We start from the raw sequence: 57671 nt of genomic DNA, 5'->3' as shown, positions 1-57671 counted from the left end.
TTTCGCTACGTTTGTATTCTTTAAATTTAGCATGAGTATATCCATAGCTTATTTGCCATTGAAACCCACTGAACGGACGGCCATGCAAGCTGAGTTCAACACCTTTACTCTCTGATTTACCCGCATTCTTCAACATAAAACCTTGTCCGCTTGCAATCGGTTGGTAGATTTGCTGTTTACGCCAATCGATATAAAAAAGAGCCAGTTCCGCACTAAGGTACTGATCCCAAATATCAAGTTTTGTACCAAGTTCATAATTCCAACTATACTCAGGTTTGAATGTATGATCTTCTTCGGTATTGAAAGAAGTATTGAATCCTCCGGTCTTATACCCTTTCGTGATCGTTCCGTACAACATAGCGCCTGAAGGCAACGTATATTGAAGTGCGATCTTGGGGGTAAGCTGACTAAAACTCAGTTTGGAGTCGAAACGATCTGTTTCATTCCTTTCTCCATCTATTTCCTTAAATGCAGCGTAATCGTTTTTCGCATGTTCATAATCATAACGAAGTCCCAACGTAAGCGACAATCCGTCTGTCAGCAAATTATCAAAGGTTGATTGGTGATACAAAGCCATCCCATAGGTAGGCATATCGTATTCTTTATGCGTATGATAACCTAAAAGTTTATAGTTCATTCGTACCGTATTATCAAAACCTTGATAGAACGCAAACCCTCCGAATAACCATTTATACTCCTCGTTTCCGGTTGATTTGATATTTAACTCCTCAGAAATCATACTTTGTTTTTGTTCTTGGGTAACGAAATACTTATCTATGGGTGAAAAGTCCTGATCAATCCCCTGATCATCTGAAAGATACTGATAGGAAGTCTGACTATTAACGCTAAAAAGATCCGTGCGGTACTCCAGATTAACACCAGAAGTGGACATTAAGCGTTTATAGGAACTATAATCGTTATAATTCACTGCCCCTGCAGCCTGTTTAACCGTATCGTACGGAGCATAAGGATAGCCACCCTGATCGGTATAGTCGAGACTACTCGTCAAACGTAAAGATAGTCGATCAGTCATATCCCATTCGAGGCGTACACGTCCTGAAACGGCAAACAAATCATCGGCCTTCTTTCCTGTATATTCGTTTGTAAAATAACCGCCGTTACTTGTCACATCACCGGAGACGGCAAAAGCAACACGATCCGATAATTTCCCATAATGAGATACCGTCCCATTATAATTATTATAATTTCCTCCTGTAAAACGTAAGCTTGTTCCCTGATATTTTTTGGGAGATTTCGTGTAAACATTGATAATCCCCCCCATAGTATTCCGTCCGTAAAGCGTTCCCTGCGGCCCGCGTAACACTTCGATCTGGTCTATTTCCGAAAAATCAAAATCAAACGCCGATTTCTCAAAAAACGGCATCCCATCGATATATAAACCGACTGAAGGTGCATTAATCCTCGATCCGATTCCACGAATATAAACGGGAGAAGTCAATTTTGAGCCATAATCCGGAATAAACAAATTAGGAATAAGCGAACTGACATCTTTTATACTTAACACCTCACGGTTTCTAAGCATCGTTCCGTTCACAGCCGTCGCCGCTATGGGAGCGGTACTGAGACTCCTGTCTTCTTTAAAAGACTGAATGACCACCTCATCCAGATCTATCTGATTGTTGATTCTTGTCGTATCTGCTTCTTCTGCCTTTAGCATTGGAGTACATAGACACCCCATTATTACAAATAGTAGTATTTTAATATTCATCTTTTAGCATTTGTTTTCTGACCTATATTTTCTCTGGTATCCCGTACGTTTCGCTTTTTCCATATATGTAGTAAAGTTGTTCGACAGTTATCGAAAAACTTTACTATAACTGTGGAAAAGTTTTTCCATATATGTGGAAAAAGGGAAATGTATAATTTTAGTTTGCTTCGCAAAATTACCGTGAAGTTATCGCTATGACAATCACTACATGTAGTGATTTTTCACAAAAAAACAGATTTAACAATCTAAGAGCCTGTTTAAATTTTTATTCGTGGCTTATTTCGTTTTATTTTTTGTTTAGTTGTATATCCGCATGAATGAACATAGCGGGCTATGTGATTGAATGCGGAGATGCAGATAAGCAAAAAAGAAGACGAAATAAGACCGAAACAAGCCCTCAAGAAATATCCTATAAAAATTTAGACAAGCTCTAAATACTTGCTTCAGGAAACGAAGATTGAAAATTCTTTCTGTACTGAGCCGGGGTAGTCTCCATAAAATTAAGGAACTGGCGGCGTAAATTCTCCCCGGTTTTCAATCCGCACTGAGAGGCTATTTCATCAATCGACAATTGCGTTTCAATAAGATGTCGTCCTGCATTTTCCACACGCAGTTTATTAATGAACCTGGCTGGAGTAATTCGTAACTCTTTCACAAAGACACGAGCAAAATTACGCGGACTCATAGCCGCCTGCTCCGCTAAATCCTCGACAACAATATCTTCCTGCAAATGATCTATTATCCATTCACAAATAGTTCGTATTGTCGGATGTCCTATTTTTTTACAGTCTAAATACGTACTGAATTGAGATTGGTTTCCCGGACGTTTCAAATAGAAAACCAACCATCGGGCAACATGTAATGCAAAAGTTCTCCCAAGATCTTCTTCAAGCAAGGCCAATGCTAAATCTATACCAGAAGTGATCCCTGCCGCAGTATATACATTACCATCTTTAATAAATATGCGGGCTGTCTGCACATCAACACAAGGGAAAGCTTGTGCAAATTCTTCGTTTTTTGACCAGTGTGCAGTAGCTCTTTTTCCATCAAGAAGACCAGCCTCTGCAAGCATAAAAGCACCGGAGCAAACGGAACATACCTTTCGGATATTCCTTGATTCATTTTTTATCCATTCCAACAAAAGAGCCTTTCGTTTAGGCTCAAGATAACGTGCGAAGCCTGTTATAATAAGCGTATCAATTGGAAAATCAATTCCCGTATATGAACCTTCACTTACTATCGGCAAGCCCGATGATGTGCTGATTTGTTTCCCCTTACCCATAGAGACAACATGTGTCTGATAGTTGAAATCGACATCAGGCTGAATCGAATCAAATAAATCCACGGCTTTTGAAAACACTTCCAACGGGCTGACTGTAGTCAATAACGTTGTATTCGGAGCAACTAAGAAAACGACATGTCTTATTTTAAACTGTTTTTCCATATGAAAATAATTTCAAGATTTAAAAGTAGTTATTTATTTTTTACGCATATATAATTTGGCAGAAATTGCATATTTTTTGTCATTTAAGACAATGATATAATGTCGTACATTTGTAATAGAAAAAAGAACAAGATGTTTCAATCAATAAAAACAATTTATTATGAACACAATTAAAGTAGGTATTAATGGTTTTGGACGCATCGGGCGTTTGGTATTTCGTGCTGCTCAGAGCAGAGAGGACATACAGGTAGTTGGAATCAACGACCTGATTGACATTGACTATATTGCTTATATGCTTAAATATGACAGTATTCACGGACAGTTTAAGGGGGATATTGATATAAAAGACGGGAAATTAGTCGTAAACGGAAACACGATACGGGTAACGGCAGAAAAAGATCCGGCAAATCTGAAATGGGATGAAATAGAAGCTGAGTATGTAGTAGAGTCTACCGGGTTATTTCTTACAAAAGAGAAAGCGCAAGCTCATATTACGGCCGGTGCGAAATACGTCGTCATGTCGGGTCCGTCAAAAGATGATACACCGATGTTTGTTGCCGGTGTAAATGACAATCGTTACGTAAAAGGAACACAATTTGTTTCGAATGCTTCCTGTACGACAAATTGTTTAGCTTTGGTAGCAAAGGTTTTAAATGACAAGTTTGGAGTAGAAGAAGCATTGATGAGTACTATCCATTCTACAACAGCTACGCAGAAAACAGTAGATGGCCCATCAAGAAAAGACTGGCGGGGAGGTCGTGCTGCTTCGGGCAATATCATTCCATCAACTACCGGTGCAGCAAAGGCCGTCGGAAAAGTGATACCGGCACTGAACGGAAAGCTGACCGGCATGTCGTTTCGTGTTCCTACTCTGGATGTTTCAGTTGTCGATCTGACAGTACGTTTATCTCAAGCAACGACCTATGAAGAAATCTGTAAGGCAATGAAAGAGGCATCAGAAGGTTCCTTAAAAGGCTATCTGGCTTATACATCCGATGAAGTTGTATCCTCTGACATGATCGGTAACCCGAATACAGCTATTTTTGATGAAAAAGCAGGAATTATGTTAAGTCCTACTTTTGCCAAAGTCGTTGCTTGGTACGATAATGAATGGGGATTCTCTTGTAAAGTGCTTGATTTTATCGCAATTATGAAGAACGTAAACGGATAAAAAGCAATTATGTTTTAAAACACCCAAGTTATTTCGGCTCCAAACTGAACCGGCTTACCTTGTTGCAAGAATGAGTTATTCCGCGAACTAAAATAAAATACGGAATAATCTTTATCAGTCAGGTTACGTCCCCATAGATCAACTCGTATATTCCCTTTACGGAAACCGAATTTCATATTCAATGTGCCGTAAAGGGATTGAGATATATCATTCTGTTCCGTCCAGTAAATTTTACCTGCTCCGCCATATTGTGCTGAGGCAAAGAGTTGATCGATCCAGCCGGAGGTAAACAATTTATTATAATTCAACCCAAGGCTAAATGTATGGCGCGGGGTGTAAGGGACATAATGTCCTTTAAAATCGTTCTGCCCATCATTATAGTTGCGGAAAGTGGCATGAGTATAACCATAATTTACATCCGCATTCAGTCCCGGTAGTAAATTGGCTTGCACGGATAATTCCGCGCCATAGCTTTTGGCTTTTCCGGCATTAGTAAGGATTCGTCCGTGACCACTTGCTACGAACTGCGTCAACTGTATATCTTTAATATCCATATAAAAAAGCGTTAGTTCAGCCTTCAGCACATTCTCAATCAGTTCACTTCTGATCCCGGCCTCATAATTCCAACTCTGTTCCGGTTTATAAGAAGCAATGCTATCGATTGGCATAGGCTCAACAGCCATAGAAGGCATATACTTATTCATCATATCGTATTGCATCTGTCCTTGCATATAGTCTGCCGACATTTGAAAATTATATCCTCCTGTTTTATATCCCTTAGCAACGGAAAGGTATGTAAAAGTTCGATCCGTACAGGCATATTTCAGACTGATACGAGGTAATAATTGCCAGAAATCCTGCGAAAGATGCTCATTTACGACTGAAGGGTCTAATGGAATTTCCACAGGAGGCATATTGGGAGCACGTAACATTCCCAATCGCATCAAAGCCTCAGAGTTATAGCGCATTTCCTGTTTTTCATAATCCAATCGCAATCCCGCAGTAAGCGAAAGTCCTTCGGTAAACAAGTTATTATATGTTGACTGATGGAACAACGCAGCTCCATAATAGGGGGTCTTAAATGTACCGGGTATTTCCAACTGTTCGTCCAACACGACAAAATCAGGCATTGTAGGGTATATTTCAGATAAACGATCAAAAGTAGATTGGAGAATGTATTTAATACCATCTTCTTTGAACGCAACTGGAGCTTCGGTACGCAGATTTTGATAGAAGCCATAAGCACCGAAAGACCATTGATAATTATTTGCCGTTGTACTTCTAACGGCTAATTCTTCACTGATCGCGTGTTGTTTTTGTTTCTGATTGAGAGTAAACATGGTAGAATCGGTAAAATCCTGATCTAACCACATATTATCTTTGAAATATTGATATCCGGTTGTGCTTGTCAACGTATAGTCTTGTCCCTTATAAGCCAACTGGAGATTATTCGCCAGCATCGTCCGGGTGTAGGTATTCCGGTCGTTATAGTTTACAGGCTGCAATGACCCGTCCTGCGGATTGTATAGTCGGTATGGAAAAGCTCCCTGATCTGTGTAATCTATATTTACCCCGTAATTAAGCGTAAGATTAGGGGTTATTAGCCATTCAAACTTTACCCTTCCTCCGGCAGATTCTTCCTTATCCGCTTTCTTTCCATTATATTCATTTGTAAAGAAACCATCATTGCGGTCGTAATACCCTCCGACGGAAAGTCCCATATTCTCGGCTAATTTTGCATAATGAGATGCACGGACTTTAAACAAGCCATAATTACCACTACTTAGACTTAGCTTGGTTCCTTGATACGATAATGGAGACAGGGTATAGACATTAATAATACCACTCATGGCATTTCGTCCGTATAAAGTTCCTTGCGGACCGCGCAGGACTTCAATCCGCTGGATATCCATCAATTCAAAATCAAACGTACTTTTGTCCTGATAAGGTATATCATCTACATAAAGCCCAACCGACTGTCCACTACTACGCGCGCCTATGCCACGTATATAGATGGCGGATGTATATTTGGAACCGTAATCCGGCATATACAAATTGGGTACATAGAAGCTAATATCTTTCAGTGATTCAATCTGTCGCGCAGCAATTCCTTGTGGAGTCAGGACAGAAGCTGCGGCCGGTATATATCGGAATTGATTTGTCTCTTTTGTAGAAGAGGTAACAACTACTTCACCAATCGTGTATGTTTTGACTGTATCATTCAACACCGGTTCGTTCGCGTAAAGAAAATCAACAGAAAGAAAAGTTGATACAAAAAGTAAATAGGGTAAACACCGTTTCATCTTATGGGTATGATTTTAGTTCATACCGCAAAATTATCCTGAAACAATCGGTGCTACAATCACTATATGTAGTGATTTTTACAAGTTAAAGGAAGAATCCGATTATCAAGCGACAACTAAATAAATAGCCAAGATATGGCACACACTTCCACCCAAAACGAAGAAATGAAAAACGGTGTGCATATAACGTAATTTCGCAAAGGAATAGAATAATGCTCCTACGATATAAGATACTCCGCCGGCAATCAGCCAATAGAAGGCCTCTATTTTACCCGTAGCTGTAAATGCAGCTAACAGCGGATTCAATGCGACAAGTATGGAGCAACCCATCACGATATAACAAATAGTCTCGAAATAATTGTGCTTTTCATATTTCCGAAAACTGAGAACTACTCCGATAATCGCTGCCAGCCAGACAAAGGCAAAGATACCCCATCCCCAATAACCTTCGTTTCGTAAAGTAACCAATGTAAAGGGAGTATAGGAGGCTGCTATATGAAGATAAATGGAGGCATGGTCGAATTTCTGCAACAATTGTTTTCTTTTTTCATTTACTGTTGCATGATAAGAGGTAGAAAGTACATAACAGGTTAACATACCAAACAGGTAAACCAAGACGCTACCTACCGCCCAACTATTTCCGGAAGCAGCTTTGAGCAAATAATATCCGGCAACCACTCCAAGTAGAATCCCGAATGCATGCGAAGACGCATTCCATAGTTCTTCATTTTTTGTATATTTCCGTTCTCTGGCCATGTAGTACTCTTTGGTATGACTGACATATAACAACGTGAAGAAAGAAAAAGTTACAGTTCTATTTCGTCAGCCGAGATAAGTCCGTTCATTATAGCATAATAAGTTAATCCTGAAACTGTTTTAATGCCTAATTTGGATGTTATGTTTTTACGATGACTCAACACCGTATTCAAACTAATATTTAGTTTGTCTGCAATTTCCTTGTTCGTAATACCTTTTACGATCAGCTGCAGCACATCTGTCTCGCGTATAGATAAGCCTTTATTTGTTTCAGCACCGTTACTTTCGTAACTGAATAATTGTTGCAAACGATCTATAATCAGTTCGAGAGAGTTTGTTGTGTTAAGGTAAAAGTTCGATGTAAGCACATTGGCAGCTTCCTTCATTTCACCGTCTGAAGTTAAAACAATCGTTTTATTTCTTCGAGGCAGAAAAAATTCGGAATAAAGCACAAAGGTTTCAGATGGAATAAAGAAATAATCAAATTGATCTGTCCCGTTTTCCTCCATTCTGTTAAATGAAGAAAAAACAGAGATTGAAACAGGAGGGAAATAATCCACAAGGATAGATTGAAGGCCGGCGCTTTGTAAAGTGTCAGTAAGTATAATCGCTATTTGCTTACTTTTGTGCATAAGATTGAGAAGATTATAAACTTAGCTTTTCCATTGCAGATACCATCGGAGCTAATATACGGAAGCGAATACGATCTTGTTGGCGTATATCTTTTTCCAGACTGCTGATTGCGAAGATCACCGCATAACATAGATTTTCATTGTATTCTCCCGAGATATGTTTGATCATCAAACTTTTCAGGTCGGTAAGCAAGGCTTCTAACGAATTGTCTATTTTATGTTCTGGTAAATTCAGGATAAAAGCTTCTTGTTTATCTGTCTGCAACTTTCCCAGCTTCTCACTCAGGCTCAGGCAATACGGAAACCATTCATTCGTATCTTTTTCTATCCTGTCGGTTAACTTGGCTTTAAATGAAGCAAAGAATTTACCAATTACCGCAAGTGAATTGTTTCCGGAAGCTGCACTAAGTGATATGAATGATCCCAGATGACGTTCGATATTAGGTAATTGGTGTCTCTGATAGTCCGAATTTGTTTTGGTTAGGTAATCAATAATCTGCGAAGTGTGGAATGTCTGCAGCCTCTTTTCCGGAAAATATTCTTCATTAAGGAAAGTATTGATCACCACAAGTAGAAAATCCAGATCTATTTGATGTTCACTACAGATATCTTTTACCGACTTATCCCCTAATCCAAGACGGATACCAAACCTGTTAATAACAGGAATGAGTGAGGTGTGTTCTTCCACAACCTCACTCAATTGCATATTTGAATATATCAACGGCATATTATGCTTCTTCCCATTGTTTGCGTAAAAGTTCTACTGCTGCAGGAACAACCACATTACGGTCACCCTGACAGCCGCATTCAAAACTTACGTATTTATCATATCCTAACATCTTCAGGCCTTTGAAACCGGTGATGTAGTTATCCGCTTCTCCATCTTCACTTGGCATACTTCTACGTTTCCGACTTGCAATATGAACATGCTGCAAGTATTCTCCGGCAGAAAGGAATGCTCCCATATCACAGGTTTCTTCCCAAGTCATATGCCAGAAGTCGCCCATACAACGAACTCCCGGATTGTTGATATCACGGCAAATTGATGCTGCATCAGCTACCTGACGCAAATAAAACGCTTCTTTACGGTTTAGCGGCTCAAAGATTACAGTCGTACCATGTTGTGCAGCAAAAGTACCCAGTTCGTCAAACCATTTACAAAGGAAATCACGCGTTTCCTGAGTATGCGGCATCGCCGGCGTTTGATGATTAAATGCAGGTACAATAATTACTCCCGTTGACTCGAGTTCTCCGGCAGCAGTAATGATTTCCTGCATAGTATCACGACATTGGTTACGCACTGCTTCATCTTCGGCAAGCATAAAGCCCTGGAAACCGGCACAAATAGCACTAACCTTTATATTACGTCCTTTTAAGGCATCTTTTATTTCACCTACACGATCAGCTAAACCTCTACCGCCCGGTTCAAAACCGACAATTCCTAATTTTTCGAAAAGATCGAACTTTTCATTTAAGTCTTTACCTGGTGCTATACCTTCCTGAAAAGAAAGCTTTAATTCAGCCTTACTTTTGGTCGTTTCAGCACTGCTTTGACTTGCCGGAGCAGAAGTACAGCCCGCCCATGAGGTGCCGACAGCTGTTGCTGCAGCACCTACAAGACCGGTTCTTAAAAAGTTTCTTCTATTGAGTGACATAATTATAATTATTTCTTGTCAATAGGTTTTCCCGGAACAGGAACAACGAAACCGCTCATATCCATCTTTCCAAGATTCAAATCTTTAGGTATATAATCAAGATTAGAAGCACTCATTGCATCCCATGTTACTTCAGCGCCAGAATAAGCTGATTCACGTCCCATGATTGCAGCCATATTAGAAATGGCAGTTTCAGAAGCTTGTTCTATTTCTTTCTTACCACGAATGCTGTTAATCCAGTTTACGTGTTCAAGTACATACGGATTTGTTTGTTTAAAGCTTGCTTTTTCTGCTTCCTTGTCAAACTTCCAGATTTCATTTCCAGCCAGGTCTTTGATCACTGTTTCACCATTAGCTGTTGACCAAGAACCTTTTGTTCCTTGAATAAATTCACTTACATTATTTACACAACCGTCAATCTGACGACACATACTGTGCAGGTGAATTCCATTTTCCATCGTAAAGTCAATGCTGAAATTATCATATTGGTCTCCGGTCAGACGACGTTGACGAGAACCAAAGCCAACAGCTTTTACAGGTTTAAGACCGCTAAACCATGTAAACACATCAATATTATGAACATGTTGTTCTACGATATGATCTCCTGACAGCCATTTCCAGTTTACCCAGTCCTTAATCATCCATTCACAATCGTTCCAGCCTTGTTGACGTTCGCGATACCAAAGCATATTCTGGTTCCAGTAAACCACACCGCCTGTAATCTCACCAATTGCACCTTCCATGATCTTTTTGTAAGACTCAACATAGTTACGTTGATGATGACGTTGTGTTCCTGTAACTACACGAAGACCTTTAGCCTGAGCTTGTTTAGCTGTTGCTACAATTGTTTTATATCCAACAGGATCTACACAGATAGGTTTTTCCAGGAATGAATGTTTGCCTTTTTCCGTTGCATACTGGAAATGAGTCGGGCGGAAACAAGGAGGAGTTGCAACGATAACTACATCTACACCACTTTCGATTACTTGTTTATAAGCATCCAGACCAACAAAACGCTTGTCAGCAGGAACATCAATATTCTTTTCTTTTTTCAATTTATCAGCTAATCCATCGACTCTTTCCTGGAAAGTATCTCCAAGCGCAACGATAGTTACTCCGTTTGCGGCATTTAAGAAGTCAAATGCAGCACCAGAACCACGACCGCCGCAACCAATAACACCAGCTTTCAATTCTTGTCCGTCTGTTGCTAAATCAGGCAATTCAGGAATATAATATGTTCCAGGTTCTTTAAGCGGTTTTGTAGCAGAAGCACTTTCCGCAGCTCCACCACCACAAGAAGTTAATACTGTTGCTGCTCCGCCTGTGCCAATTGCACCAAGAGCACCTGCCATTGCAGAACTTTTCAGGAATGATCTCCTACTGATACTGTTTTCTTTTTTCATGATAAAAAAATATTTAAAGTGTTTATATTATTAATTTGCATTGATTGATGCATCCGGTTCACAAACTACACGGAAGCCGATTCCGCGAATGTCTGAATACCACCAGATACTTTTAGGTTGTTGCGGGTCGGTCTTCAGCCAGATGTCATGTTTTGAATAATCACGGGCAGCACTTCTCACATCCGCAGCATCGGAAGTATAGTTACCTCCTCTTACAACCCATTCGTCACCACTCGTCACCAATGGATTTGTCACATTCTCATCTGTTTTCGAATAGGCTTCAGGATCATATTTGTCCGCACAATATTCCATCACGTTTCCTAACATATTCTTTAAGCCGAACGGATTAGCCTGCACGGCAGATGGTTCTTGTGTCTTATTCTTACTATTCTTATTATAAATGATATAATTACTGATCGGTTCGGTTTTAGCACTGAAAAGTTTGCGCCAGAAACCTTCATCCGAAAAGTCTTTTGGATTTCCTTCAAAAAAATACGGAGTTTCAACACCGCCACGAGCAGCATATTCCCATTCAGCTTCTGTAGGCAAACGGTATTTCTTTCCTGTTTTTTGTGAAAGCCACTGGCAAAATGTTTCCGCAGCATAATGCGTCATCGTAATTGCAGGGCGATCACCTCCACCCCATCCTTGGTCTGGGAATCCAAACGGAGGAGTTGGACCCGAAATCGCATCTACTTCAGGATTACTATTATTGGCATAAACTGTTTCGGGAGGAGTACGCCCCTCACTCATTGTTTGTCCGTAGAATGCCCAATACTGATCCCACGTAGCTTCAACTTCAGCCATAAAGAAAGGAGTAAGAGTTACATTACGAACGGGAGCTTCATCTGCTTTATGGAATGCTTCTTTTGAAGAACTACCCATTTTAAAAGATCCACCCGGAACAGCAACCATTTTGAAAGAAATCATCGTGCCCGGAATCTGTTCAACATAATCACTAAAGGAAGTTACCGCAGTTGATTCTTTAAAGAAGAGACTGGTATCTACAGTAGCTGATGACATTGTCGGAATTCCTTCTAATTGTCCGTGTGTATAATCCGGATTATAATGTCCTGCGTCAAGGTGGCAACTAATACATTGCAGGTCTAATTTTTTTTCATTTTCTTCATAATAAAGATGGGCTGTAATACCGTCATTGTTAATTCCTTCGGGAAATAAATTCTGATGGCATTCCTTACAGGATTCATTAGGGATAAACTTAATGGCATGTTCCAATTGAGATTTAGTTTCCCAATCGAAGTCAGCACTGTCTTTCGTTAAATATCCCCAAAGATCCTTAGCTCCTAATTTAGCCTTGGCTGTATAGTGCGCCCAAGTATCATGTTTTGGAGGAAGGTGGCAATCTACACAATGAACCTTAACGCCACTGCTGTTATTGACATGTTTCCCTATTTTCCATGTTTCCTCTGCATGGGGATGCACATGACACATCATACAGGATTCGTCTGTCGAAAAATAAACTGAAGTTTGATAAATACCGATCATCGCAGCAACACCAAGCCCGACGCCTAATAGTAGAATGAAAGTTTTTCCGCGAAAAAAGCTTTTTTTCTTTTGAGAGTTTGAATAAGAATTTTTATTTGTCATTTGTTTTTATGGTAATCTGTTAACAGTAACACAACTAAACACATCAAAAAGCTGAATAAGGCCTAAAAATAATGTTTTTTTTATTGTTAGAAAAGTAGAACCGCCTCTATTAAACAATTTTCAATAATAAATAAAGAAGAGAGAGGCAACATAACATCACCAATCTCTTCTTCCTATATTTATCTATAATTCATATTTCTTATTACAATACAGCTTTTACCGGCCGTATGATCAATGTAAATTCATAATCCTTATACGGGATTCTGTATTGCTCCAGAGGTAATGCCCCCCATGAATTAACACATCCTAATCCCATCTGAATTTTATCAATGCATACATTCGTATAATCAGCTTGTTCTACTAAAGCGGAATGTCTCTGATCCTTTTTCACGCCATCGTCTAATGATTCGATCGAATAATTGAGTGCTGAAGCAGAAAAAGGAGCTTCTGAAACGAACAAAAGACCATTACCACTCTTATTCGTTTGTGCCCACCATCTTACATCAGACTTAGTTCCTGTCTCTTGCGGGCGGATATACGAATAAAATTGTTCGCTTACAGTTTGTTTATACAGACCTATGTCTGTGCACAATTTTCTGTCGGAGTAATTTTCGATTGGGCCACGACCGTAATACTTAATCTGACTCATATCCTTCGGCATTTGCATTTGCAAACCAAAACGGAACAAATCCGAGACATCAGCTCCCTTCGTCGTAGTCATAGATTGAGTTACTTTAATTTCTCCCAGATTATTAATCTCATATTTCAGATTAAGTTTTGCAGACACTGCTTCCATATCATAGGATGCATTAATTATGGTCAGACCGCCTTCCGTTTTATTCGTCAACTCTTTTAGTTTCAAATCCGGATTTAACCAGGCTCTGTATTTCAACTGTAAGTTTGCCCCCATATCATTATCTGTCGGTGCTCTCCAGAAGTTCGGTGTTAAAGTGCCACCATCATTCAACATTTGCAAACCGTCCACATCGTAGCGACTGATATAGCCATCTGCTTTATTGAAGTCAATCTGGAAGTTCTCGCCTTTGACGATCAGATAATTCACATCATTACCCAACACTTCAGGCAGAACAACAGCCGTGTTACTGGCCGTTTTGTTAGCAAACTTCATATCACAAGGTTTATATTCACGTACCACAAGCTGTCCTTTAGCTACTACATGTCCTGCTTCTAAGATACTGCATCCTTTCTTTGTTTTATAGGCTACATTCAAAAGGATTTCGTTTTCAGGACAGATACCGTCAAGCGAATAATCCAATTTAACAGATGCTGTAGCTTGAGGTGCCACATTCAGATTCTGAACAATACCGCTTTGCACCACGATTCCGTCAGCAAGCAAATTCCATTCGGCATAATAACCGGAAAGATCCGTAAAGAAGTTTTCGTTATAGATGTTTATTGTTCCCTTAGACAAATCACCGGGAGTAGTCCAGATAGATTGATAAACATGACCTACTTCATACATATGCGGATTAGGAACTCTGTCCGGACTGATCAGCCCGTTATCTAAGAAATTATTATCCGAAGCATCATAGCGATTGAAGTCTCCGCCATACGCATAGAAATCAACTCCGTTTCTTTTCATACGTAAAGACTGATCTACAAAGTCCCAGATAAAACCACCTTGATAATGCGGATATTTACGAGTTAAGTCCCAATATTCCTTAAACCCTCCTTGAGAATTACCCATTGCATGCGCATATTCGCATTGAATCAAAGGCTTTGTTGGATTGTTCTGACAGTATTTTTCACTTCTTTCATAACCTAAATACATCGGACAATACACATCTGTAAACTCATTACCATGTGCTTGTTCATATTGTACAGCTCTGGAAGGATCTTCCGCCTTTATCCACGTATAACAAGCTTCAAAATTAGGACCAAATCCGGCTTCGTTACCAAGAGACCAGAATATGATTGAAGGATGATTAAATCCACGCTGCACATTGCGTTGGTTTCTTTCCATATGTGCTTTGGCATAATTCGGATTCTTTGCCAATGTTTCTTCACCATATCCCATTCCATGAGATTCGACATTAGCCTCAGCTACAACATAAAGTCCGTACTCGTCGCATAGATCATACCAAAGATTGTTATCCGGATAGTGGCAGGTACGAACCGCATTGACATTAAATTCTTTCATAACGCGAATGTCCTGAATCATACGTTCACGAGTTAGCACATAGCCTGTTTCCGGATCCATTTCATGGCGATTTACTCCTTTAAATAAAACGGCCTGTCCGTTTACAAGAATCTGCCCGCCCTTCAATTCGATCTTTCTGAATCCGACTTTTACCGGAATTGATTCTATAAGTTTATCTCCATTTTTCACATTTGCAACAAGCGTGTACAGATTAGGAGTTTCCGCTGTCCACTTCAAAGGATTGGAAACACTCATCTGAGCATTTTTCTTTCCGCTTCCTTTTAAAGAAGCAGAGGCAACAACCTCTCCCTTCCTGTCGAGCAGATTCAGTTCAGTCGTCACATTGCCTACAATATCTAATGCAATATTTAATGTACCGTCTTTATATTGCGAATCAAGATCAGGGGTAATCCGAATATCCTGCAAACGCTGAGCATTACGGGTATAGAGATAGCAATCACGCCCTACTCCCGAATAGCGGAAAAAGTCCTGATCTTCCAGGTATGTACCATCGCACCAGCGGAAAGATTGGAAAGCAATGAGATTCTTTCCGGCTTTAAGATATTTGGTAATATCAAATTCGGCCTCCAATTTACTATCTTCACTGTAGCCGACAAATTGTCCGTTAACCCATAAATACATATTGGATGTAACCGAACCAAAATGAGCGATCACTGTTTTGCCTTTCCAATTAGTTGGCAAAATTATTTCTTTACGATATGAGCCCACATGATTATTCTCAACAGGAAACTCCGGCGGGTTGTTCTTAAATTGATTTCGCCAGGGATAGCCAACATTGACATAAATTGGATCACCATATCCGTTTAGTTCCCAAAGACCGGGAACCTGCATGCAGTCCCATCCTTTATCATTCAAATCAACACGGTAAAAATCTGTAGGCCGGCTATCTGCGTTCCGAACCCAGTTAAACTTCCATGTGCCGTTTAACGTCATAAAATTAGACGATTCTTCTTTTACTCCATTCAGCGCAGCTGTTTCCGTTTCATAGGCGAAATAATTCGTGTGCATTGGAGCACGATTTATTTCGTTCACTTTCGGATCCTGCCACTCGTTCTTTTGCGCAAACAAAGAAGTTGCAGCAAAAAATAAGGCACATGCAATCAGGTTACGTTTCATATATACTGTTTTTGAAAATTAGTTCATTTAATCAATCCATTTCTGCCATTTCTGAGAGTCATTATGCCCTGCTTCAACCATTGTTTCAATGAATTGCATTCCTCTAACACCATCATAAACAGTCGGGAAGTCCAATTCTTCTTCGGTTGCCTTACGTCCTTCGGCAATAGCTCTTACCGTTGCCGAAAAATTACGGTAAATATTTGCAAACGACTCAATAAATCCTTCCGGATGTCCACCCGGAGTCCGGGCATTGTATTTGGCGATCGGAGCCATATATCCTCCGTTACCTACGCGATAAATCTCTTTTGGTTTGTCAATCCATTTCGCATAAACAGAATTCGGTTCCTCCTGTCTCCATTCCAAGCCTCCTTTTTCTCCATATACACGAATACGAATATTATTTTCTTCACCCGCGCAAATTTGCGAAGAAACAAGTACTCCCTTAGCTCCTCCATCATATTTAAGGAACGCTGTTCCATCATCGTCAATCGGACGATTAGGGACAAACGAAGTCAAGTCACCGCAAAGTTCGGTTACTTTTTGTCCTAACACATATTCGCTTAGATGCCATGCATGCGTTCCGATATCTCCAATACAACCGGCTTTACCAGAGCGTTTAGGATCAGTACGCCACCCGGCATTATTACCACTTAACAGTTCTATTCTTTCAGAAAGCCAACCCTGACAATATTCTACGTACACGCGACGTATTTTACCCAATTCACCTGCAGCAATACGCGCTTTCATATCCTTTACAGCTGGATACCCCGTATATACATGCGTCAAAGCAAGCACCAGACCGGTCTCTTCTACTTTTTTCTGTAATTCCTTTGCTTCCTCAAGCGAGAATGTAATCGGCTTATCAATTACCACATGAAAACCTCTTTCAAGAGCCATCATAGCCGGCTCAAAATGCCATTTATTAGGTGTAACGATCGTTACAAAATCCATTCTTTCACCTTCAGGAAGGGTCAACTCATGTTCAAACATTTCCTGATAAGTACTATAAATACGATCCTCCGGAAGATAATATGATAGGCCGGAACTACGTGAAATTTCAGGATTCACACTAAAGCATCCGCACACCAGTTCAATCTGGTTGTCCATAAAAGCGCCACAACGGTGTATAGCACCGATAAACGCATCGGAACCACCTCCGACCATACCCATTCTTAATTTTCTGTTTTTCATGATATATCAATAAGTTTAAATGTAACAAAGCTGCTTATAAAGTAAAATAAACAGAGGATTGCACAAATATAAAAAATTCCAAGAACTATTCATATTCTCGGCAAGCGGAAAACACCTGTTTTACGTAAAACTACCCATTTTATGTAGCATGAGTTTTCATATTTATCCTTTATTAAGTTTTAATCAAAAAGAAACTTAAAACATTCATTCAATATCTAATTAATAAAATCCTCTCATCGGTATTTTACCTGTCTATTATAAAAAATCAAACAGACTCTAACTCAATGAGAGGATTTTTTTAACTATTCGTTATGTTTATATAATGAGGCTACCTATATTATTTATCTATACTCATGCCCGGATTTTGAACTAAATTCGGATTACGCCTGATTTCATCCTGACTTATAGGGGCAAAATACATTTTATCCATCCACTTTCTCTTTTCAAGACTGGAAAGATCATTTACATAATAGTAATAATCATATTTTTCTTCATCATGAATATAAGGTTTGTAAGACGTTTTCCCCGGCTTTAATATACCTTCAACAACAATGCCTGTCAAAGGCTTATTTCCACATTCATCAGCTATCATCCAACGGCGAACATCAAAATAACGATGCTGTTCATACGCAAACTCCACACGACGTTGTTGACGAATAAAATCACGCAAGTCTGCCTGATTAAATTGTTTTCCGCGAGCAGCCAATGCAGTTTTAGTATCTGTCAAATCAATACGATCACGCAAAACATCCATCCATTTAGCAGCTTCATCCAATTCGTTTAATTCAACACATGCTTCTGCCGCAATCAAATACATTTCAGCTAAACGCATGTAAACATGAGGTACTGTCTGTCTGAAGTATTGCGCATCTATGGAGGTATCGATTAGTTTCTTTTCATAATAACCCGTCCACGAGCCATTCCAATCCTCAATAGGCCCCTGTCGGGTATCAACTCCCCACATTGAAGTTCTTGTTACACCATCACGATATTCTATTTCAGTATCACCATTAGTGACCTCATATTTGCCAGCTTGTAAACGACCAAGTGGAGTCGGATCTAATGTTGCAGCATCAGAAGGGCGAGGACGCCCCCAGGTATTACCATCTGTCGCAACTGTTGCATAAAAGCGCGGCTCACGACCATTATAAGGATTACCTTTTTGGAATTCTCCGGGTTTCGTCATACCTTCAGGCATTGTTCCATCTTCAAATTCAAAGGCCATAACCAAATCTTGAGTCGGAGTAGTACCAGCCCAGTTGTGATAACCATTAGGACCATGCCATAACCCCATGTTATTGGCGTTACCAATAGAGGTATGATAGTTACGCACAAACATTTGTTCACTGTTCTGAACATCGGTCATAATCGCTTTAAACTTTTCCGCTCTTTCAGTATTAATTCCACCCCTACAATCAATCAAGCTGAAAGGACCTTCGTTAATAACCTTTATTGCCGCGTCTTTAGCTGCACGATAAGTTGCCGCACGATCTCCGTCAAATTGATTCACGTTTAAAGTGTTAACTGTACGATCTGCATATAATGGGCTAGCCACATGCAATAAAATACGTGCTTTTAATCCGATAGCTACATATTTCGTTACACGTCCCCATTCTGAAGAGCCAACTGTTTCCGGCAGATATTTTTCCGCTTCTTCCAAGTCTTTTACTATGAAATCAAGACATTCACGCATCGTATTACGCGGTTTTTTCATTTCTTCAACCTGATCTAAAGAGAAATTTTCAGTCACAATAGGTACACCTCCGAAACCACGAACCAATTCATGATACATATGAGCACGCATATAAAATGCTTCGCCTTTCATTCGATCCAGATCATATCCTATTTTAGGAGGAACTTTGTCAATATTATTGAGAATTATATTTGCGAAACGGATTCCATTATATCGTTTCTTCCATTTAAACGGATTATTATCATCATCGTACCAACGAAGATTTCCCTCTGAAATAGAGGTTGCTTCAACGATATCTTTCTGACCATAATTATGTGTAAAATATGCGTCATCAGTCAAGCCATCCAATGAGTGTTCTTTAGCTCCGGGATGTATATTATTATACAAGTCATTTACAAAAGCCTGTGTCAAAGCAGCATCTGTGAACACCATTTCCTCCGTATAGGATGTAGATGGTACAACATCCATAAAATCCGAACAAGAATTGAACGCTACAGCTGAACTCAATACGATTGCTGCTATTATTTGTTTTCTATTTTTCATAATCACTTAAATTTAGAATGTTACTGAAACACCGAGATTCCAGATACGACGCTGCGGATATTCACGGCCGGTATCGTTCGCTTCCGGGTCTTGCACTTTCACATCATCAATAGTAAAGATGTTCGTTCCTGTTACAGATAACCTCAAGTCCTGAATTCCGGCATTACGGATAGCTGGGAAATTAAAAGTATATCCTAATTCAATATTTTTCAAACGCAGATAATCCGTTTTAAACTGATAATACGTATTCTTTTGATCTGTACCATTCTTTGCCCAGTATTCATTTTCACGGTTATATGCACGTGGATGTTCTACCATTGGGTTTTCTTCCGTCCAACGATTATCGTACATAAATTTATAGTAGTTTCCAGCTTCTCCGGCTCTCTCACGCCAAATATAGGTAATAGCCCCCGTAGCTCCTTGAAATAAAGCTTTGAAATCAAAATTATTCCAACGAAGCGCCGTAGTAATACCAAACACAAAAGGTGGTTCTGAGTTTTTATTTGAACGGACACGGTCATCCGAATCTATAACACCGTCATCATTGACATCGACATATTTTATATCTCCCGTACGGGCGTTTGCCCAATGAGGATAACTGTCCAATTCTTCCTGCGTATTAAACACCCCGTCAGCAATGTACCAAAGTTCTGTATTTACTCGTTTGCCTGTACGTTTCTGATAATCCGGAATACCCGGAGTTTCATCCCAGAATAACAGTTTATTCTTTGCATAAGTCATATTGAAAGACAAATCATACTCCACTTTACCGGCTCTGTCGCTCCAGTTAACCAATGCCTCAATTCCTCTATTATCCATTTTACCAATATTTTCTCTTGGTAGCGAAATCCCGGATATTTCCGGTAATGACGCATTTCTATAGATCAACATATTCGTACGTTTCTGATAGAATAGGTCAGACTCGAGACTTAAACGGTTATCGAGAAATTTGAATTCAAAGCCGATATCATAAGTCGTTCCCACTTCCCATGTAATATTGGGATTCGGCGTACGAGTCGGATACAATGTTTTCTGGAACGTCGTCCCAAACATATATTCAGTGCCAAAACCGTAAGTATTTAGATACTGAATCGTTCTGTCCACATTCCCATCACTATCAACCAAATAGTCACTACCTGTTTGTGATATAGATCCACGCAGTTTGAAGTAATTGATAAAACTGAGGTTTTCCTGCCAAAATGCTTCTTCTGAGGCACGCCATGCCGCAGAAACACCAGGAAAGAAACCATAACGCTTTTCTTTCGGGAAGCGATAAGATCCGTCATAACGGAACACAAATTCAAATAGATATTTTTCCAAATAGTTATAGCTGGCACGACCGAAATAGTTAATACGGCTTTCCTTCCATGAGTAACCTTCTGTTTCCATATCAGTCACAGAGCCATTATTGATTTCATCCAAAGCATCGGAGATAAAGTATTTACGCGTTGCCCTTACCATCCGCCAGTTGTTCTCCTGCGCTTCGATACCGAGAGTAACCCCGAAATTATGATCTCCAAACGAACGGTCATAAGTAGCCACCAAATTAGCCATCCAGTCATTTTGTTCTTCACGTCTTTCTTCCAGCTGAGGCTGAGAAACACCCTTTAAAGCCGGAGTTAGCGTATGTTCCGGATTACCATCCCATGTATAAAGCGTAAATGGCGTTTCAAAACGACGGCGATTCTTAAAATGCTGGTCGTATGAACCTGTTCCGGTAAGTGTCAAGCCTTCTACTCCGGGAACTTTCAACGTAGCCCTCAAGGTGTTCTGAATAAAATATTCTTTATAAATATCTTCACCTGTTGCAGGAGTAGCACGAACTACGGGGTTGTCGCCATATTCAATATCCGGACCAGGCTCACCACTAGGCCAGTAAGCGGGTAAAATAGGTTTACTTCGCACCATAGAACTAAAAATATCCCCAGCTCCACGTGCCGGATAGTTTGTTACCTGTAAACGGTTCACACTACCATAAGCTATATCCAAGTAGTCATTCACTTTCATATCCAGATTAACACGTACGCTGTACTGGTCGTAACGGTTTGCTGATTTCTTATAGATACCATCTTCCCCATTGGCAGCCAAAGCCATAAAAAATTTAAATCGATCACTTCCTCCTGAAATACTCAAATCATGACGATACAATGGAGAGTAATCTTTAACGGTTTCTTCATACCAGTTTGTATTCGGATGTCCCCAAGGATCTGAACCATCCTGATATAAACGCAGATCTTCTTCGGAATAACGAGGAGTACGTCCGGAGTATTTATCAATTTCATTCACCATAGTAGCATATTCAAAAGCGTTCGCTAATTCCGGAATACGTGTTGGCTGTGAAAACCCCATACTACCGGTGTAGGTAACCGTAGGTTTTCCTTCCTTTCCTCGCTTTGTAGTAATAAGAATAACACCATTTGCAGCACGTGAACCATAAATTGCAGCTGCAGCATCTTTCAGGACAGACATAGACTCGATTTCGTTCGGGTTTATACGGTTCAATCCGCCGGTACGTCCCGGAACACCATCAATAACAACTAACGGATCATTATTTCCCAAAGAATTTGTACCACGAATACGGATTGTTGTTCCGCCTCCGCCAGGCTCATCGGAGCGTTGCCAACCAATCACACCAGGCATACGACCAACCATCGCATTTGACAAGTTTGTGGTTGGGGAAGCTTTGAGCTCCTCTCCTCCTACACTGGCTACAGCTCCGGTAACAGTCACTTTCTTCTGCACGCCATAACCAACGACTACGACCTCATCAATCAATTGAGTATCGTCTTTCAACGTCATATCAATAACAGTATTAGAGCCGACTGTTACTTCTTCCGTTTTATAACCAATAAAAGAGAATACAATAACGGAAGTGCTACTCGGCGCTTGAAGCGTATAGTTTCCATCTAAATCAGAGATCGTACCTATCGTAGTTCCCTTTACCGAAACGTTAACGCCAATAAGCGGTTCTCCTGTAGCGTCAACAACAGTACCTTTTATTGAAATACTTTGGGCAAATCCGGGTACGCAACATAATAGTAATAATAAGGTAAACAAGAACGAAACAGTTCTTTTACCATTCTTTTTTGTTTGTTTCGTTAACATAGATTTTCATTAAATTTTGATTTTAAACTCTTATTGAATTTTGGATAGTTCTGAGGTATCCATGTTTGATTAATAATTGTGGTTTTCTAATTATGTCATAAGCAATTATGTTTTTAATTAATACTAAGTTGTTTTATTCTCTTTAAAAAACATCATAAATCCAATGAATATAATAGTGATCATAATCAAAGGAGCAATCCAGATAGATACCCATTCGTATGAACCATTGGAGGTATATCGGTCAACTACATTTCCGGCAACCAAAGTTCCCAGATATTTTCCTACCCCATAGGTTGCAAAGGCTATAAGCCCTTGTGCTGAATTACGCAGATTGGATGGAGATTTTTCATCAACAAACAATTGTCCGGAAACAAAAAAGAACGTAAAACAAAAGCCATGGAATGGAAGCGCTGCATAAATAAACGCTGTCATTCCGGTAGATGCGCCTAGTGCGAAAAAGCCATATAAAGCCATCCAAACAAAAATTGCGATGCCGATACTGCCTTTATACCTTAGTTTTGAGAAAAAGAAAGGAAAAGTAAATAAGAAAAAAATCTCTGCGATTTGTCCCAGACTCATTGCTGCGGCTGCATTCTTTATTCCAATATCATTTAAGTACAAGTTTGTAAATGAATCGTAGAATGCCAGTGGGATACAGGTTAATGCAGAAAAAATAAGCAACATGGAAAATGAACGTTCTTTCGTTAATTTGAAAGCGTCAAAACCAAGCATTTTAAAAAAGGAAACTTTCTCCTTGCTTCGTTCCGGCTTCTTATAAGGCAGAATGAGCGCTAACGCAAAACCGCCTATTGAAGAAATCCCTGCAACGAAGAAGGGGGTAGATAGATGTTCTACATTTAGTACGCTAACTAATACGCCTGCAGCAATCCAGCCAATGGAGCCTAATAATCGGATTCGGGAAAATTCTTTTCCGGGATCTTTCAGGTTTTCAAAAGAAATGGAGTTACAAAGCGCCGTTGTCGGCATGTAGCAAATAGTGTAGATAAACAAGACGGGGAAAAAGAGTGAAAATTCTTTGATTTGGGTAAGCCAGAACAGCAGACCGGCACCTACCAGATTTAAGAATGCCATAACATGGTTTGCTGAAAAAAAACGGTCAGCTATCATCCCTACTATAAACGGTGAGATCATTGACGCAATAGCTGCTGTACCATAAGCAAGACCGATCTGAACACCTGTAAAATTCAAGGTTTGGCCTAAATATGTTCCCATAGTAACATACCATGCTCCCCATATGAAAAACTGCACAAACATCATTGCAGATAACTGCAATTTTGGGGTGGTTAATTTCATTTCCATATCAATAAGTATTAATAAATTTAAGCTAACAAAGTCGCACTCTTCTCAACAGAAGGAAAGGTGTCTCTTATACATTTATTCGCAAATATATTACATTTTGTTATACAAACAAATGTTAATGTAATTTTTTATTACAAAATAAAAAAACAGATATGAAATACAACTGATATATTGCAAAGTCTAATCATACTGGCTCTTGCTTTAATGAATAAAATACTAACAAACATTGATATTATAAGGCGTAACAAGGGGTTTTCTCAGGAATACATCGCTTCAAAAATAGGTATGAAACAGGCAGGTTTTAGCCTAATAATGTCTGGGGAAAGAGAATTAAAATACCGCACATTATTGCATATTGCAAACGTCTTACAAGTAAGTGTCATAGATATAATCACTTATCCTGATAAATATCATCTTCAAAAAGAAGAGAACGTTTCTACCGATACAGTTCTGCAAATTAAGTTAAACGGGAAAAAAGAAGAAGAAGTTTTACGAATTATATTTGGTGAGGAAGGGACTAATTTGCTTAACAAGTAAGGTCAAAATTAAAGGATAGTAATAAGAAAAAAAATATAAAGGATATTTTCGGAAATATTAAAGGATCAGGCAAAATATCGGGTTGTTATGGTAATCATCCATCGTGATACGTCTATACTGCAAACTGGCATTTTAGAGACTACGCTAAGCAGAGGCTTCCAACAAAATCAACCCCATTCATATTGTTGATTTACAATACATTAAAATCAATCGAATAGTTTTGATTTTTTTGTTTTATTTTGACAAATAGATACTTTTTTCGTCCTTTTACTTACGCGTAAAAAAATGTCCATCCTTGTTTTTTGATTTATAGCATCGTTTTAGACCAATAAATATTGTATTTAGACTAAAATAGCCCGTTTTTTACCGAAAATATAAAGGTTATTTTCTGAAAAATATCCTTTATATTCAAAAAAAGAATAGAATCTTTTTCCAAAAAGAATAGGGAGATTTTATCCATTGCCTTTTTTTGTTCAATTTTGATAATTCAAAAAAACGGGCATGCCGTATCGTTCGTTTTAAGGGTGGTTTTTCGGTGTTTGTTTTTCGGGTATATATATTGTCGTTTTATTTAATAAAGCGCGTTAAAACAACGCTGTTGAGGCCGACGACAATTTGTCTGAAAATGACAAATTTTGCTATTATATTGTTTTTTATTTCACTTTTTTATATTTGCTGTCCACGATTTGTTTTAACCTATCGAGGTAATCCCATTAAAAACGACATAATCCAAGTGTAATAACAACCGGGGTTTCGGACTGATCCATATAAAGGATATTTTTGCAAAAATATCCTTTATATTTTTCGTCCTCAATTTCATTTGAATTTCAACAACTAAAAAAGCCGTTTTTTGGGGCTTAATAACCGGGGTTTTGTTTCCAGTTTTTGTTCTCATCCAATACGCTTTGGGGGACGGGTAGTATGCGACATTCTTTGTCGAAGCGTGCAGTAGGAAATCCTTGTTTATGAAATCCATATTCGTTTTCATACGTTCCGAAACGTATCATATCGTTGCGACGCCAGTTTTCATCAAAGAATTCACGTCCGCGTTCGTCTAAAAGTTCCTGAAATGTAAGCGTACCATCAAATGCAGGAGCCTTTACGTACGCACGTATCTGATTAAACAAAGACTCGGGAGTGTCGCCGTTGGTTGCTGATGCTCCACGCAGAATGGCTTCTGCCTTAGTCAGAAGAATATCTGCAAAACGGAAGACAGGCACATCGTTACTTTGGTTACGGCTATACTCTCTGTATTCCGTTGGATCCGGATAAAACTTTATCGAACGATAGCCCTGACGCCATCCATTGAAGTCGGCACCTGTATTGAGCTGCTCGTTCTCAGCCTTTAGCGTAATTGTCTTGGAAAATACTAACGGAGATGTTTCCTTGTAAATAAAAGGAACTGCTGTGGGTTCGTAGGTTGAAGCATCATATATATATACTTCGCCACCGAGCACCGCATTGTTTCGTTCGTCTCCTTCCAGGCTGAATAAGTCGGCAAATTCGGGGTTCATGGCATAGTTTCCTGCACACGAATTACCCATTTTCCCTCCATAGTATCCGCCATTACCGTCATCAATACGACGAAAAGTACGAAAGCGACCATAGTACATCCCCTTTGCTGAACGGCTATCAAAGGGCATAGCATAAATAAAATCCTTGATATGCACGCCATTATCCGGGAAGAATTTCTTACGGAAACTGTCACTCAGATCAAAGAGGCCACTCTTAATAATTTCATCACAATACTTCACACAGTCGTTAAGTTTTCCGTTAGCCGTACTTGGGCTATATGCCGTAACGTCGCTACTTGTATATACAGTCCAATTGATGTAAAGTTTTACCAATAAAGCCTTTGCCATCCATTGATTCGGTTTACCATAGGTTGCTGCATTGTTTTTATCAGAGAGGTACGGCAAAGATTCAATCAGTTCATTTTCTATAAATTCAGCGACTTCTTTACGGGGTTTACGTTCTATAGCTTCATCTTCGTCGGGAATTCCATCCAGCACGGGTACGTCACCAAAACTATCCATCAGAATAAAATGATAGAAAGCTCTCATAACTCTTGCGGGAGCGATATTCGCAGGATCAGCCTCATCACCACCCAGGTCAACAATAATCTGATTACATTTCGTAATACCACTTGACAGATCACTCCAATAAGCCAGCCCGTTATCATTCGCCATAAAGTTATGCAGTGAAGGATGGCTGTTTACACCACCATCGTAGTAGTCTCCGTCAAAACTAATCCCTGTAGCTTCATCAGACGACAAAGTTTGTGTACGATTATAAATCCCCCCGAGAGCCTCACGGAATGCATAATAGACATCTGCCATTTTTGCTTCAATTGCCACTTCTGAGGTTGATGGATATTCTATGTACTTCGACTTAACATCAACATCAAGATCCGTGCAACCGGTAGTCAGACTAAAAACGCCTGCTGCTATAAATAGTTTGATATTATTCTTCATCTTGTTTTTTGTTTAATTTTAGAAGTTAACTTTCATTCCTACCATGAATGTACGCGTACGCGGATAGTAGTTTTCTCTCCATTCGATGCCGGGAGTGAGTCCACCCAATTGCACTTCGGGGTCAGAACCTTTATATTCAGTCAGCGTGAATACATTGTTGCAAGTGGCGTAAAGTGTCAGGTTATTGATCCAACCATCCAGATTCCCGAAGTTGTATGCTAATGACAGAGTAGCCAGACGCAGATAGCTTCCATTTTCTATATAGCGATCTGAAGGAGTCTGTGCATTCACATCCGTAAATTTCTGATCTGTCGCCACTTCTTTCAGCACATTCTTTCCTGACGATATCAATGAGATGGAGTTGTATTGTGCCCGCAAGGCATTAAATATTTTATTTCCTAATACACCCTGGAAAAACATACTTAATGACAGGTTCTTGTAGTTCAATGTATTATTCCACCCATAAGTCAGTTTAGGTTGTGCACTTCCTGTCTTTGTCCGGTCAGAATCTTTAGGGGAGGTTGTCATTTCACCCGTACGTTCGCCTGTTTCCGGATCGCGTTCGTAAAATTGGGAAACGCCTTCTTCATTATATCCAGCCCACTCATATGTATAGAATTGTCCGATAGGCGATCCCTCCATCAGGCGTTGCACGTAAACGCCACTATTTCCGGCAATAGAAGGATAAGCAATGTTCTGATAATCGACAGAGAAAGTCTCGTTAGATAGTTTTTCTACCACATTCTTGTTGTGCGCCAGGTTGATCGTTGAGCTCCATTCAAATTCCTTTGTACGTACCGGTATTGCATTTAGTGTAAACTCAATACCTTTATTACTGATATCGCCCACATTTGCAGTCATCGTACCAAAGGGATAGCGATTCGTTGACACGGGATAGTAATAAATCAAGTCGCTTGTACGCTTGTCGTAATACTCGATCGTACCGTTCAGGCGGCTATTCAGAAATGCAAAATCCAGACCGACATTGAACATCCCCGTCTTCTCCCATTTCAAATCCGGATTGGAGTTATTGGTTGCAGCCAATGTATGTTTGTTAGATGTATTTCCATCAGCATCCGTATAGCTGAACCAACCGGACTCACCATAAGTTTTGATGGCGGTATAGGCATCAAATCCTAACGAGTTACCACTCACGCCATACCCTACACGTAATTTCAAATCATCAAACACCCCTGTATTCTTAATAAAGTCTTCTTCGCCTAACCGCCATGCTACTGAAACAGAAGGGAACGTTGCCCAACGATTATTCTTTCCGAAAGCAGAAGATCCATCACGACGTAACGTAGCCTGCAAACTATATTTACCATTATAAGCATAATTCAAACGTCCGTAAAAAGAAATCATTCGCAAAGTAGATTCTGCCCCACTCTCTACCCCGTCAATGCCATCAATTACATTCGCGTATGTGAGGTTATAATATTTTACATAGTCGTTATAAAAATCTTTCACAGTCACCCCAAAGCCGTCGTTACTATTCGTTTCTTCCCATGAATATCCGGCCATTGCTCCGATACGGTGTGCATCTGCCAGAACGGTTTCGTAATTAGCATACGTTTCAAACACACTCTTGTTGCCAAAGTAGGTATTACGTGTAGCCTGTCCGTTATTTCTAACATACTGGGATTTTGTAGTATGGTATTCGCTATATGTACTCTGATCGTTCATATATGAATAGTTTGCACTCCAGGTCAACCCCTTGAACAGATTAAGGTCAGCCTTACCGGTGATCATCATTTTTTTATAGACCGTCTTTTGAATGTCTTCGTTAATCATTGATAAGGGATTAAAATACTGTGTTACGCCAAAAGACTCATACCATGAACCATCCGCGTTCTTTACCGGTTGAGTCGGCGAATAGTAGTTCATCGCATCTGTTACACTACCTCCACCATCATTCATAACAACACCTTCGTGTGTAGATTGACTCGCATTAACCCCGAGTGACAATGTCAAGCGATCTTTCAGTATTTTAGACTGCGCCAAAGCTCTTCCGCTCAGGCGCTCTTTATCAGTTCCCAGTATGGCTCCCTGTTGGTCCATATAGTTCAAACCGATATTATAATTGGATTTATCGTTACCTCCGCTCACAGCCACGTGGTGGTTATAGGAAACTCCCGTGCGTTGTATTTCCTTTTGCCAATCAGTATCAGCCCCTTCATCGTTAGGTAAAGTAAAATTGTTTGCTGCTGCATAATTACGCAACTCCTCTGCACTCATCAGATCAAGATTTTTAGAAATCTTATCGAAAGCAACATAACCATTATAGCTCACATTTGCCTGTCCTTTCTTACCTCGTTTGGTGGTAATAATAATAACTCCATTAGCCGCTTTCGATCCGTAGATTGCTGTTGCCGTTGCATCTCTCAGCACATCAATAGTCGCAATATCATCCGGAGCAACTAAGGAAAGGTCAACTCCCGGCACACCATCTATAATATAATAGGGTTGCATAGCTGATCCTTCACGAAGTGTAGAAGCACCACGAAGCATAATTGCCGGAGAACTGTTCGGGTCGCTTGACTGCGTAATAGTCAAACCCGCCACCTTACCTTGCAATAACTGAGCCGGATCAGTATAAACTCCTTGATTCAGGTCATCAGACTGTATCGTTGTAATCGAACTCGTTACATCCTTACGACGCATTGTGCCATAACCCACAACAACCACCTCGTCCAAAAGTTGCGTTCCTTCTTTCAGCACAATATCCAGAGTGGAAGTTTTACCATCAAACACCTGAACATCATTCATCACCATTGTTTCAAATGAGATATAACTTATCTGTACAGAAACTTTTCCGGCAGGAATATCACTTAGCGTAAACTTTCCATCGATATCGGTAATTGTCATAAATCTTGTTCTGGGAACTATTACAGACGCTCCGATTACAGGTTCGCCTTTTTCGTCATTCACTGTCCCCGTTATTGAACCGTTAACGCCTTGGCTATTGGCATTTACCGACAACAACAGAAGAAGCATCCATAAGCTTAAAGAGAAATAACTCTTTTTTTTCTGCTCGAAAAAATGTCTTAATCGAGATGAGAGTAATTTTTTTTGCATAGTTTCAATTAATATTAAGTCCTTGTTTTCGTGCGCAAAGGAAAGCCAACAAGATAAAAAGGCAGTTAATTTCATATTAAGATTCTGTGACGGATTTTCATTCATCAAGAAATATATCCATCATATTTTTTATAAGTTTGTTCGGATAATACAGCAATTCTATAAATTAAAAAAGAACATCAGATGAAAGAAAGTGAAGAATTACATTTATTAGGTAACGATACGGTTTACAAACAGGACTACGCCCCCGAAGTATTGGAGGCTTTTACAAACAAGCATCCGGAGAATGATTATTGGGTACGATTTAACTGTCCGGAATTTACCAGTCTATGCCCTATTACCGGACAACCGGATTTTGCAACAATACACATTGATTATATTCCTGATATAAAGATGGTGGAGAGCAAAAGTCTGAAGCTATATCTGTTTAGTTTTCGCAATCATGGTGCGTTTCACGAAGATTGTGTAAATATTATCATGAAAGATCTGATCAGGTTGATGGATCCTAAGTATATTGAGGTGACAGGTATATTTACTCCGAGAGGGGGTATAAGTATTTATCCGTATTGTAATTATGGGCGTCCGGCAACTAAATATGAGACATTATCTGAAAAAAGATTATTTAATCACAATCAATAGATGTCATCAAAAAATGTACTTTTGTATATACGTTAATTACGAATTTTAATAATAATATCATGTTGAAAAGAAACTTAACAACAAAGGCAGGTCTTTTGGTATTGGCTTGTGCTGCTTGTGGCACGCTTTCTGCTCAGAAAGAATACCCAAAACAAGAAAAGATGACTCCGGGCATGTCAGAGTATTGGACACCACAGCCGTCAATCGTTACTCCGGGAAATACAAATTCAAATGCTTTTCTTTCGGCGCCATCAGACGCTGTAGTTTTATTTGATGGAAAAGACCTCTCTGCTTGGGAAAGTGCTAAAGGAGGAGAAGCAAAATGGAAAGTTCAGGATGGTGCATTTACGGTAGTGAAGGGTACCGGTGATATTCAAACGAAACAAAAGTTTGATAGTTTTCAGTTGCATATTGAATGGCGCATTCCGGAAGGAATCACAGGAAAAAGTCAGGCGCGCGGTAATAGTGGCGTATTTCTTCAAGGATTATATGAGATACAGATATTAGACTGCTACAATAATGAAACTTATGTGAACGGTCAGACAGGTAGTGTGTACAAGCAAACTCCTCCTTTGGCAAACGCTATGCGCAAACCGGGTGAATGGAATGTATATGACATTATTTACAGTGCTCCGGTATTTAAAGAAGATGGTACATACCGTGTTCCTCCTCGCGTAACGGTTATCCAGAATGGTATCGTGCTACAAAATAACACAACAATTCTTGGTACTACCGAGTATATTGGTTTTCCGCAGGTTAAAAAACATGGAGCGGGACCACTTATCCTGCAAGATCATGGAGACCCAAGCGAAGCGATCAGTTTCCGTAATATCTGGATCAGGGAATTATAATATTTTCGTTTAATCTATTCTTAGATTAAACTCCTCTTTCAACCGGGCGAGAACAGGGTTTTCTTTTAACAAATGTTCATATCGCTCGGTTGCTGTATAAGCAAGATGCTTTTCATTTGTTTCAACAATCCGGATGCGCATTTGTATTTGCGTATTGTTCAGTTTTGAACGTAAAAAGGTTAAGATATCGACACTGTTTGTAGCCAACTCATCCTGTTGTCCGGGATTATGAACTGCCACCTCAAAATAAAAGTTTTCCTGCAAAACCGGTTTACAATTAATCATCGTATTCTTCAGATAGACTTTCTTATCTATCTGGGTTGAAAATTCATCCCAATACCTGATCAGGCTCTCTTCTTCAAAAGGCGTGCTCAGTACTTTTCCTACAACTTGTGTATTCGTATTTACTTCTTCCTGAGGTTTCTCTTTCACTATCTCCTTTAAAGAGATTCCCATTGGCGGACGAGCTGCATTTTTCTTTACCGGAGTTTCCGTCGGCCTCTCGGGAGCAGCGGAAACGGGCGTATCAGCAGGCATTTTAGTTGTTATTACCTGCGGTTGAGCAGCAGCATTTGATACTGCAGGTTTGGAAACAGGCTGAGAAGCCCGGTATTGTTGATCTGCTTGGTTAGGCAGCGGTTCAATCAGGCCTTTTTTTTTACTATCTTCAGTTGCGGCAACCGTTAACTGACATAACTGAATTAGCGTTAACTCCAGAAGCAATCGTTTATTTCTACTTGTACGATAATTCAGGTCTGCACCATTCGCTAATTCAATTGCTTTATATAACAGTGATTCAGAACAACGTTTAGCCATTTCTTTGTAACGTTCGCGGATAGAAGAACCGACTTCAAACAGAATTAGCGTTGCCTCATCGCGGCAGACCAATAAATCACGGAAATGAGAAGCCAATCCGGTTATAATATTTTGTCCGTCAAAACCTTTACCTAAGATATCGTTAAGAATAAGCATTGCTTCCCGTACATTTCCGGCTACTATGGCATCGGTCAAACGGAAATAGTATTCATAATCTAAAACGTTCAGGTTATCAATAACCGATTTATAAGTGATATTACCACCACTGAAACTGGCTACCTGATCAAAGATAGACAAAGCATCACGCATTCCGCCGTCTGCCTTTTGCGCAATTACATTCAGAGCTTCCGGTTCAGCTGTTATTCCTTCACAAGAGGCCACATATTCCAGATGCTCTACCATATCGGCAATAGAGATACGTGCGAAATCATAAATCTGACAACGGGAAAGTATTGTAGGCAGTACTTTATGTTTTTCAGTTGTCGCTAAAATAAATAAAGCGTGATGGGGCGGTTCTTCCAATGTTTTCAGAAATGCATTGAAAGCAGCAGAGCTTAACATATGCACCTCATCAATGATAAACACCTTATATTTTCCGATAGCGGGAGGGATACGTACCTGATCGATCAACGAACGAATATCGTCCACAGAATTATTAGAAGCAGCATCTAATTCATGTATATTATAGGAACGCTGTTCGTTAAACGCCTTGCACGATTCGCATTCGTTACAAGCATCTCCTTCAGGCGTTAAGTGGAGACAGTTGATCGTTTTGGCAAAAATACGCGCGCAGGATGTTTTACCTACGCCGCGCGGCCCACAGAACAAATAAGCATGGGCTAATTTATTTGTTTGTATAGCATTTTTCAAAGTAGTAGTCAATGATTTCTGTCCAACTACACTACGAAAAGTTGATGGGCGGTACTTTCTTGCTGATACAATATAATTGTCCATTTCCTGCATTTTTATTCCTATTACACAAAGATAGGCAAAAAAAAGATTTTTCCGTAAATTTGCATAAACATATAGACAGAAAGAGATGCATGTAAGGCAGGTTGATGTAGTGATTGTCGGTGCCGGGCTAACCGGGTTGACCGCGGCTTTTTATTTAAAACAAAGAGGAAAGAATGTTTTACTCCTTGAGCGTTCAAATCGTACAGGCGGACAAATACATACTTATCAGAAAGATGGTTTTACGTATGAAAGCGGACCGAACACCGGAGTTATTTCTTATCCGGAAGTGGCCGAGTTATTTGCTGCATTAACTCCTGATTGCAAATTGCAGACAGCCCGTGAAGAGGCTAAGCGTCGTTATATATGGAAAGGGGATCATTTCAGGGAACTGCCATCCGGGTTGTTCTCAGCCTTGTTTACTCCTTTATTCTCTTTTACGGATAAATTCCGGATTCTTGGAGAACCGTTTCGTGCAAAAGGTACGGATCCCGATGAATCGGTTGGTGAACTTGCTCGTCGAAGATTAGGTAAATCTTACCTTAACTATGCAGTAGATCCATTTCTTTCGGGAGTTTATGCCGGAGATCCGATGAAATTAGTGACCCGTTATGCACTTCCTAAGCTCTATAATTTAGAACAACAATACGGAGGGTTTATCCGCGGGACAATAGCCAAAGCGAAGCTACCCAAAACGGATCGTGACCGCTTGGCCACCAAACAAGTTTTTTCTGCCGAAGGAGGTTTGGGTGAATTATCGGCAGCATTAACGAAGCGAATCGGAGAGGATCATATTATCTTATCTGCAGCAGACATACAGATAAAGCCAGGAAATACAGGGTGGGAGGTCGTTTATGCAGACGAAAATGGCAATCAAAGAATACAGGCCGACAAGATAATTACAACTGTTGGGGCTTACAGTCTGCCTGCTCTCCTACCTTTCATTCTAAAAGAAGATATACAAAAGATCAGTAACCTGAAGTATGCCCCTATCGTACAAGTGTCGGTCGGAATCAAGGACACGGGAAAATTACAGTTCAATGGTTTTGGCGGATTAGTTCCATCTTGTGAAAAGAAAAACGTATTAGGCATTCTTTATCCCTCCGCCTGTTTCCCGGGTAGAGCACCGGAAAAAGGAGCTTTGTTTTCCTTTTTTATCGGTGGTGTAAACCACAAAGACTTAACAGAATTGACCGACGGCGAATTGAAAGCCCTTATTGAACGTGAACTTCACGATATGCTTAAATTTCCGAAGGGGACAAAACCGGATATGCTTCATATCTTTCGTCATCCCCGTGCTATTCCACAGTATGAACTCAATAGCGGAGAACGGTTTAAAACGATCGAAACAATCGAACGCCTCTATCCCGGTCTCCATTTAGCAGGCAACATCAAAGGCGGAATTGGTATGGCTGACCGCATCCGTCAGGGAACCGAATTGGGAAAACTGTAAGTTTAAGAAAACACGACTGTTTTGTTTTTATAAACCAGAATCCTTCGGTTAATATGGTTCTCTATTGCACGGGAAAGAACGATCTTTTCCAAGTCTTTTCCTTTCTGAATAAGATCTTCAACTGAATTCTTGTGCGTAATGCGGGTTACGTCTTGTTCTATAATCGGTCCGGCATCCAATTCGGTTGTCACATAATGACTCGTAGCACCAATTATCTTTACCCCTCTCTCGTAAGCAGCATGATAAGGCTTGGCTCCGACGAAAGCAGGCAGGAATGAATGGTGAATATTAATGATACGGTTAGGATATGATTTGATAAAGTTTTCGGAAATGATTTGCATATAACGTGCAAGTACGATAAAGTCGATTTTCTTCTCTTTTAGCAATGCCATCTGAGCAGCTTCCACCTCTTCTTTCTGCCCTTTTTTCATATCGAACACGTAGTATTCGATTCCAAATTTATCAGCCACCCATCGCAAATCTTCGTGATTACTGATAATTACCGGCAAATCCACTTTCCACTCACCCGCAGTATAGCGTGCAAGAATATCAAACAGGCAATGAGACATTTTAGAAACAAAGACAGCCATTCGCGGCCTATAATCGCTAAAGTACAAACGGAATGTCATCTCGTATTGCTGTGCATAGAGTGTCTGAAAGTATTCCCCGATCTTTTCTTGCGGTATAAGGAAATCGGTCAAATCCCATTCAACACGCATAAAAAATATACCTTCATGTCTATCAACATGTTGTTCTAAATAAAGAATATTGCCACGATTTACACTTATGAAATCTGTTACGGCAGCCACTAAACCCGAACGGTCTGGCGAATATATTAACAAGGTAGCTTTACCTGGAGCAGAGTTTGTTTTTGTCATCATATTTTCTTTTTAAACTTCGTTTTGTCAACCAAAAGCAAAAATAGAAAATATTTTTCTTCAAAAACCAAACGGCCCGTAATCTTCTTCTATTTGTTTATCTTCGCGAATCCGTACATAAAGCCAGTCTTCACCTTTACTTAACACATCCTTTTTCTCCATTTTTTTACCTGTTTCAGTTACTTTTTCCTTATTATCGAAACAAATAAGAGCGTATTTCTCATCTTGTTCTTCTGAAGGTAAGAGCCATACACATGTATAGGGAATTTCTTTTAATAAGGTTGCTAATGAAAGACAAGCGGCGGAAAGAGAGATCTGTCCCCGCAGGAATTTAACAACTCCCGAATAGGGTTTCGGTATTGCTATCTGTTCCGGAAAGGACACCTCATCCTTATTTAAGTCAGCCGTAAAAAAAGCCATCACCTGATCCGCATTTGCTTTAGCCTTGTCTGAACCAGATGTAAATACCAAAGACACATATTGATTACCTATCACACATTGCAACTGATATGCAGAAAGACAGTTTATCCCCTCTCCCCTGTCCGCCTCAATACATTTGAACGTATGAACAGAATAAATACCAAAAGCATCTTCAGGCGTAGGCATTTCGTAAATATCCAAAATATATTCTTCATCAAGATATACAAGATCACGGGTAGTCAACTTCTGCACTCCATATTCTAAGAACAAATCTGCACCTCCGTTCATAAAACCATACAAACCGGTTCCTGTAAAAACACGCTCTCTCTTCACTGTAATATCTTCCGCCTTACTACATAAAGGCAGCATTAAAAAGAAAGAAAGCAGATATAAGCAGTACTTCATTTTACAGGTTGATTTCTTTTAAGTCTATTTTATTTATATCCGCAACACCTAATTTGAGTTCTTCGGCTAATTGCATAAAGCGTAATGAGGTTGGCTTGTCTTCCTTCTGTATCTCTTCGTCAACTCGCTTTTTAATAACAATATCATGCCCCACACGATCTACAGCCACCGGGTCAGATCCGACCAACATGGTATTATAATTACATATAAATTGTGGATTAGCAGCCGGACCTCCATCAAAACAACCACGCAGTCCGTCAACGATATTCAACACCACTTTATCCCGAAGCGGAGGAAAGGCACAGGCATAAGCGCAAGTCTCATGCCAGAGGTTTTGATGTAAACGACCGGTATTGGAGATTGCCCCGAAAGCCAGATTCTTCATACATAGAGTCACCGCCGATCCGGCATTTTTCAAAATAGGAACATTGATAATCTTAGACACTTCTTCTGTACAGATTCGGGTAAAGTAGGAATTAACTCCTCCATTCACCATATAGGGCATCGTATAGGCATCGTATTCTCCTTCAACGTCTGCAAATAAGAACTGGGACTTGTCAACACGGTCATCACTGTAAAGTTTACCATTTTCCGCATAGAAGCCCCCTTCCGCATCCTGACATTCTGTACCTGTAATACGAATCCCCGGATAGTTTTCTTCCGTATAGCCTGTTTCGTGCAACTGCATCTCTCGCCTATCCCATATCACCATATTTTTACGCGGAATACCTGCCTCCTCAAGTTGACGCACAATAGCTCCGGTTACAGCATGAGAGGTAGTCAATAACTTTCCCGCCACAGGGTTTACTTTCAGTCCAATAATATCTTTCGGCCCTACAAACATCCTCCAGGCTTTTTTCAGGGATTTCTTTCCCGTCAGTGCCAACATGGAGCTTTTAAGCATTTCATAGGCAGCCTCATCAGAAGGTTTACCATCTATCACACAATTCGGATGATTTACACGCACAACGTTTCCAGGAAATAATCCCGGCATAGAATCTTTCGTTCGCGGCACAGCCATTGCCTCTGCAATATTTGTTTCAGGCTTGTCGGACGTTTTTATCGGGTTCTCTGCCGGAACGGCTTTAATTACCGGAGCAAAAGCAGTACTCAAGCCTCCCGCTGCTACAGCTTTAAAGAAATTTCGTCTTTTCATATTAGTTATTTAGTTTAGATATAATATTTTATATTTTTCAGGGAAAAGAGTCCATAAAGCAATATGAACTTCAGATTTATTATCAGCGTTTTAAAACCGGCTTTCCATCTTTCCAGACAACTTCTTGTTGAGTCAGAAACCATGTCTTTCCGTTATCATTATTACCCTGATAAAACAGGTAAGTTCTTCCGTCAGAATCAGCAAAGATATGCGGATGACCGGATTCACTTGAATTCCATTCTCCCGGTTTTCCGTTACGTAAAAATGGTTCGTTTGAAAGACGAGCCCAGACAATACCGTCTTTACTTTCTGCTATTCCGATCTGTTGCGGTTTGTTATTATATGCTCCGGCATAAAACATAACTAATCTTCCTTTTTTTTCCACAATAGATGCTCCTTCCACACATTCGCCTTCCCAAGGTAATTCGGGAGATAAAATAGGTTTGTTTGTTGCCTGCGCCCAATCTTCCTTATTAAAATCAGTTGTTTCAGGAGCAATAGCCACTCCTTGCATTTGTATTTTAAAATCCTTATCCCTCGTAGCAAAATAAAGGAAGTATTTGTCTTTAAACTGGCAGACTTCAGCATCGATAGCCCGTCCGCATGTCCAGTCACCGGTCGGATTAAAGATCGGATTAGTCGGGTTTCTTTTAAAATTCACTCCGTCTTCTGAAACAGCATGACAGATGGCATCTTTTTTCCCGTTGCCATAGGTTTGATAAAAGAGGTGTACTTTTCCGTCTCTGACCAAAGCGCCGGGAGCACACATCCCTTTTTTCTCATAATCTAATCCCGGCTGAGGAGTAATTTCCCCAACTTTCTGCCAATTCACCAAATCATTGCTTTCTGCCACTCCGATTATCCATCCACTATTCTGCGTATCCCAATTTTGAGGAGGTAACGAATGATACATTAAATAGCGCCCTTTAAACTTAACCACATGCGGATCTTTTGAATAAGGAACTCCTACTCTCGTTGTATCTCCGTACATCATAGCAGGCGTTTGTCCATTCATTTGGAAAACTAAAATTGAAAACAGGATTAGCAGATAGTTCTTTTTCATAACAAATTTTCGTATTATAATATAAGTGAGTGAATTAACTTACAATATTAATAAAAATCAGGTTATACCGGGTCAACATCATAATGAAAAATGATCTGTCTGAAAGAAGGGACCGATTGCATCTCTGTATAAACTTTTTCCAACAACTCTCGTGTTGAGGCTATTGAGGCTGCTATTTCTATCTTTAATACGATATTTCGCAGGTAAAGTGTCTGAACGCGGGTTACAACGGGAATAACCGGGCCTAAGACCCGATCGCCAAATAGTAAACGCAGTTTGTCTGCATAGAGTGTCGCACATTCCCGTAATGCGGTTTCATTTCTGCTACGTAAAACAAGAGTAATCAAGCGATAGTAAGGTGGGTATTTAAACATGCTTCGTTCACTTAATTGCAGTTTTACCATCTCTTTGTAGGCCGACCGCATGACCATTCGGATGAGTGGGTGTTCTGGTTGGGAAGTTTGCAGTACGACCATTCCCGGTGTTTCTCGTCGTCCGGCTCGTCCACTGACCTGCGCCATCAGTTGATAAGCACGTTCATGCGCCCGAAAGTCGGGGAAATTCATCAGGCTGTCGGCATTGATAATTCCAACCACACTCACATTTGCGAAATCCAACCCTTTTGAAATCATCTGCGTTCCGATCAGTATTTGTGTCTTTCCCGAATCGAAATCAGCCAATATACGTTCATAGGCCGTTTTTGTTCGCGTCGTATCAAAGTCCAAACGGTCTGTTTTGGCAGCGGGAAACAACGAGGCGATTTCTTCCTCCACTTTTTCTGTTCCAAAACCCATCATCCGTATATCCGTTCCTTTACATTCCGGACATTCTTCTTTGAGATGGATAGAATAACCACAATAATGACAGACCAATCGTCCCTGTCGTTTGTGATAGGTAAGACTTACATCGCAATTCAAACAATGGGGAACATAACCACAATCTTTACATTCTACTAAGGGAGCAAACCCACGCCGATTCTGAAATAAAATAACTTGTTCTTTTTTTGCCAGCGCTTGTTCCATTTTTTCAATTAACAAAGGAGAGAACAAAGCCTCTTTCTTCATCTTCTTTTTGCGTTTGAGTTCCTTAAGGTCAACCGGAATAATTTCCGGTGAAGGGGTATTGGAATAGCGCGTCGGAAGTTCCACCAAACCATATTTTGCAGTCAAAGCATTATAATAGGAGTCAATCGACGGGCTAGCTGATGCTAAAAGAGTTTTTGCTCCGTGCATATTGGCTAAGACGATAGATGCATTACGAGCATTATAGCGAGGAGAGGGATCTTGTTGTTTGTAAGAATTTTCATGTTCCTCATCAACGATAATCAGCCCTAAATCTTTAAACGGCAAAAACAACGACGAACGTACTCCGACTATCAACAAAGGCTCATTCGCGTATAAGAGTTTATTCCAGACTTCCACACGTTCGTTGTCAGAAAAGCGAGAATGATAAACCAGCAAACGGTCGCCAAAATGAGCGGCTAATCGTTCTGTGATTTGAGTTGTTATCGCTATCTCAGGAAGCAGGTAAAGGGCTTGTCTTCCCATCTTCATCACTTCCTCAATCAGATGAATATGTATTTCTGTTTTCCCGCTCGATGTTGCTCCGTAAAGAAGACAGACATCATGGGTTTCAAAGTTGCTGTGGATTGCATTATAGGCAGTAAGTTGCGCCTCAGTTAAAACTTTTGGAGGTTTCAAACGACAAACAGGCACTTGCAATCGGCCGATTTCTTTTTCGTAACCTTCGAGAATCCCCTTTTTAAACAATTCCTTTAAGGTAGTTAGTTTTGCATCGGCACTTTCTACTAATTCTTTTTGAGAAACCTCCTTAAATAAAGCCGGATTCAAGGCATGGCTCAATTCTAAATAAGTGATCAGAAGTTCTTCCTGTTTCTTTGCACGTTTTAGATCAGTAAAAGCCTCATGCAATCGTTCTTCAGTTTTAAACCCCTCCGCCAAGCGAATAAAGGTTTGCATCTTAGGTGTAAAGCCACGTTTTAATTCTTCATTTACTTCAATAGCCCCAAGAGATAACAGAGAAGACAAGACAGGCAGCACATTGCGTACTCCTGTTCGTTTTTCCAAATCGGAAATGGTCAACTTCTCTCCCACTCGTAAAGCATCCAACACCTTTCCTTCACTGGCCCGTAAGGGTAGCTTTGCTTCGAAAGCGTCGTTCAGCATAATAACAGTTTCGCTCTCCAGCTTTAATCCGGCAGGTAAAGCCGCTTTATAGACATCTCCTAATTTGCATAAATAATAAGAAGCAATCCATTGCCAGAACTTTAATTGCGGGCGGCGTAATATCGGAGTAACGTCTAACAGACTATGAATCGTTTTTATTTCATAAGATGAGTCCGGTTCTCGTTGATGCACATGAATCACAATAGCTGTATAATAACGTTTCTTCCCGAAATGAACAATTACACGACAACCCGGAGCTATGGATTTCTCCAAATCTTCCGGAACACGGTACGTATAGCTATTCTCTAAGGAAAGAGGAAGTATTACATCGGCATAAGTCATACACTCACATTTTATACTGCCAAAAGTAACAAAAAAAGGCCGGACTATACGAGTCCGGCCTTTTCCTTATCTTTTATACGGTCAGAATAAAATAGCAGCCGTAACAGACCAGCCTCTTAATTTTCCCGCAGCTTTATCGGCATCAGAAAGTCCGATTCCTGCGCTGTAATTATTCGTCAGTCCCAAATCATAATTCACACCAACCTGTAAATGCTTAATCACCTCAACACCTGCACCAAAATTCAGGCCTGCACCAAAGTTTTTAGCTTTGATTTGTTGGTCAACTACTTTCCACACCTTATCACCACCGATTCGGAACGAAGCGTAAGGCCCCGCTGACACATAACCTTTAAATACAGGAAGACCAAACTTCCATTTCAGGTTAACCGGAATATCTAAATAATCGGTTTTTAAATTTTCTGATTTAAGTTCAAGTCCTTTCTGCGAATAAATCAATGCAACATCCATCCCTACACCAGCTGCAGGAGCAATAAATTCCATCATAGGACCAATCTGGAATCCGGTAAGATTATCACTATCAATCAGATCACTATTAAAATGAACTTTTGATATATTCAGCCCTCCTTTCACCCCAAATGCTATCTGAGCAGACGCCGAAGCGACACTCAACAACAACATTGCCAAAAGAAAACCTATACACTTTTTCATACCTTTTCTCTTTTTACGATTATATACTATATAACACTACAAATAAACTGAAAGTTATCTAAAAATCAAACTATCTACATTCATTTAACAAAAATACTGTTTTATCATCTTCGTGTTGTTTTCTCCGAACAATCTTTTCTTTTTAAATGTTTTCTGTAAGTAATTTAAAAGGAAACAGAATGGAACACATCCCTAAAAAGGATATTCTCTCAGGCCATGTCCTGACTGCTGAAGAGCAAGCAAAACTTACCCCACACTTAGTATTAGACATTCTCAAAAAAGGGAATCAAGACTTCGTCAGAGACCATTTAACTGTCCGTAACAACTCCGGGAGGATACGAAATGCGTCTTTAGGGCAATACCCTATGGCTGTTGTGTTATCCTGTCTTGATTCCCGAGTTCCTGTGGAAGATATTTTCCACTGTGGAATCGGCGATTTATTTGTAGCCCGTGTTGCCGGAAATATCGTAAATGATGATATATTGGGAAGTCTGGAAATCGCCTGTAAAGTATCAGGAGCAAAACTAATCCTTGTCTTAGGGCATGAATACTGCAGTGCCATAAAATCTACGATAGACAATCTTGAAATGGGTAATATAACTCAGCTGCTAAACAAAATTCGTCCCGCCGTAGCCTTGGCCAAACAAGACTTCGAAGGAGAACAAACATCAAAAAACGAATTATTCATGGATAAAGTTTGCCTTTGTAATGTACAACTCTCCATCCGGGAAATCTTAGACAAAAGCAGCATACTAAAAGAGATGAAGGAAAAAGGAGATATAGACATTATCGGAGGCATCTACGACATGAAAAAAGGGGCTGTAAAATTCACCCAAACAGCCCTCGAAAATAAAGATTGAAAATCAAAGAAAAAATACGCATACTAATATATGAAAAAATATAAAGGATATTTTTGCAAAAACATCCTTTATATTTCCGAAAATAACCTTTATATTTTTTCACCCTTAAATTCCATGAAAATTTAAAGGCTTCAAAGCTGACTTTATTGTACCGTCTGCGGACGATCTTCAGGGGCAACACCAAATGTTTCAGATGGGGTGTTTCCCATATCGAAAATTAATTCGCCTCCTGCGGTAATATCCTTAAAGTCGATATAGGATTTACTATATGGTTGTCCGTTAAGCGTTACGCTCTGGATGTATTTATTGTCTGCACTATTGTTATTTGCTTTTACCGTAAACGTCTTGCCGGAACCGACCTTTATAACTGCTTCATTTACGATAGGACTACCAAAGACATAAACACCTCCTGCAGGCGCAACCTGATAAAAGCCAAGGGCAGAGAGAACATACCAAGCCGACATCTGACCGACATCTTCATTTCCGCATAGTCCTGCCGGAGCATCATGGTAAAGTGTTGTCATTGTTTCACGTACTCTATCTGCTGTTTTCCAAGGCTGACCTACATAGGGATAAAGATACAGCACGTGATGGCTCGGTTCATTTCCATGTGCATACTGCCCAATCAATCCGCTGATATCCGGAGACGCTTCGTCTCCCATATCTCCCTGTACAATAAAGAGTGAATCCAATTTGGAAATAAATTTCTCTTCACTGCCGAACAAGTCAATCAGGTCTTGTACATTTTGTGGAACTAACCAGGTATATTGCCAGGCATTTCCTTCTGTATAATCATTTATACGGTGAACGGATTTAAATGGATCAAGAGGCTCTGATCTGAAATTTCCTTTTGAATCGATTCCTCTCACAAAGTTTATACTTGAATCAAAATAATACACAAAAGAATTACTCCTCAACAGGAAGTAATTATAGTCTTCTGTCTCATCTCGTTCTTTTGCCACCTGTGCTAATGCCCAGTCGGCTAAGGCATATTCAAGTCCTTTTGCAACCGACTCGTTTTGCTTGTCATAAGGAATATAGCCTAACTCTTTATAGTAGTCCAATCCTCTTTCATCCAATAAAGCCGATGTTTTCATCGCTTCATATGCCAGATCCTTGTCAAAACCACCGAAACCTTTCAGATACGCATCAGCTACAACAGGAATGCCCGGATTACCGACCATACAATCGGTCTCGTTTGCCATAAGATGCCATACAGGGAGTTTTCCTTGTTGTTTGTAGATATGAAGCATTGTATTGATTATGTCCGGCATTTTTTCCGGATGAATAATGGTCATCAATGGGTGAGCCGCACGGTAAGTATCCCAAAGAGAAAAAGTAGTATAATTCTTAAATCCATCATTTGCATGCACTACCTTATCCGTACCGAAATAAGAACCATCTACATCACAGAATTCAGAAGGTGCAATCATTGTATGGTACAACGCCGTATAGAAAGTACGCATAACCGAAGCATCATTCGATGTAACCTGAACCTTGCTCAATTCTTCGTTCCAGGCTTTATCGGCGGCCACAATTGTTTCTTCAAAATTCCAACCCGGAAGTTCAGCCGCGAGATTTGCTTTAGCTCCGGCAACACTTACAGGAGAGACAGCCACTTTGGCATATACCTCTTTGGGTTCATCTGCAGCGGCAAACTTAATCACACCATAAGCTCTGCGTGCAGTAATACTGTTTCCTTCCTGAACCGACGTTGTATCATAAACAGCGAAGGAAGTTATCGGTTCAGAAAAAACGGCAGAAAAATAGATGCGTTGATCATTCGCCCAACCTTTAGAAAAACGATAGCCCGAAACTACAGAATCATTTTCCTGAACTAAATGACCTTCCATCGGGGTATCCCAACCAATACCGGCAGTCAGATCTATAACCAATCTCGGATCAGCAGCCGAAGCAGGCTGATAGGTATATTTATGGAAACCTACACGTTTGGTTGCTGTTAATTCTACATCTACATCATAACGGTCAAGGTGTACGGCATAATACCCCGGTTTTACTTTTTCGGTTTCTCTTCTGAATAAAGAATATAATCCCGATGATTGATCACCGGGTACTCCTCTTTTCAGAACCGGATCTCCGGTCAGAGGCATAAAAACAATATCTCCTAAATCGCCAATACCTGTTCCGCTCAAATGCGTATGAGCAAAACCCAGAATCGTAGAATCAGTAATATGATAACCAGAACACCAGTCCCATCCCTGAGTAATATTAGACGGGCCTAATTGTACGGCACCAAAAGGTACGTTAGCTCCTAAGAAAACATGGCCATGATCTCCTGTTCCGATGTAAGGATCTACATATTGTGTAAAATTGGGCGTATTCTCAATAACTGCTTCTTGTTTGCATGAAGTCAGTCCACTCAATACAAATCCACCACATAAGGCAACGCCAAGCAGCCCTGCAAAAGTTTTGTCTTTTAATTTCATCATTATGAATATTTGGTCTTAAACTTAAATCCCTGTTGTATATAATTAGAATAAAGAAAAGAACAAAGATAAAGACAACGAACGAGAATTCGTATGTACATAAAAACAAAAACAGGCATTACTCACGTAATTCCTGTTTCTTTCCCCTGATTTAAGTCAACTAGTGATAAAACTCAATTATGAACTATTTATTTTACTATTATGAATTTATATAAGCAAAGATAGACCTCCAGAACAACATATAAGTGGCTTTACAAACAACATATATTCTTTTTTCATTCTATCTCAGCAGCTGTTTTCTAATCGATCAACGATTAGAAGAACAAAAAAACAAACAGCGCAAGGTTCTTTTTCGTTTTCAACAACTACAACCCTATTTCTTTTCGATATTCGCAATTTCTGACGTTTTTACGGAATACATTTCAATAAGTAATATCACATAAATAAAGTTTTCTATATGGAATATGTTAAAGACCGGAGCAAAACAAGTCTATTGTAGATGTTTCTTTTTATTTTTATAGTAGTTTTATAGCGTCATCAAGCTCCAGACATGTTGAATTCCGCCACAAAACGACTTGTCTGTTTAGGAATACGATGATAAAAGAAAAGAGTTATTATGTTGAAGATACTTGTTCTTACAGATTTTTCCAGTGGGTATAGCAGGCGATTATTAGAGGGTATCATCCGCTATTCAAGAGAGGTTGGAACCTGGTCTTTCCTGAGAATGCCGGTGTATTATCAAATGATGCACGGCGAAGATGCGGTAGTGTCTTTTGCGAAAAAATGGAAAGCGGATGCTATCATTGCCCAGTTGAGAGACATTAATCTGGAAGAGCTTAATACGCTTGATATTCCTATTATCGTACAGAATTACCATGAACGGAGTAAGTATATATCTAACCTGACAGGGGATTATTACAATACCGGAGTGATGGCTGCCGATTTTTTCCTGAATAAAGGTTTCCGGAATTTTGCTTATTACGGATACCAAAATGCGATCTGGTCACGAGAAAGAGGAGCGGGTTACAAAGACCGGATCGAGAAAGCCGGATATCAATGTGATATATTGGAGAATAAGAATCCGAACACAAAAGAATGGTTGTTCAACACAAAACAAATCGGTAAATGGCTGGAGTCTCTACCCAAACCTGTTGCCCTTTTTGCTTGCGATGATTATTACGCATTACAAATATCGGAAACATGTAATATTACAAATATTAGTATTCCGGATGAAATTGCATTACTCGGAGTAGATAATGATGAACTATTATGCAATCTCTCCTCACCTACGCTTTCTTCTATTGTTTTAGATGTGGAAAATGGAGGATACCAGGCTGCTAAACAATTGTATCAATCGATTAAATGCGGAACGAAAGAAGCTTTTAATATTGTGGTGGAACCTTTATATATTGAAAACAGAGCTTCAACAGAGAAATATGCTGTTTCTGACGAATATCTTCAGAAGATTCTGAATCATATCAAAGAGAACTTCAACAAATCTATTTCGGTGGATGATCTGGTGGATCTTGTTCCTTATTCAAGGCGAGTTCTTGAGAAACGTTTTAAAGACACAATCGGAACGTCGATTTATCAATGCGTACTCGACCACCGGATCAATCATTTCACTAAACTTCTTTTGAGTACAGATCTTCACCTGCCGGATGCTGCAATTCAATCAGGATTTGACGATTACAAGAATGTTTCCCGCATTTTCCGTAAATATAAGTCGATATCTCCTGCTGAATACCGAAAACTATACAAGAAAGAGAAGAAAGATTTCACTGAAATTGACGGCATATGAGAACTTTCATTCGCATTCTATCCCTGTAGAGAAAACTCAAACATATATTTTTGAAGTCTGGTTACTGATCTGAACATTATGCTGGACAAACGACTTATCATAGAAAACGCAACATTAATTCTTCCTGACAGGATTATCAATTCGGGATATATTATATGTAGCAAAGGTATTATTACCCATATTGGGGAAGGAGAATGTGTAGAATGCAGGACATCTGATAGAAAGATAGATGCAAAGGGGAATTATGTTTCGCCCGGGTTTATCGACATACACACACATGGTGCAGGTGGACATGACTTCATGGATAATACTGTTGAAGCTTATTGCAAAGCTGCACAAACGCATGCCCGGTATGGAACAACAAGCCTTACTCCTACTACATTGGCAAGCACGAAAGAAGAGTTGGTCAGGACTCTCGAAGTGTACCGAAAAGCAAAAGCAGAAAACACAAAGGGAGCTGCTTTTCTGGGATTGCATTTGGAAGGGCCTTATTTTTCTTATGCACAACGGGGAGCTCAGGATCCTAAATATCTTCGCAACCCGCACCCCGAGGAATACAATGAGTTGTTAGAACTCGGAGGAAAGGATATTGTTCGATGGAGTATTGCTCCTGAATTAGAAGGGGCTTTGGAATTGGGCAAAGAGCTACATCGAAGAAATATCCTTGTATCGCTTGGACATACAAATGCTATTTACGAGGAAGTAGTAAAGGCATTCGATTGCGGGTTTACGCACGTAACTCATCTCTATTCTTGCATGTCAACAATAACTCGTCGCAATGCTTTCCGTTATGCGGGGGCGATCGAGGCTGCTTATCTGATCGATGACATGTCTGTTGAAATCATTGCAGACGGAATACATGTTCCCGAACCCTTACTAAAATTTGTCTGCAAGTTTAAAGCACACGATAAGATTGCTTTATGTACAGATTCTATGAGAGCTGCCGGAATGCCTGACGGGGAATATTTATTGGGAAGCAAAGAAAAAGGACAAAAAGTAATCGTGGAAGATGGAGTGGCTAAACTACCGGACAAAAGTGCCTTTGCGGGAAGTGTTGCAACAGCTGACAGGCTAATACGCACCATGATTACTCAGGCAGGCATATCATTACCGGAAGCAATCAAGATGATGACTCAGAATCCGGCACGTATTTTAGGCATTGAAAAAAGAAAAGGGACACTCGAAGTTGGGAAAGAAGCAGATTTAGTGATCTTTGGTTCTGACATTGCAGTTCAAGATACAATTGTTGGAGGGGAAATAATTTATACAAAAAACAAATAAGAAACATGGTTATTACTAAAGATAAGTTGGACGTAAGGATATACCCGACAACAAAAGAGATGTCTATTGCTGCTGCAGCACAGGTTGCTGAGAGAATGAAGACTCTTTTAGAAAAGAAAGACACGATCAACGCATTGTTTGCCGCCGCCCCCTCTCAATCAGAGTTTTTCAGACAATTGGTGAATTACAAAGACATTGATTGGAATAGAGTAAATGCTTTTCATTTAGATGAATATATTGGTTTAGAACAAAACGCCCCTCAACGATTCGGTAATTTTCTGAAAAGAGAACTTTTTGGTCAGCTTAAATTCAGAAACGTGTTTTATTTGGATGGGAGTAATGTTTTAAACGAGGAATGCAAACGTTATACAGCTCTTTTAAAAGAATACCCTATTGATATTGCATGTATTGGGATTGGAGAGAACGGACATATTGCGTTTAATGATCCGCATGTTGCCGACTTCCAGGATCAGGAAGTAGTTAAGGCCGTTGAGTTGGACCACATGTGCAGGCAGCAACAAGTCAATGATAAGTGTTTTGATGATATATCAAAAGTGCCCACGCACGCACTTACGCTGACCATCCCAACAATATTATCCGTACCTTACATCTATTGTATAGTACCCTATAAAGGGAAGGCAAAAGCCGTATATGAGACATTGAATGGTGACATTTCGGAACGTTGTCCGGCTTCTATCCTAAGAACTAAAGAACAGACCATTCTTTTTTTGGACAAGGATAGTGCAAGTCTATTGGAAGAAGTAACTTATTTATAATACCAGACAGAATACCAACGATTAAAATATAATTACCATGAGTACAAGACGTGATTTTATAAAAACAGCAGCGCTGGGAGTATCAACTCTCTCTCTTGGAGGGTTTGTAAATGAAGTAAGTGCCAAAAGTTATACAAACATAAAAGGCGCAAACGATAAAATAAGAGTTGCCGTCATAGGTGTTAATTCCAGAGGTAGAGCTTTAGCCGTTAATTTTGCAAAGCAAGAAGGTTGCGAAGTTTCCTGTATCTGCGATGTTGACAATCGTGCCATAGCCAAATGTTGTGACGAAGTAGCCAAAGTACAAAAAAGTAAACCCAAAGGCGAAAAAGATTTCAGAAAGGCTTTAGAGAATAAAGACATTGATGCTGTTGTCATTGCGACTCCCGATCACTGGCATGCTCCGGCTGCTTTATTAGCGATGCAGGCTGGAAAGCATGTATATCTGGAGAAACCCTGTAGTTATGCTCCGGAAGAAGGCGAAATATTGATACAGGGTGTGGCTAAATACAAACGGGTGTTACAAATGGGAAATCAAAGGCGTTCGTGGCCGAATGTCATTGAAGGGATTCAGTCCATAAAAGAAGGAGTAATCGGCAATGTGCATTTTGGAAAGGCCTGGTACACCAATAACAGACCGTCGATCGGTATCGGAAAAGAAGTTCCCGTTCCCGAATGGTTGGACTGGGATTTATGGCAGGGACCTGCGCCACGTGTAGCCTTTAAAGATAATTATATCCATTACAACTGGCATTGGTTCTGGCGTTGGGGAACAGCCGAATCTCTTAATAATGGAACACATATGGTGGATATCCTTCGTTGGGGAATGGATCTGGAATATCCGACGATGGTTAATTCTGCAGGCGGACGTTATTATTATAAAGACGACTGGGAAACGCCGGATACACAGATTATTAATCTGGAATATGGTAATACCAAATCAATTTCTTGGGAAGGACGTAGTTGTAACGGAAGAACGATAGAAGATAGCAGCGTCGGCGCTTTATTCTATGGAGATAAAGGAAGTCTGTTAATTACAGGAGGTGATAGTTATAAAATATTCGACGAAAAAAACAACGTAATAAAAGAACAAAACAGTAAGTTAGCCATTGATCCTCGTAATCTGATGAATCCGGCAGAAAGCTTAGATGCGTTACATATTAATAATTTCTTTGACGGAATAAGAAAGAGCGCACAACTTAATTCTGATATCGTTTCCGGTCATAAAAGCACATTATCCATGCAATTAGGTAATATTTCGCAACGCGTAGGTCGTTCTTTACGGATTGATCCTGCTAATGGGCGTATCCTACGAGATGCTGAAGCAATCGAATACTGGAGCAGAGAGTATGAAAAAGGCTGGGAAATGAAATTATAATATTCTCTTTTAAGCTATTACTAACTATAAAAACAAATACAGACTCTACATGGAACCAGTGCAAAATCAATTAGGCAGTAAACGAAATACGATAGCCGCTATTGTTATTATCGGAATCATGTTTTTTATTTTCGGATTGGTTTCGTGGGTAAATGCGATTCTGATACCTTATTTCAAAATTGCATGTGAGCTGACTCATTTCGAGTCCTATTTCGTAGCCTTTGCATTTTATATTGCTTATTTCTGTTTGTCTATACCGGCAGCTTATTTGTTAAATAAGATCGGTTATAAGCGAGGTATAATGTATGGTTTCATCTGTATGTCGGTGGGAGCGGCATTATTTATCCCTGCGGCTCTTGCCCGTACCTATTGGATATTTCTAACCGGATTATTCGTTATCGGAGCGGGACTTACCATTCTACAATCTGCGGCTAATCCGTACATTACTATTATCGGGCCGATCGAAAGTGCAGCAAGGCGAATAAGCATAATGGGGATATGTAATAAATTTGCCGGTATTATATCTCCATTAATCTTTGCCGCCGTTGTGCTTCGTGTCACAGATAGTGAAATGTTTACTCTTTTAGATTCGGGAACGTTAGATGAAGTTTCGAAAAACATGATGTTAGATGAACTGATCAGACGTGTGATAAAGCCTTATGCTATTCTGTCTGCCGGGCTTTTAGCATTCGGAATTTATATACGTTACTCCGTTCTTCCCGAGATTAATCCGGAAGAGACAAATAAGGAAACCGGCTCTGAAACACACAAGACATCAATAATGCAATTCCCTTATCTGATCTTAGGCGCGGTAGCTCTTTTCCTGCACGTTGGCACGCAGGTTGTTGCAATCGACACCGTTATAAGTTACGCCGGATCAATGGGGATGGACTTATTTGAAGCAAAAACCTTCCCTTCTTATACGCTGACGGCCACGATCATTGGTTATATGGCCGGTATTTTTCTTATACCCCGTTTTATTTCGCAAACAAGAGCTTTACAAGTTTGTTGCTCGTTGGGCTTGATTTTCTCCATCGCAATAATACTTGTAAATAAAGAAGTGGTTGTTCTCGGACACGCAAGTAATCTTTCTATTTGGTTCTTGTGTGCATTGGGACTTCCAAATTCTTTGATTTATGCAGGCATATGGCCACTTTCAATACATGGATTAGGCCGATTTACCAAAGTAGGTTCTTCTTTATTAATTATGGGGCTAAGTGGAAATGCAATTATGCCGATTATCTACGGCTATTATGCGGATATCTGGAGTTTACAAAAAGCATACTGGATTTTGATTCCATGTTATATTTATCTGATTTTTTTCGCTTTTTATGGATATAAAATTCTAACTTGGACGCCTAAAAAGAAAAAAATGACTTATTAGTAATGAATACAGATTTGTTGACACGTAGAGATTTTATTAAAAATGTAGGGATTCTGAGTGGTGGAGGATTAGTCTTATCCTCCTTTCCCTTTTTTCAATCTAACGCTAACGAGAAGAACCTGATTGAAGGACAAAAAGCTCGTTTGGCTATTATCGGAACAGGCTCGAGAGGGCTTTATCACATTAATCATTTACTTAAGATTAAACATGCGGAAATTGTTGCATTGTGTGATATATATCAACCGCATTTAGACAATGCAGCTGCCCTTTGTCCCAAGGCGAAGCAGTATAAGAATTATCACGAAGCTATTGCGGATAAAAACGTGGATGGTATTCTGATTGCTGCTCCTTTGCATGAACATGCTCCTATAACAATAGCAGGATTGAAAGCCGGGAAACATGTCTTTTGTGAAAAGGCTATGGCCAGAACAATCGAACAATGCAAGGAGATGTATGATGTTTATAAAGAATCAGGAAAGGTTCTTTATATTGGATTACAACGGTTATTCGATCCGAAGTATTTGAAGGCAATGGAACTTATTCATCAGGGAGAAATCGGAGAGGTTGTTGATATTAGAAATTTCTGGTACAGAAATAACGACTGGAGAAGGCCTGTACCCGAACCTTCGTTAGAAAAACAAATAAACTGGAGGCTATATCGTGAGAGTTCGGGTGGACTGATGACTGAATTAGGGGCTCACCAACTTCAGATGGGAACCTGGCTCTATAAATCTCTACCGGATTATATCACCGGTTTTGGTGATATTATCTTCTGGAAAGACGGTCGCGAGGTTTTTGATAGTGTCAGCGTTATTTATCATTATCCAAACGGTTTGAGAATGACTTTCGAATCCATCATTTCCAATAAGCATTACGGGATGGACGAACAGATTCTGGGAAACAAAGGGACATTAGAATTGAGTCAGGGTCTTCTTTATAAGGAAGAACCGAAACCTGCCCCGGGAATACAACAACTGATTAATCAGATAGAGCATAATATTTTCGACAATGTTTCTTTTGCCGGACCAAGTTGGGTACCGGAAACAGCATCTACGACCAAAGGTGAGCCGATATTAGACCATATAAAAACGCATGACGGATCAAATACAACCGGAGCCGCTGATGACGGGTCTTTAGAACTTGTTTCCTCTTTTTGTACTGCCGTAATTACCGGTAAATCTATGCCTATGCTGGTTGAAGAAGCTTACTATTCATCCATATTAGCATTGCTTGGGAATAAAGCGATGGAAGAAAAAAGAGTACTTGAATTCCCTCAAGAATATGTAATTCCCTACTTGTAAGAATTATTGCACAATGAAAGATATCACAATAACAACTAAAAGGCAACTGACAGAAATAAAGATTTGGATAGCTTGCTTCGTTTTTACATTTCTACTGAATCTTGCCTCCATCATTATTTATAAAACAGAGTTTAAAGAGTTGTACACCCAACTTTTATGGGTTTTTATCCTTAGCATAGCTATCTACGGACTATTATTAGTTCTCAGATTACTATTTGCCTTAATTAAAAAGACTTTTTTCAAAAAGAAAGGCTAATCCCACAAACAGATGCAACCTATCCCCGATTCACATTTTACGTATAACAAAGCAGCCAACTTACTACATGGCTGGGCAGTAAAACTGATGGGGACAAGGTTGGATGTATTGATAGTGGACAGCCGACAAGAGAGCGCAGAGTCTTGCTGGGAAGAAATACTTGCAGAAACTTGTCGCTTAGAAAGTCTATTCAGTAAGTTTAACCCCGAGAGTGAACTTTATAAGATAAATAAAGCGGCAAGCCGGCAACCGATAAAAGTAAGCGATGAATTATGGCAACTTTTGATTGATTGCAAACGATATCATACACTAACCAAAGGATATTTTGACATTACCCTGAAAGACTATAATACAGTTCTGTTAGATACTAAAACCCAAACAATCGCATTTACGGCCAACGAAACAGAACTCGATTTGGGAGCTTTAGGTAAGGGATATGCCTTAGCTAAAATTAAGCAGATAGTAATACGTCATGATATTCAGTGTGCATTAATAAACTTTGGGAACAGCTCAGTTTTAGGAATCGGCACTCACCCCTATGGAGATACCTGGCCAATCGGGATAGAGAATCCATACAAGCCGAAAGAAACACTACACATTGTTAATTTAAAAGACAGTAGCCTTTCCACTTCCGGCAATACCCCCACACATCCTAAACATATAATAGATCCTCACACCAGCCATTACCTTGAAAGAAAAAAGATCGTTTCAGTAAAGACAGCCAACCCCATAGAAGCAGAAATCCTTTCCACCACATTCGTAATCACTCCCGATACTATTACCAAAGAAATAATCAAAGACTTCCCCTCAGCCGATTACACACTCTTCGATTTAGAATAAGACTCACAAAAGTGATCTTCAATGTTTTATTTACGCATAATGAGGTCTAATATTCGCAAAATGTGATATATTCTCCTTTTTGAACTTCTACATTTGTCTATGCGTAATTGGATAAAATTCATACGCAGGAGAACACCTTTTAAATTATTTTTCTTCGGAAAACAGATTGATTTCATTAAAGAAAAAGTTTATATCCGCGGTCTCTTAAACTTCTTTGATGAGAGTGTAAATATTAACCTTAAATTAAAGAACAAAATGAATGGTCCGAGTAAAAGTAAGTATTATTTACTTACTCATTTTAAGTCAATGTGCTTATTGGTACTTTTCTTGCTTCTAAGTGTTTCCACTTCAGTCGGAGCAAAAGAAAAACATGGGCAGGAAAATATTGAAAACTTAATATCTTCTTCAAGTTCTCAAACAGGGAATAAAATATCCGGTGTAATAAAAGATGTGAACGGAGAAGTTATTATCGGAGCTAATATCGTCATTAAAGGAACAACGAATGGCGGCATTACAGATATTGATGGAAACTTTGAACTTTCGAATGTAGAAGAAAATGATATACTTGTTGTATCATACATTGGATATTTGACTCAAGAGTTAAAAGTTCAAAATCAAAGAGTCTTCAACATTACTCTTATAGGTGATGATCAAATACTTGAAGAAGTAGTGGTAGTAGGTTATGGTACACAACGAAAGAAAGAATTAACAGGTTCAGTGACTTCTCTCAAATCCGGAGATATCATAAAAGTAGCAACAAATTCTTTCACTAATTCTATTCAAGGAAAGATTCCAGGCGTGCAGATTAATCAATCAAGTGGAGCTCCTGGTGCAGGCGCTTCTGTCAGAATTCGTGGTGTTGGTACTACAGGAGGTAATGAGCCTCTTTATGTTGTGGATGGATTACCTATTGGCGGTAGCAACATGAGTATTAGTGGAAGCGGAGACAACGTAAGTGGTCTTTCTATCATTAACCCGAATGATATAGAATCAATTGAAGTCCTTAAAGATGCAGCAGCGGCAGCTATATACGGAGCAAGAGCCGCAAATGGTGTTATCATTATAACAACAAAAAGAGGAAGTGAAGGATTAGCCAAGGTTAATTATAATACTTATGTTGGGGTACAACAATTATGGAAAAAACCTAAATTCTTAAATGCTACACAATTTGCAACATTAGCGAATGAATTATACGCAAACTCAGGAATGGATCCTATTGAAGAATTTGCAAATCCTGAATCTTTAGGAAAAGGGACAGATTGGATTGATGCTGTATTCAAAGATGCATTTATGCAAAATCATGATCTATCCATCTCAGGTGGAACAAAAAACGCAAAAGCATCTTTGTCTTTAGGTTATTTAGATCAGGATGGTACACTTATTGAGACCTGGTATAAAAGATACACAGGACGTTTAACTGTCGATTTAGTTGCCAATGATTATTTAAAATTCGGTTCTACATTAGCGTTTACACATACAGGAGCTAAAGGTCAAAGAAATAGCGACTTGAGAATCGGAATATTTAATCTTGCACAACAAATGTATCCAAATCTTGGGATAGACGATGTTATAGATGATTCCGCTAAATATTTTACATCTCAGGCTGACAACCCAGTATTAAGAGCAAAAATCTATTGACAACAGAATGTCTAACTTACGACTTTACGGAAATGCATTTGCAGAACTTGAACTCATAAAGGGGCTAAAATTTAAATCATCTATTGGTTTTGACGCTTACAACACCAAAAACACTACATGGGAACCTAAAGTACAAAGAGGACATTATCGCAATCTTCAGGCAACCCTGACAGAAGGAAGAAATGGTGGCTTAAATTGGATTATAGAAAACACGTTAACTTATTCAGGAGTATTTGATGATCATCGTATTACTGCTTTAGTTGGGCAAACTGCACAGAAAAACACAACTGATCAATTGTCTTCGACAGGAAAAGACTTCCTGAATGAAACGATACAAGTTATCAATGGCAGTAAATCAAGTGAAAGAACTTCTACAGGAACAAAAGGTGAATACGCATTGGCGTCTTACTTAGGAAGAATAAACTATTCCTACAAAGATCGATATATGATCTCCGCAAGTCTTAGGCGAGATGGTTCATCTAATTTTGGCACGAATAATAAATGGGGGGTGTTTCCTGCAACGTCTATTGGTTGGAATATCTCCGAAGAGAGCTTCATGCAAGAAGTATCTTTTGTAAATTCACTTAAAGTGCGTGGAAGTTGGGGTCAATTAGGGAATGACAATATCGGGTCATTTGGTTACTATAGTACAATTCGCATTGGAAATAATGGAGATAATTACATCTTTGGGATACCGCAAGGTCAAGCCGTAGGTGCATCAATTTTAAGACCTGGTAATCCAGATTTAAAATGGGAAGCAAGCGAACAAACAAACGTAGGTATTGACGCTTCTTTCTTCAGAGGAAAAGTCACAGCGAGTGTTGATTACTATGTAAAAACGACAAAAGATATGCTTGTTTCGTTACCAGTTTCTTATGAAGCAGGTTTCCAATCTGCACCATCTATCAATGGAGGTACAGTAGAAAACAAAGGATTTGAATTTGTCTTAGGTTATACAGGTTCTGTTGGTGATTTTTCTTGGAATATTTCAGGAAATTTATCGACTTTAGATAATAAGGTAAAAAGCCTTGGTGTTGGACTACCTATTACTGGCGCCAGCGTAACTGGGTACAAATCATTACCAGCCACTTATACAGAAGTAGGACGTGAGATTGGTTATTTTAAAGGATATATTGTTGACGGGATATATCAAACGGACAGTGAAATTGATCCAAAATTTCAACCCAATGCGCAAGCTGGTGACTTCAAATATAGAGATATAAATAAAGACGGCATTCTGTCTGATGCTGATAAAACTTATATAGGAAGTCCCTGGCCGGACATTATTTACGGTGGAAGCATTGATGTAGGTTATAAAGATTTCGATTTAAATCTTTCTTTTTCCGGAGTTTCAGGTAATGAGATATTTAATGCCAACAAAATAAATACTTACCCTATGAAATATTTTGGAGGATCTGGAATAGTGAATGCTTCAAGTGAAATATTAAACAGATGGACTCAGGGTAGCGGAAAGAATGAAATTCCTAAATTAATGTATAATGATGCCAATGGTAATTATGGAAACAGTTCAACATTCTTTATTGAGGATGGTAGTTATTTCAGATTAAGAAATATAACTCTTGGATATACTATTCCGGAAGCTCTTATTACTAAAACAAAGTATTTCTCGTACTGCCGACTTTATGTAAGTGCACAAAACTTGTTTACAATAACAAATTATTCAGGTTTCGATCCGGAAATCAACACCTCAAATTCTTTGAAAGCAGGAATCGATGATGGAGTCTATCCAATCGCCCGAACATATATGGTCGGAATAAATTTAAGTTTTTAACTCTGAAGAAAATAATAATATGAAAACAATATTTAAAGTTTTTATTTGCTTTTCAGCACTTTTTATTCTGAATGCATGCGGAGACGATTTTCTATCGTTGACATCAAAAGACACAGTGACAGAATCCGGTTTTTTTGCAACCGAG

39 protein-coding genes (1 of these 39 running past the window's edge) are annotated in these 57671 nt (G+C 39.5%); 15 read left to right on the top strand and 24 right to left on the bottom strand.

The window, feature by feature from the left end; translation table 11 throughout:
* Positions 1 to 1729, bottom strand: the 5' portion of a protein-coding gene (locus PHT93_RS05575) for a TonB-dependent receptor (protein WP_300240494.1). Its footprint begins 353 nt before the window's first position; 1729 of the gene's 2082 nt are visible here — the first part of the coding sequence; the start codon lies at positions 1727 to 1729; the stop codon falls past the left edge of the window.
* 430 nt (positions 1730 to 2159) lie between these two features.
* Positions 2160 to 3173 carry a helix-turn-helix domain-containing protein gene (locus PHT93_RS05570; RefSeq protein ID WP_300240492.1) on the bottom strand — a complete coding sequence of 338 codons (1014 nt, stop codon included), beginning with the start codon at positions 3171 to 3173 and terminating at the stop codon, positions 2160 to 2162.
* A gap of 160 nt (positions 3174 to 3333) precedes the next feature.
* Here PHT93_RS05570 and gap point away from each other — a divergent pair, with 160 nt between their 5' ends.
* Positions 3334 to 4344, top strand: coding sequence for a type I glyceraldehyde-3-phosphate dehydrogenase (gene gap / locus PHT93_RS05565; RefSeq protein ID WP_300240489.1), 1011 nt, complete (start codon positions 3334 to 3336; stop codon positions 4342 to 4344).
* Between the two features lie 14 nt (positions 4345 to 4358).
* Here gap and PHT93_RS05560 read toward each other — a convergent pair whose 3' ends face one another.
* The 12 genes from PHT93_RS05560 to PHT93_RS05505 all read right to left on the bottom strand — a co-directional run bounded on the left by PHT93_RS05560 (position 4359) and on the right by PHT93_RS05505 (position 23854).
* Positions 4359 to 6647, bottom strand: coding sequence for a TonB-dependent receptor (locus PHT93_RS05560; RefSeq protein WP_300240487.1), 2289 nt, complete (start codon positions 6645 to 6647; stop codon positions 4359 to 4361).
* Between the two features lie 105 nt (positions 6648 to 6752).
* Positions 6753 to 7403: a hemolysin III family protein gene (locus PHT93_RS05555; protein ID WP_300240484.1), complete on the bottom strand. Its 651-nt coding sequence runs from the start codon at positions 7401 to 7403 to the stop codon at positions 6753 to 6755.
* A 50-nt stretch (positions 7404 to 7453) separates the two neighbouring features.
* Positions 7454 to 8035, bottom strand: coding sequence for a LuxR C-terminal-related transcriptional regulator (locus PHT93_RS05550; RefSeq protein ID WP_300240482.1), 582 nt, complete (start codon positions 8033 to 8035; stop codon positions 7454 to 7456).
* A gap of 13 nt (positions 8036 to 8048) precedes the next feature.
* Entirely contained in the window at positions 8049 to 8741 is a 693-nt protein-coding gene (locus PHT93_RS05545; RefSeq protein WP_300240480.1) for a helix-turn-helix transcriptional regulator, read from the bottom strand.
* Between the two features lie 22 nt (positions 8742 to 8763).
* Entirely contained in the window at positions 8764 to 9690 is a 927-nt protein-coding gene (locus tag PHT93_RS05540; RefSeq protein WP_300240478.1) for a TIM barrel protein, read from the bottom strand.
* Between the two features lie 8 nt (positions 9691 to 9698).
* Positions 9699 to 11093, bottom strand: coding sequence for a Gfo/Idh/MocA family oxidoreductase (locus PHT93_RS05535; RefSeq protein ID WP_300240475.1), 1395 nt, complete (start codon positions 11091 to 11093; stop codon positions 9699 to 9701).
* A gap of 30 nt (positions 11094 to 11123) precedes the next feature.
* Complete coding sequence (locus tag PHT93_RS05530) at positions 11124 to 12701, bottom strand: SUMF1/EgtB/PvdO family nonheme iron enzyme (protein WP_300240474.1); 1578 nt, start codon at positions 12699 to 12701, stop codon at positions 11124 to 11126.
* 202 nt (positions 12702 to 12903) lie between these two features.
* Positions 12904 to 15999: a glycoside hydrolase family 2 TIM barrel-domain containing protein gene (locus tag PHT93_RS05525; protein WP_300240472.1), complete on the bottom strand. Its 3096-nt coding sequence runs from the start codon at positions 15997 to 15999 to the stop codon at positions 12904 to 12906.
* 27 nt (positions 16000 to 16026) lie between these two features.
* On the bottom strand, positions 16027 to 17193 hold the full coding sequence (locus PHT93_RS05520; RefSeq protein WP_300240470.1) for a Gfo/Idh/MocA family oxidoreductase: 1167 nt from the start codon (positions 17191 to 17193) through the stop codon (positions 16027 to 16029).
* A gap of 337 nt (positions 17194 to 17530) precedes the next feature.
* The gene (locus PHT93_RS05515) at positions 17531 to 19429 is read right to left on the bottom strand and encodes a RagB/SusD family nutrient uptake outer membrane protein (protein ID WP_300240468.1); all 1899 of its coding nucleotides are present in this window, start codon (positions 19427 to 19429) and stop codon (positions 17531 to 17533) included.
* A 12-nt stretch (positions 19430 to 19441) separates the two neighbouring features.
* A complete protein-coding gene (locus PHT93_RS05510; protein ID WP_300240466.1) occupies positions 19442 to 22534 on the bottom strand; it encodes a TonB-dependent receptor in 3093 nt (1030 codons plus the stop codon).
* Positions 22535 to 22657: 123 nt separating this feature from the next.
* On the bottom strand, positions 22658 to 23854 hold the full coding sequence (locus tag PHT93_RS05505; protein ID WP_300240464.1) for an MFS transporter: 1197 nt from the start codon (positions 23852 to 23854) through the stop codon (positions 22658 to 22660).
* A gap of 204 nt (positions 23855 to 24058) precedes the next feature.
* Here PHT93_RS05505 and PHT93_RS05500 point away from each other — a divergent pair, with 204 nt between their 5' ends.
* Positions 24059 to 24391, top strand: coding sequence for a helix-turn-helix transcriptional regulator (locus PHT93_RS05500; protein ID WP_300240462.1), 333 nt, complete (start codon positions 24059 to 24061; stop codon positions 24389 to 24391).
* Between the two features lie 857 nt (positions 24392 to 25248).
* Here PHT93_RS05500 and PHT93_RS05495 read toward each other — a convergent pair.
* A complete protein-coding gene (locus tag PHT93_RS05495; protein WP_300240460.1) occupies positions 25249 to 26865 on the bottom strand; it encodes a RagB/SusD family nutrient uptake outer membrane protein in 1617 nt (538 codons plus the stop codon).
* An 18-nt stretch (positions 26866 to 26883) separates the two neighbouring features.
* Positions 26884 to 29943: a TonB-dependent receptor gene (locus tag PHT93_RS05490; protein ID WP_300240458.1), complete on the bottom strand. Its 3060-nt coding sequence runs from the start codon at positions 29941 to 29943 to the stop codon at positions 26884 to 26886.
* A 183-nt stretch (positions 29944 to 30126) separates the two neighbouring features.
* Between PHT93_RS05490 and queF the strand changes: the two genes are divergently transcribed.
* Together queF and PHT93_RS05480 are read left to right on the top strand one after the other, a co-directional pair.
* A complete protein-coding gene (gene queF / locus PHT93_RS05485) occupies positions 30127 to 30582 on the top strand; it encodes a preQ(1) synthase (protein ID WP_300240456.1) in 456 nt (151 codons plus the stop codon).
* A 59-nt stretch (positions 30583 to 30641) separates the two neighbouring features.
* Positions 30642 to 31433, top strand: coding sequence for a DUF1080 domain-containing protein (locus tag PHT93_RS05480; protein ID WP_300240454.1), 792 nt, complete (start codon positions 30642 to 30644; stop codon positions 31431 to 31433).
* A gap of 9 nt (positions 31434 to 31442) precedes the next feature.
* Here PHT93_RS05480 and PHT93_RS05475 read toward each other — a convergent pair whose 3' ends face one another.
* Positions 31443 to 33203 carry a DNA polymerase III subunit gamma/tau gene (locus PHT93_RS05475; protein ID WP_300240452.1) on the bottom strand — a complete coding sequence of 587 codons (1761 nt, stop codon included), beginning with the start codon at positions 33201 to 33203 and terminating at the stop codon, positions 31443 to 31445.
* 85 nt (positions 33204 to 33288) lie between these two features.
* Here PHT93_RS05475 and hemG point away from each other — a divergent pair, with 85 nt between their 5' ends.
* Positions 33289 to 34653 carry a protoporphyrinogen oxidase gene (gene hemG, locus PHT93_RS05470; protein ID WP_300240450.1) on the top strand — a complete coding sequence of 455 codons (1365 nt, stop codon included), beginning with the start codon at positions 33289 to 33291 and terminating at the stop codon, positions 34651 to 34653.
* A 2-nt stretch (positions 34654 to 34655) separates the two neighbouring features.
* On the opposite strand, the gene purU is transcribed toward hemG, so the two are convergent.
* From purU to PHT93_RS05440, 6 genes are all read right to left on the bottom strand, one after another.
* Positions 34656 to 35531 carry a formyltetrahydrofolate deformylase gene (purU, locus tag PHT93_RS05465; protein ID WP_300240516.1) on the bottom strand — a complete coding sequence of 292 codons (876 nt, stop codon included), beginning with the start codon at positions 35529 to 35531 and terminating at the stop codon, positions 34656 to 34658.
* A 60-nt stretch (positions 35532 to 35591) separates the two neighbouring features.
* A complete protein-coding gene (locus PHT93_RS05460) occupies positions 35592 to 36356 on the bottom strand; it encodes a DUF6599 family protein (RefSeq protein WP_300240448.1) in 765 nt (254 codons plus the stop codon).
* A gap of 1 nt (position 36357) precedes the next feature.
* The gene (locus tag PHT93_RS05455; RefSeq protein WP_300240446.1) at positions 36358 to 37512 is read right to left on the bottom strand and encodes a DUF362 domain-containing protein; all 1155 of its coding nucleotides are present in this window, start codon (positions 37510 to 37512) and stop codon (positions 36358 to 36360) included.
* A gap of 82 nt (positions 37513 to 37594) precedes the next feature.
* Entirely contained in the window at positions 37595 to 38575 is a 981-nt protein-coding gene (locus PHT93_RS05450) for a family 43 glycosylhydrolase (protein WP_300240444.1), read from the bottom strand.
* Between the two features lie 62 nt (positions 38576 to 38637).
* Positions 38638 to 41103: a primosomal protein N' gene (priA, locus tag PHT93_RS05445; protein ID WP_300240442.1), complete on the bottom strand. Its 2466-nt coding sequence runs from the start codon at positions 41101 to 41103 to the stop codon at positions 38638 to 38640.
* 81 nt (positions 41104 to 41184) lie between these two features.
* Positions 41185 to 41772 (bottom strand): porin family protein, encoded by a 588-nt coding sequence (locus tag PHT93_RS05440; RefSeq protein WP_300240440.1) that lies wholly within the window; start codon positions 41770 to 41772, stop codon positions 41185 to 41187.
* A 179-nt stretch (positions 41773 to 41951) separates the two neighbouring features.
* On the opposite strand from PHT93_RS05440, the gene PHT93_RS05435 reads away from it, so the two are divergent.
* Entirely contained in the window at positions 41952 to 42632 is a 681-nt protein-coding gene (locus PHT93_RS05435; protein WP_300240438.1) for a carbonic anhydrase family protein, read from the top strand.
* A 143-nt stretch (positions 42633 to 42775) separates the two neighbouring features.
* Here PHT93_RS05435 and PHT93_RS05430 read toward each other — a convergent pair whose 3' ends face one another.
* Positions 42776 to 45079, bottom strand: coding sequence for a GH92 family glycosyl hydrolase (locus PHT93_RS05430; RefSeq protein ID WP_300240513.1), 2304 nt, complete (start codon positions 45077 to 45079; stop codon positions 42776 to 42778).
* 616 nt (positions 45080 to 45695) lie between these two features.
* On the opposite strand from PHT93_RS05430, the gene PHT93_RS05425 reads away from it, so the two are divergent.
* From PHT93_RS05425 to PHT93_RS05385, 9 genes are all read left to right on the top strand, one after another.
* Positions 45696 to 46880, top strand: coding sequence for a DNA-binding transcriptional regulator (locus PHT93_RS05425; RefSeq protein ID WP_300240436.1), 1185 nt, complete (start codon positions 45696 to 45698; stop codon positions 46878 to 46880).
* Between the two features lie 78 nt (positions 46881 to 46958).
* Positions 46959 to 48161, top strand: coding sequence for an N-acetylglucosamine-6-phosphate deacetylase (gene nagA / locus PHT93_RS05420; protein WP_300240434.1), 1203 nt, complete (start codon positions 46959 to 46961; stop codon positions 48159 to 48161).
* Between the two features lie 5 nt (positions 48162 to 48166).
* Positions 48167 to 48937 carry a glucosamine-6-phosphate deaminase gene (locus tag PHT93_RS05415; RefSeq protein ID WP_300240432.1) on the top strand — a complete coding sequence of 257 codons (771 nt, stop codon included), beginning with the start codon at positions 48167 to 48169 and terminating at the stop codon, positions 48935 to 48937.
* Positions 48938 to 48974: 37 nt separating this feature from the next.
* Positions 48975 to 50315 (top strand): Gfo/Idh/MocA family oxidoreductase, encoded by a 1341-nt coding sequence (locus PHT93_RS05410; RefSeq protein ID WP_300240430.1) that lies wholly within the window; start codon positions 48975 to 48977, stop codon positions 50313 to 50315.
* Positions 50316 to 50364: 49 nt separating this feature from the next.
* Positions 50365 to 51699, top strand: a complete 1335-nt coding sequence (locus tag PHT93_RS05405) for a sugar MFS transporter (protein WP_300240428.1) — start codon at positions 50365 to 50367, stop codon at positions 51697 to 51699.
* A 2-nt stretch (positions 51700 to 51701) separates the two neighbouring features.
* Positions 51702 to 53000 carry a Gfo/Idh/MocA family oxidoreductase gene (locus tag PHT93_RS05400; protein ID WP_300240426.1) on the top strand — a complete coding sequence of 433 codons (1299 nt, stop codon included), beginning with the start codon at positions 51702 to 51704 and terminating at the stop codon, positions 52998 to 53000.
* Between the two features lie 268 nt (positions 53001 to 53268).
* Positions 53269 to 54096 carry an FAD:protein FMN transferase gene (locus tag PHT93_RS05395; protein ID WP_300240424.1) on the top strand — a complete coding sequence of 276 codons (828 nt, stop codon included), beginning with the start codon at positions 53269 to 53271 and terminating at the stop codon, positions 54094 to 54096.
* Between the two features lie 99 nt (positions 54097 to 54195).
* Positions 54196 to 55734, top strand: coding sequence for a SusC/RagA family TonB-linked outer membrane protein (locus PHT93_RS05390; RefSeq protein WP_300240422.1), 1539 nt, complete (start codon positions 54196 to 54198; stop codon positions 55732 to 55734).
* Between the two features lie 7 nt (positions 55735 to 55741).
* Positions 55742 to 57526, top strand: a complete 1785-nt coding sequence (locus tag PHT93_RS05385; protein WP_300240420.1) for a SusC/RagA family TonB-linked outer membrane protein — start codon at positions 55742 to 55744, stop codon at positions 57524 to 57526.
* The last annotated feature ends 145 nt before the right edge of the window (positions 57527 to 57671 follow it).

Origin of the sequence: Massilibacteroides sp., assembly GCF_028705895.1 — a bacterium.
GTDB lineage: Bacteria > Bacteroidota > Bacteroidia > Bacteroidales > Tannerellaceae > Massilibacteroides.
This window is presented reverse-complemented; position numbering and strand designations above follow the sequence as displayed.

Excerpts from the sequence above, each read along its gene's own strand:
- PHT93_RS05570 (WP_300240492.1), bottom strand. The coding sequence starts at position 3,173 with ATGGAAAAACAGTTTAAAATAAGACATGTCGTTTTCTTAGTTGCTCCG.
- gap (WP_300240489.1), top strand. The coding sequence starts at position 3,334 with ATGAACACAATTAAAGTAGGTATTAATGGTTTTGGACGCATCGGGCGT.
- PHT93_RS05560 (WP_300240487.1), bottom strand. The coding sequence starts at position 6,647 with ATGAAACGGTGTTTACCCTATTTACTTTTTGTATCAACTTTTCTTTCT.
- PHT93_RS05555 (WP_300240484.1), bottom strand. The coding sequence starts at position 7,403 with ATGGCCAGAGAACGGAAATATACAAAAAATGAAGAACTATGGAATGCG.
- PHT93_RS05550 (WP_300240482.1), bottom strand. The coding sequence starts at position 8,035 with ATGCACAAAAGTAAGCAAATAGCGATTATACTTACTGACACTTTACAA.
- PHT93_RS05545 (WP_300240480.1), bottom strand. The coding sequence starts at position 8,741 with ATGCAATTGAGTGAGGTTGTGGAAGAACACACCTCACTCATTCCTGTT.
- PHT93_RS05540 (WP_300240478.1), bottom strand. The coding sequence starts at position 9,690 with ATGTCACTCAATAGAAGAAACTTTTTAAGAACCGGTCTTGTAGGTGCT.
- PHT93_RS05535 (WP_300240475.1), bottom strand. The coding sequence starts at position 11,093 with ATGAAAAAAGAAAACAGTATCAGTAGGAGATCATTCCTGAAAAGTTCT.
- PHT93_RS05530 (WP_300240474.1), bottom strand. The coding sequence starts at position 12,701 with ATGACAAATAAAAATTCTTATTCAAACTCTCAAAAGAAAAAAAGCTTT.
- PHT93_RS05525 (WP_300240472.1), bottom strand. The coding sequence starts at position 15,999 with ATGAAACGTAACCTGATTGCATGTGCCTTATTTTTTGCTGCAACTTCT.
- PHT93_RS05520 (WP_300240470.1), bottom strand. The coding sequence starts at position 17,193 with ATGAAAAACAGAAAATTAAGAATGGGTATGGTCGGAGGTGGTTCCGAT.
- PHT93_RS05515 (WP_300240468.1), bottom strand. The coding sequence starts at position 19,429 with ATGAAAAATAGAAAACAAATAATAGCAGCAATCGTATTGAGTTCAGCT.
- PHT93_RS05510 (WP_300240466.1), bottom strand. The coding sequence starts at position 22,534 with ATGTTAACGAAACAAACAAAAAAGAATGGTAAAAGAACTGTTTCGTTC.
- PHT93_RS05505 (WP_300240464.1), bottom strand. The coding sequence starts at position 23,854 with ATGGAAATGAAATTAACCACCCCAAAATTGCAGTTATCTGCAATGATG.
- PHT93_RS05500 (WP_300240462.1), top strand. The coding sequence starts at position 24,059 with ATGAATAAAATACTAACAAACATTGATATTATAAGGCGTAACAAGGGG.
- PHT93_RS05495 (WP_300240460.1), bottom strand. The coding sequence starts at position 26,865 with ATGAAGAATAATATCAAACTATTTATAGCAGCAGGCGTTTTTAGTCTG.
- PHT93_RS05490 (WP_300240458.1), bottom strand. The coding sequence starts at position 29,943 with ATGCAAAAAAAATTACTCTCATCTCGATTAAGACATTTTTTCGAGCAG.
- queF (WP_300240456.1), top strand. The coding sequence starts at position 30,127 with ATGAAAGAAAGTGAAGAATTACATTTATTAGGTAACGATACGGTTTAC.
- PHT93_RS05480 (WP_300240454.1), top strand. The coding sequence starts at position 30,642 with ATGTTGAAAAGAAACTTAACAACAAAGGCAGGTCTTTTGGTATTGGCT.
- PHT93_RS05475 (WP_300240452.1), bottom strand. The coding sequence starts at position 33,203 with ATGGACAATTATATTGTATCAGCAAGAAAGTACCGCCCATCAACTTTT.
- hemG (WP_300240450.1), top strand. The coding sequence starts at position 33,289 with ATGCATGTAAGGCAGGTTGATGTAGTGATTGTCGGTGCCGGGCTAACC.
- purU (WP_300240516.1), bottom strand. The coding sequence starts at position 35,531 with ATGACAAAAACAAACTCTGCTCCAGGTAAAGCTACCTTGTTAATATAT.
- PHT93_RS05460 (WP_300240448.1), bottom strand. The coding sequence starts at position 36,356 with ATGAAGTACTGCTTATATCTGCTTTCTTTCTTTTTAATGCTGCCTTTA.
- PHT93_RS05455 (WP_300240446.1), bottom strand. The coding sequence starts at position 37,512 with ATGAAAAGACGAAATTTCTTTAAAGCTGTAGCAGCGGGAGGCTTGAGT.
- PHT93_RS05450 (WP_300240444.1), bottom strand. The coding sequence starts at position 38,575 with ATGAAAAAGAACTATCTGCTAATCCTGTTTTCAATTTTAGTTTTCCAA.
- priA (WP_300240442.1), bottom strand. The coding sequence starts at position 41,103 with ATGACTTATGCCGATGTAATACTTCCTCTTTCCTTAGAGAATAGCTAT.
- PHT93_RS05440 (WP_300240440.1), bottom strand. The coding sequence starts at position 41,772 with ATGAAAAAGTGTATAGGTTTTCTTTTGGCAATGTTGTTGTTGAGTGTC.
- PHT93_RS05435 (WP_300240438.1), top strand. The coding sequence starts at position 41,952 with ATGGAACACATCCCTAAAAAGGATATTCTCTCAGGCCATGTCCTGACT.
- PHT93_RS05430 (WP_300240513.1), bottom strand. The coding sequence starts at position 45,079 with ATGAAATTAAAAGACAAAACTTTTGCAGGGCTGCTTGGCGTTGCCTTA.
- PHT93_RS05425 (WP_300240436.1), top strand. The coding sequence starts at position 45,696 with ATGTTGAAGATACTTGTTCTTACAGATTTTTCCAGTGGGTATAGCAGG.
- nagA (WP_300240434.1), top strand. The coding sequence starts at position 46,959 with ATGCTGGACAAACGACTTATCATAGAAAACGCAACATTAATTCTTCCT.
- PHT93_RS05415 (WP_300240432.1), top strand. The coding sequence starts at position 48,167 with ATGGTTATTACTAAAGATAAGTTGGACGTAAGGATATACCCGACAACA.
- PHT93_RS05410 (WP_300240430.1), top strand. The coding sequence starts at position 48,975 with ATGAGTACAAGACGTGATTTTATAAAAACAGCAGCGCTGGGAGTATCA.
- PHT93_RS05405 (WP_300240428.1), top strand. The coding sequence starts at position 50,365 with ATGGAACCAGTGCAAAATCAATTAGGCAGTAAACGAAATACGATAGCC.
- PHT93_RS05400 (WP_300240426.1), top strand. The coding sequence starts at position 51,702 with ATGAATACAGATTTGTTGACACGTAGAGATTTTATTAAAAATGTAGGG.
- PHT93_RS05395 (WP_300240424.1), top strand. The coding sequence starts at position 53,269 with ATGCAACCTATCCCCGATTCACATTTTACGTATAACAAAGCAGCCAAC.
- PHT93_RS05390 (WP_300240422.1), top strand. The coding sequence starts at position 54,196 with ATGCGTAATTGGATAAAATTCATACGCAGGAGAACACCTTTTAAATTA.
- PHT93_RS05385 (WP_300240420.1), top strand. The coding sequence starts at position 55,742 with ATGTCTAACTTACGACTTTACGGAAATGCATTTGCAGAACTTGAACTC.